The organism is Nocardia anaemiae NBRC 100462 (genome assembly GCF_001612725.1).
Taxonomy (GTDB): domain Bacteria; phylum Actinomycetota; class Actinomycetes; order Mycobacteriales; family Mycobacteriaceae; genus Nocardia; species Nocardia anaemiae.
Genome location: NZ_BDAZ01000010.1, coordinates 1 through 55,939, shown reverse-complemented (window position 1 = coordinate 55,939; position 55,939 = coordinate 1). Strand labels below are relative to the sequence as shown.

At 64.7% G+C, this 55,939-nt stretch carries 61 protein-coding genes and 1 pseudogene (1 of these 62 cut by a window edge); 26 read left to right on the top strand and 36 right to left on the bottom strand.

What is annotated here, in order from left to right; translation table 11 throughout:
- A protein-coding gene (locus NA5_RS07915) for an MFS transporter (RefSeq protein ID WP_062983489.1) crosses the window boundary here: on the bottom strand, positions 1–602 show its start. Its footprint begins 631 nt before the window's first position; only the first 602 of its 1,233 coding nucleotides appear in the window; its start codon is at positions 600–602; its stop codon lies beyond the left edge, outside the window.
- Between the two features lie 75 nt (positions 603–677).
- Between NA5_RS07915 and NA5_RS07910 the strand changes: the two genes are divergently transcribed.
- Positions 678–1,523, top strand: a complete 846-nt coding sequence (locus NA5_RS07910) for a TetR/AcrR family transcriptional regulator (RefSeq protein WP_245672140.1) — start codon at positions 678–680, stop codon at positions 1,521–1,523.
- Between the two features lie 68 nt (positions 1,524–1,591).
- Here NA5_RS07910 and NA5_RS07905 read toward each other — a convergent pair whose 3' ends face one another.
- From NA5_RS07905 to urtA, 6 genes are all read right to left on the bottom strand, one after another.
- Entirely contained in the window at positions 1,592–2,296 is a 705-nt protein-coding gene (locus NA5_RS07905; protein ID WP_062983488.1) for a GntR family transcriptional regulator, read from the bottom strand.
- A gap of 10 nt (positions 2,297–2,306) precedes the next feature.
- Positions 2,307–2,999 carry an urea ABC transporter ATP-binding subunit UrtE gene (gene urtE / locus NA5_RS07900; RefSeq protein ID WP_062983487.1) on the bottom strand — a complete coding sequence of 231 codons (693 nt, stop codon included), beginning with the start codon at positions 2,997–2,999 and terminating at the stop codon, positions 2,307–2,309.
- Positions 2,992–3,834, bottom strand: a complete 843-nt coding sequence (gene urtD, locus NA5_RS07895) for an urea ABC transporter ATP-binding protein UrtD (RefSeq protein ID WP_062983485.1) — start codon at positions 3,832–3,834, stop codon at positions 2,992–2,994. The genes urtE and urtD overlap by 8 nt, the downstream gene beginning before the upstream one ends.
- Positions 3,831–4,979: an urea ABC transporter permease subunit UrtC gene (urtC, locus tag NA5_RS07890; RefSeq protein WP_062983482.1), complete on the bottom strand. Its 1,149-nt coding sequence runs from the start codon at positions 4,977–4,979 to the stop codon at positions 3,831–3,833. Before urtC ends, urtD begins: the two co-directional genes overlap by 4 nt.
- On the bottom strand, positions 4,976–5,860 hold the full coding sequence (gene urtB, locus NA5_RS07885) for an urea ABC transporter permease subunit UrtB (RefSeq protein ID WP_062983480.1): 885 nt from the start codon (positions 5,858–5,860) through the stop codon (positions 4,976–4,978). The genes urtC and urtB overlap by 4 nt, the downstream gene beginning before the upstream one ends.
- 69 nt (positions 5,861–5,929) lie before the next feature.
- Positions 5,930–7,210 (bottom strand): urea ABC transporter substrate-binding protein, encoded by a 1,281-nt coding sequence (urtA, locus tag NA5_RS07880; RefSeq protein ID WP_062983479.1) that lies wholly within the window; start codon positions 7,208–7,210, stop codon positions 5,930–5,932.
- Positions 7,211–7,600: 390 nt separating this feature from the next.
- Between urtA and NA5_RS07875 the strand changes: the two genes are divergently transcribed.
- Complete coding sequence (locus NA5_RS07875; protein WP_062983477.1) at positions 7,601–9,430, top strand: acyl-CoA dehydrogenase; 1,830 nt, start codon at positions 7,601–7,603, stop codon at positions 9,428–9,430.
- On the opposite strand, the gene NA5_RS07870 is transcribed toward NA5_RS07875, so the two are convergent.
- Positions 9,431–10,312: a nuclease-related domain-containing protein gene (locus NA5_RS07870; protein WP_062983476.1), complete on the bottom strand. Its 882-nt coding sequence runs from the start codon at positions 10,310–10,312 to the stop codon at positions 9,431–9,433. It abuts the gene before it with no gap.
- A 219-nt stretch (positions 10,313–10,531) separates the two neighbouring features.
- On the opposite strand from NA5_RS07870, the gene NA5_RS07865 reads away from it, so the two are divergent.
- Both NA5_RS07865 and NA5_RS42815 read left to right on the top strand, forming a co-directional pair.
- Entirely contained in the window at positions 10,532–11,065 is a 534-nt protein-coding gene (locus tag NA5_RS07865; RefSeq protein WP_084483969.1) for a carboxymuconolactone decarboxylase family protein, read from the top strand.
- A gap of 225 nt (positions 11,066–11,290) precedes the next feature.
- Complete coding sequence (locus tag NA5_RS42815; protein WP_281201698.1) at positions 11,291–11,422, top strand: hypothetical protein; 132 nt, start codon at positions 11,291–11,293, stop codon at positions 11,420–11,422.
- Between the two features lie 9 nt (positions 11,423–11,431).
- Here NA5_RS42815 and NA5_RS07860 read toward each other — a convergent pair whose 3' ends face one another.
- A complete protein-coding gene (locus NA5_RS07860; RefSeq protein ID WP_062983578.1) occupies positions 11,432–12,199 on the bottom strand; it encodes a TetR/AcrR family transcriptional regulator C-terminal domain-containing protein in 768 nt (255 codons plus the stop codon).
- A gap of 132 nt (positions 12,200–12,331) precedes the next feature.
- On the opposite strand from NA5_RS07860, the gene NA5_RS07855 reads away from it, so the two are divergent.
- Positions 12,332–12,709, top strand: coding sequence for a VOC family protein (locus tag NA5_RS07855; protein ID WP_062983472.1), 378 nt, complete (start codon positions 12,332–12,334; stop codon positions 12,707–12,709).
- Between the two features lie 275 nt (positions 12,710–12,984).
- On the opposite strand, the gene NA5_RS07850 is transcribed toward NA5_RS07855, so the two are convergent.
- Positions 12,985–13,836, bottom strand: coding sequence for an SDR family oxidoreductase (locus NA5_RS07850; protein WP_062983463.1), 852 nt, complete (start codon positions 13,834–13,836; stop codon positions 12,985–12,987).
- Positions 13,837–13,935: 99 nt separating this feature from the next.
- On the opposite strand from NA5_RS07850, the gene NA5_RS07845 reads away from it, so the two are divergent.
- A complete protein-coding gene (locus NA5_RS07845) occupies positions 13,936–14,334 on the top strand; it encodes a winged helix-turn-helix transcriptional regulator (RefSeq protein ID WP_062983462.1) in 399 nt (132 codons plus the stop codon).
- 1 nt (position 14,335) lies between these two features.
- A complete protein-coding gene (locus NA5_RS07840; RefSeq protein WP_062983460.1) occupies positions 14,336–14,752 on the top strand; it encodes a PPOX class F420-dependent oxidoreductase in 417 nt (138 codons plus the stop codon).
- Here the strand turns inward: NA5_RS07840 and NA5_RS07835 are convergent.
- The 3 genes from NA5_RS07835 to NA5_RS07825 all read right to left on the bottom strand — a co-directional run bounded on the left by NA5_RS07835 (position 14,749) and on the right by NA5_RS07825 (position 18,223).
- The gene (locus NA5_RS07835) at positions 14,749–15,450 is read right to left on the bottom strand and encodes a polysaccharide deacetylase family protein (protein ID WP_157110291.1); all 702 of its coding nucleotides are present in this window, start codon (positions 15,448–15,450) and stop codon (positions 14,749–14,751) included. The two genes, NA5_RS07840 and NA5_RS07835, sit on opposite strands and share 4 nt — an antisense overlap.
- A 68-nt stretch (positions 15,451–15,518) precedes the next feature.
- Positions 15,519–16,919: a dihydrolipoyl dehydrogenase gene (gene lpdA / locus NA5_RS07830; RefSeq protein WP_062983456.1), complete on the bottom strand. Its 1,401-nt coding sequence runs from the start codon at positions 16,917–16,919 to the stop codon at positions 15,519–15,521.
- A 329-nt stretch (positions 16,920–17,248) separates the two neighbouring features.
- Positions 17,249–18,223, bottom strand: coding sequence for a dipeptidase (locus NA5_RS07825; RefSeq protein WP_062983576.1), 975 nt, complete (start codon positions 18,221–18,223; stop codon positions 17,249–17,251).
- Between the two features lie 169 nt (positions 18,224–18,392).
- Here NA5_RS07825 and NA5_RS07820 point away from each other — a divergent pair, with 169 nt between their 5' ends.
- A complete protein-coding gene (locus tag NA5_RS07820) occupies positions 18,393–20,444 on the top strand; it encodes a prolyl oligopeptidase family serine peptidase (RefSeq protein WP_062983574.1) in 2,052 nt (683 codons plus the stop codon).
- 96 nt (positions 20,445–20,540) lie between these two features.
- Here NA5_RS07820 and NA5_RS07815 read toward each other — a convergent pair whose 3' ends face one another.
- Positions 20,541–21,632, bottom strand: a complete 1,092-nt coding sequence (locus NA5_RS07815) for a DUF1152 domain-containing protein (protein WP_062983453.1) — start codon at positions 21,630–21,632, stop codon at positions 20,541–20,543.
- A 71-nt stretch (positions 21,633–21,703) separates the two neighbouring features.
- Here NA5_RS07815 and NA5_RS07810 point away from each other — a divergent pair, with 71 nt between their 5' ends.
- The 5 genes from NA5_RS07810 to NA5_RS07785 all read left to right on the top strand — a co-directional run bounded on the left by NA5_RS07810 (position 21,704) and on the right by NA5_RS07785 (position 24,472).
- On the top strand, positions 21,704–22,450 hold the full coding sequence (locus NA5_RS07810) for a GntR family transcriptional regulator (RefSeq protein WP_062983573.1): 747 nt from the start codon (positions 21,704–21,706) through the stop codon (positions 22,448–22,450).
- Positions 22,451–22,741: 291 nt separating this feature from the next.
- Positions 22,742–23,050, top strand: coding sequence for a hypothetical protein (locus NA5_RS07805; RefSeq protein ID WP_062983452.1), 309 nt, complete (start codon positions 22,742–22,744; stop codon positions 23,048–23,050).
- A complete protein-coding gene (locus NA5_RS07800) occupies positions 23,047–23,532 on the top strand; it encodes a hypothetical protein (RefSeq protein WP_062983450.1) in 486 nt (161 codons plus the stop codon). Before NA5_RS07805 ends, NA5_RS07800 begins: the two co-directional genes overlap by 4 nt.
- Positions 23,525–23,755, top strand: a complete 231-nt coding sequence (locus tag NA5_RS07795; RefSeq protein ID WP_062983448.1) for a hypothetical protein — start codon at positions 23,525–23,527, stop codon at positions 23,753–23,755. Before NA5_RS07800 ends, NA5_RS07795 begins: the two co-directional genes overlap by 8 nt.
- A gap of 315 nt (positions 23,756–24,070) precedes the next feature.
- Positions 24,071–24,472 (top strand): hypothetical protein, encoded by a 402-nt coding sequence (locus NA5_RS07785; protein ID WP_062983440.1) that lies wholly within the window; start codon positions 24,071–24,073, stop codon positions 24,470–24,472.
- 148 nt (positions 24,473–24,620) lie between these two features.
- On the opposite strand, the gene NA5_RS07780 is transcribed toward NA5_RS07785, so the two are convergent.
- The 5 genes from NA5_RS07780 to NA5_RS43140 all read right to left on the bottom strand — a co-directional run bounded on the left by NA5_RS07780 (position 24,621) and on the right by NA5_RS43140 (position 28,052).
- Positions 24,621–25,052: a nitroreductase family deazaflavin-dependent oxidoreductase gene (locus NA5_RS07780; RefSeq protein ID WP_062983571.1), complete on the bottom strand. Its 432-nt coding sequence runs from the start codon at positions 25,050–25,052 to the stop codon at positions 24,621–24,623.
- 223 nt (positions 25,053–25,275) lie between these two features.
- Entirely contained in the window at positions 25,276–26,136 is an 861-nt protein-coding gene (locus NA5_RS07775) for an alpha/beta hydrolase family protein (RefSeq protein ID WP_062983438.1), read from the bottom strand.
- A gap of 29 nt (positions 26,137–26,165) precedes the next feature.
- Positions 26,166–26,798: a TetR/AcrR family transcriptional regulator gene (locus tag NA5_RS07770; RefSeq protein ID WP_063813242.1), complete on the bottom strand. Its 633-nt coding sequence runs from the start codon at positions 26,796–26,798 to the stop codon at positions 26,166–26,168.
- A 234-nt stretch (positions 26,799–27,032) separates the two neighbouring features.
- A complete protein-coding gene (locus NA5_RS07765) occupies positions 27,033–27,821 on the bottom strand; it encodes an HAD-IIA family hydrolase (RefSeq protein ID WP_062983435.1) in 789 nt (262 codons plus the stop codon).
- A gap of 57 nt (positions 27,822–27,878) precedes the next feature.
- Positions 27,879–28,052, bottom strand: a complete 174-nt coding sequence (locus tag NA5_RS43140) for a DUF2867 domain-containing protein (RefSeq protein WP_084483963.1) — start codon at positions 28,050–28,052, stop codon at positions 27,879–27,881.
- Between the two features lie 253 nt (positions 28,053–28,305).
- On the opposite strand from NA5_RS43140, the gene NA5_RS07760 reads away from it, so the two are divergent.
- Positions 28,306–28,887: a TetR/AcrR family transcriptional regulator gene (locus NA5_RS07760; protein WP_062983434.1), complete on the top strand. Its 582-nt coding sequence runs from the start codon at positions 28,306–28,308 to the stop codon at positions 28,885–28,887.
- A 1-nt stretch (position 28,888) separates the two neighbouring features.
- On the opposite strand, the gene NA5_RS07755 is transcribed toward NA5_RS07760, so the two are convergent.
- Positions 28,889–29,137, bottom strand: coding sequence for a hypothetical protein (locus NA5_RS07755; protein WP_062983432.1), 249 nt, complete (start codon positions 29,135–29,137; stop codon positions 28,889–28,891).
- Between the two features lie 152 nt (positions 29,138–29,289).
- The gene (locus tag NA5_RS07750) at positions 29,290–29,610 is read right to left on the bottom strand and encodes an ArsR/SmtB family transcription factor (RefSeq protein WP_062983430.1); all 321 of its coding nucleotides are present in this window, start codon (positions 29,608–29,610) and stop codon (positions 29,290–29,292) included.
- Positions 29,611–29,680: 70 nt separating this feature from the next.
- On the opposite strand from NA5_RS07750, the gene NA5_RS07745 reads away from it, so the two are divergent.
- A complete protein-coding gene (locus tag NA5_RS07745) occupies positions 29,681–30,838 on the top strand; it encodes an MFS transporter (protein WP_169811272.1) in 1,158 nt (385 codons plus the stop codon).
- Between the two features lie 45 nt (positions 30,839–30,883).
- On the opposite strand, the gene NA5_RS07740 is transcribed toward NA5_RS07745, so the two are convergent.
- Complete coding sequence (locus NA5_RS07740) at positions 30,884–31,342, bottom strand: MarR family winged helix-turn-helix transcriptional regulator (protein WP_245672139.1); 459 nt, start codon at positions 31,340–31,342, stop codon at positions 30,884–30,886.
- A gap of 123 nt (positions 31,343–31,465) precedes the next feature.
- Between NA5_RS07740 and NA5_RS07735 the strand changes: the two genes are divergently transcribed.
- Both NA5_RS07735 and NA5_RS07730 read left to right on the top strand, forming a co-directional pair.
- Positions 31,466–32,458 (top strand): SMP-30/gluconolactonase/LRE family protein, encoded by a 993-nt coding sequence (locus NA5_RS07735; protein ID WP_062983424.1) that lies wholly within the window; start codon positions 31,466–31,468, stop codon positions 32,456–32,458.
- 219 nt (positions 32,459–32,677) lie between these two features.
- Positions 32,678–33,724 carry a DUF6585 family protein gene (locus NA5_RS07730; RefSeq protein ID WP_174555209.1) on the top strand — a complete coding sequence of 349 codons (1,047 nt, stop codon included), beginning with the start codon at positions 32,678–32,680 and terminating at the stop codon, positions 33,722–33,724.
- A 191-nt stretch (positions 33,725–33,915) separates the two neighbouring features.
- Here NA5_RS07730 and groL read toward each other — a convergent pair whose 3' ends face one another.
- Together groL and NA5_RS07720 are read right to left on the bottom strand one after the other, a co-directional pair.
- A complete protein-coding gene (gene groL / locus NA5_RS07725) occupies positions 33,916–35,541 on the bottom strand; it encodes a chaperonin GroEL (RefSeq protein ID WP_062983560.1) in 1,626 nt (541 codons plus the stop codon).
- Positions 35,542–35,754: 213 nt separating this feature from the next.
- On the bottom strand, positions 35,755–36,054 hold the full coding sequence (locus tag NA5_RS07720) for a DUF222 domain-containing protein (protein ID WP_040696580.1): 300 nt from the start codon (positions 36,052–36,054) through the stop codon (positions 35,755–35,757).
- Between the two features lie 149 nt (positions 36,055–36,203).
- Between NA5_RS07720 and NA5_RS07715 the strand changes: the two genes are divergently transcribed.
- Together NA5_RS07715 and NA5_RS07710 are read left to right on the top strand one after the other, a co-directional pair.
- Positions 36,204–36,881 carry a suppressor of fused domain protein gene (locus NA5_RS07715; RefSeq protein WP_062983422.1) on the top strand — a complete coding sequence of 226 codons (678 nt, stop codon included), beginning with the start codon at positions 36,204–36,206 and terminating at the stop codon, positions 36,879–36,881.
- Positions 36,882–36,925: 44 nt separating this feature from the next.
- Complete coding sequence (locus NA5_RS07710) at positions 36,926–38,983, top strand: NAD(+) synthase (RefSeq protein ID WP_245672138.1); 2,058 nt, start codon at positions 36,926–36,928, stop codon at positions 38,981–38,983.
- A gap of 152 nt (positions 38,984–39,135) precedes the next feature.
- On the opposite strand, the gene NA5_RS07705 is transcribed toward NA5_RS07710, so the two are convergent.
- From NA5_RS07705 to NA5_RS07680, 6 genes are all read right to left on the bottom strand, one after another.
- On the bottom strand, positions 39,136–39,873 hold the full coding sequence (locus NA5_RS07705) for a Clp protease N-terminal domain-containing protein (RefSeq protein ID WP_062983421.1): 738 nt from the start codon (positions 39,871–39,873) through the stop codon (positions 39,136–39,138).
- Between the two features lie 52 nt (positions 39,874–39,925).
- Complete coding sequence (locus NA5_RS07700; RefSeq protein WP_062983419.1) at positions 39,926–41,008, bottom strand: NAD(P)/FAD-dependent oxidoreductase; 1,083 nt, start codon at positions 41,006–41,008, stop codon at positions 39,926–39,928.
- An 82-nt stretch (positions 41,009–41,090) separates the two neighbouring features.
- A complete protein-coding gene (locus NA5_RS07695; protein WP_084483961.1) occupies positions 41,091–42,131 on the bottom strand; it encodes an RNA polymerase sigma-70 factor in 1,041 nt (346 codons plus the stop codon).
- A gap of 62 nt (positions 42,132–42,193) precedes the next feature.
- The gene (locus NA5_RS07690; protein ID WP_062983417.1) at positions 42,194–43,096 is read right to left on the bottom strand and encodes a CDP-alcohol phosphatidyltransferase family protein; all 903 of its coding nucleotides are present in this window, start codon (positions 43,094–43,096) and stop codon (positions 42,194–42,196) included.
- Complete coding sequence (locus NA5_RS07685; RefSeq protein WP_062983415.1) at positions 43,093–43,815, bottom strand: phosphatidylserine decarboxylase; 723 nt, start codon at positions 43,813–43,815, stop codon at positions 43,093–43,095. Before NA5_RS07685 ends, NA5_RS07690 begins: the two co-directional genes overlap by 4 nt.
- 102 nt (positions 43,816–43,917) lie before the next feature.
- Positions 43,918–44,190 (bottom strand): GlsB/YeaQ/YmgE family stress response membrane protein, encoded by a 273-nt coding sequence (locus NA5_RS07680; RefSeq protein WP_062983414.1) that lies wholly within the window; start codon positions 44,188–44,190, stop codon positions 43,918–43,920.
- A gap of 223 nt (positions 44,191–44,413) precedes the next feature.
- Here NA5_RS07680 and NA5_RS07675 point away from each other — a divergent pair, with 223 nt between their 5' ends.
- The gene (locus NA5_RS07675; RefSeq protein ID WP_062983412.1) at positions 44,414–45,442 is read left to right on the top strand and encodes a beta-ketoacyl-ACP synthase III; all 1,029 of its coding nucleotides are present in this window, start codon (positions 44,414–44,416) and stop codon (positions 45,440–45,442) included.
- Positions 45,443–45,587: 145 nt separating this feature from the next.
- Here the strand turns inward: NA5_RS07675 and NA5_RS07670 are convergent, their stop codons facing one another.
- The 5 genes from NA5_RS07670 to NA5_RS07650 form a co-directional block, all read right to left on the bottom strand.
- Complete coding sequence (locus NA5_RS07670; RefSeq protein WP_157110285.1) at positions 45,588–46,724, bottom strand: RDD family protein; 1,137 nt, start codon at positions 46,722–46,724, stop codon at positions 45,588–45,590.
- 11 nt (positions 46,725–46,735) lie between these two features.
- A complete protein-coding gene (locus NA5_RS07665; protein ID WP_062983408.1) occupies positions 46,736–47,377 on the bottom strand; it encodes a hypothetical protein in 642 nt (213 codons plus the stop codon).
- Positions 47,370–48,638, bottom strand: coding sequence for a WXG100 family type VII secretion target (locus NA5_RS07660; protein WP_157110284.1), 1,269 nt, complete (start codon positions 48,636–48,638; stop codon positions 47,370–47,372). The genes NA5_RS07665 and NA5_RS07660 overlap by 8 nt, the downstream gene beginning before the upstream one ends.
- Entirely contained in the window at positions 48,635–48,976 is a 342-nt protein-coding gene (locus NA5_RS07655) for a hypothetical protein (RefSeq protein ID WP_062983404.1), read from the bottom strand. Before NA5_RS07655 ends, NA5_RS07660 begins: the two co-directional genes overlap by 4 nt.
- A 296-nt stretch (positions 48,977–49,272) precedes the next feature.
- Entirely contained in the window at positions 49,273–49,737 is a 465-nt protein-coding gene (locus NA5_RS07650) for an SRPBCC family protein (RefSeq protein ID WP_062983402.1), read from the bottom strand.
- Positions 49,738–49,945: 208 nt separating this feature from the next.
- Here NA5_RS07650 and NA5_RS07645 point away from each other — a divergent pair, with 208 nt between their 5' ends.
- The 5 genes from NA5_RS07645 to NA5_RS07625 all read left to right on the top strand — a co-directional run bounded on the left by NA5_RS07645 (position 49,946) and on the right by NA5_RS07625 (position 54,270).
- Positions 49,946–50,137 carry a hypothetical protein gene (locus NA5_RS07645; protein ID WP_062983400.1) on the top strand — a complete coding sequence of 64 codons (192 nt, stop codon included), beginning with the start codon at positions 49,946–49,948 and terminating at the stop codon, positions 50,135–50,137.
- A gap of 21 nt (positions 50,138–50,158) precedes the next feature.
- Positions 50,159–51,826 carry an NAD(P)/FAD-dependent oxidoreductase gene (locus NA5_RS07640; RefSeq protein ID WP_062983398.1) on the top strand — a complete coding sequence of 556 codons (1,668 nt, stop codon included), beginning with the start codon at positions 50,159–50,161 and terminating at the stop codon, positions 51,824–51,826.
- 14 nt (positions 51,827–51,840) lie between these two features.
- The gene (locus NA5_RS07635) at positions 51,841–53,343 is read left to right on the top strand and encodes an ATP-binding protein (protein WP_062983396.1); all 1,503 of its coding nucleotides are present in this window, start codon (positions 51,841–51,843) and stop codon (positions 53,341–53,343) included.
- Positions 53,343–53,696 (top strand): UBP-type zinc finger domain-containing protein, encoded by a 354-nt coding sequence (locus NA5_RS07630; RefSeq protein ID WP_062983394.1) that lies wholly within the window; start codon positions 53,343–53,345, stop codon positions 53,694–53,696. Before NA5_RS07635 ends, NA5_RS07630 begins: the two co-directional genes overlap by 1 nt.
- A gap of 133 nt (positions 53,697–53,829) precedes the next feature.
- Positions 53,830–54,270: a hypothetical protein gene (locus tag NA5_RS07625; RefSeq protein WP_245672137.1), complete on the top strand. Its 441-nt coding sequence runs from the start codon at positions 53,830–53,832 to the stop codon at positions 54,268–54,270.
- A gap of 100 nt (positions 54,271–54,370) precedes the next feature.
- On the opposite strand, the gene NA5_RS07620 is transcribed toward NA5_RS07625, so the two are convergent.
- Entirely contained in the window at positions 54,371–54,988 is a 618-nt protein-coding gene (locus NA5_RS07620) for a DUF8020 domain-containing protein (protein WP_062983392.1), read from the bottom strand.
- A 387-nt stretch (positions 54,989–55,375) separates the two neighbouring features.
- Between NA5_RS07620 and NA5_RS07610 the strand changes: the two are divergent.
- A pseudogene (locus NA5_RS07610) lies at positions 55,376–55,939 on the top strand (AAA family ATPase); the annotation flags it as partial.

Here is a 55,939-nt window from a genome sequence, read left to right as displayed (position 1 = left end):
CGCAACACGAATGCGAGCGCCACGAAGACGACGGCCGAGCCGATGAACATGGTGCGCCACGGGAACGCGGCGACGACAGCCTGCGAGGCGATCTGCGCCAGCACGGTCGCGGCCAGGAAGGATGTGGCCACCGACATGGTGACCACCGCCCGGTGCGCCGGTGCGATGCGGGTGGCGATATAGGCCATGATCGCGGGCGGTATCGAACCGACCACGAGCCCCTGCGCGACGCGCAGGCCGACCGCGAGCGGCGCACTGAACGATAGCCCGGTCAACAGTGTGACCACTGCCGCGACGATCATGCCGGTGACCAGCACCCGGCGGTGGCCGTAGCGATCCGACAGCGGGCCGAACAGCACGAAGCCGCCCGCATAGCCGAAGGCGAAGGCGCTGATGATCCAGGTCATCACGCCCGCGCCCACATGCCAATCGGCCTTCATGGCCGTGAACAGGGGAATCGGAATGTACATCTGGCCGGTGGCCAGCAGGGCGGACAGGACGAAAACAGGGAGGGTACGCCCGGTGTGCGCGCGTGGTGACGCGCTGCGAGTGCGTGCCGGAGCCGGAATACCGGCCGGAAGCTGAAGAGTCGGCGTTGCCATGTGGACGAAGTTAGGCCTACTGCACCGGCATTGTCAACCAAATAGTTGGTTTAATGAGATGGTAAAGTATCGGTCATGACGGTCACGATGAAACGCAGCGACGCGACCAAGCAGGCCTTGCTGCGCGCCGCGCGCGACGAGTTCGCCGAATACGGCCTGGCCGGGGCGCGCGTGGACCGGATCGCCGAGGCGGCCGGAGTGAACAAGGAGCGCATCTACGGCCTGTTCGGCAGCAAGGACAAGCTCTTCGACGTCATCCTGATCGACACCATGCGCGAATTCATGGATGTGGTCCAACCTCTGGCCGAGACCGATCCCGGCGAGTACGTGGGCAAGCTGTTCGACTACCACCGCGCAAACCCGCAGCTGCTGAGGCTTCTGCTCTGGGAGGGACTGCACCGCGGCACCGACGCGCACGATATCGACGGCTGGCGCGCCCAGCACTACCTGCGCAAATTCGACAGCGCCAAGGAGCAGTTCGATGTCGACGCCAGCCACGCGGGCCGACTGTTGCTCGCCCTGTGCGGCCTGTCCAACTGGAGCCTCGCGGTCCCGCAGACCACCCGCCTACTGCTCGGCGCGGATGCGGAGAACCAGGGTGCGACTCGGGAATTCATGATGGAGTTCGCCAGGGCCGCGCTGCGAACGGACAAATCCATACCGCACCGCGAGCCGGTCAACGAGTTGACCGCCGAACCGGCCAGCACGGTTGACGGCACAGCCACCGACGCCCCGACCGATCCCGTAGACCGCGCCGCCCAACGCCTGCGCGAAGCCCAAGCCGCCGCCGACGCGGCCCGCGACGAGCTCGCCGCCGCCCTGCGCGACGCGCACGCCGAAGGCACCAGCGCCAACCAACTCGCCCGCCAGGTTTCGGGCACCCTGTCCCGGCCGGTCGTTCTGAAGCTCCTCGCTGATTGACTGCCTTTTCGCCGCCCATGGCATCGACGTTGCTCGGGTTCCGCGTAACGCGACCGCTGGCCGAAGCGTCAATCCCGCACGGCGCGTGAGAGTTTGGTGAACTCGATCGCCTGCTGGGCACGCGCGAGCACGTGCTTTCGCGAGCTACCTATGTGTGCGGTGAGGGTGCGCAGCGCGGCATCCGGAGCACCGGCGAGCAGGTGTTCGGCGATCGCGATGTGCTCGGCGGTCATGGTGGCGATCCGCTCCGGCGTCGGCAGGTCGAGGGTGCGGACCGGGCGGACCCGGACGTACACGCCGGTGAGTGCGTCCGCCAGCGCCGTATTGCCCGCCGCCGCGAGCAGAGTCGTGTGGAACTGCTCGTCCGCGGCGACCAGTGCGGGTCCCGGTTCGGGCGGATCGTCGCGGAATGCGCGCCAGATATCGAGTTCCGCGCGCACCAGCGCCGAATCGTGTGCCGGTGCGGGTTCGTCACCGATACCGATGACGCGCTGAATTCCCCTGGTCTCCAACACAATCCGCAACTCGAACAGATTGTCCAGCTCCGCCAATCGCGGTCGATACGGATACAGCCCATCGGCGTGCCGCTGCACAAGTCCGTCGGCCTGCAGCCGGGCGAGCGCTTCCCGCACGGGGGTGCGCGAAACCCCGTAGATCTCGGCAAGGCGTTCCTCGCCGAGCCGTTCGGTGGGCACGATCGCCCCCGTGGCCAGGTCCCGCCGCAGCGATTCGTAGACCCGCTCGCTGAGCGGAACCCGACCCCTGCGCGTCATGGCGGCCAGCTCAGATCGCCATCGCCGAGCGGACCGAGGTCTCCGCGCCCGCTCCGCCGTCGCCGGTGGACGTGACGCGGCCGGACTGCAGGACGTAATAGCGTTGCGCCGCTTGCAGTGCGAACCCGATGTGCTGTTCCACCAGCAGCACGCTGAGTCCGCCACGCTCGGTCAAATCGATTATGGTGCGCTCGATTTCGGCGACCACCGACGGCTGGATGCCCTCGGTCGGCTCATCGAGGATCAGCAGCTTCGGCTCGGTGATCAGCGCCCTCGCGATGGCCAATTGCTGGCGCTGGCCGCCGGAGAGCAGGCCCGCCTTGCGATTCAACAGTTCGCGCAGTGCGGGAAACAGATCCAGCGATTCGTCGATCAATGCCTTACCGCGTTTGCGGCCGTCGGCGACGACCTGCAGATTCTCGGCGGTGGTCAGTTGCGGAAAACTCTGCTGTCCCTGCGGCACATACGCGATACCGCGTTTGACGCGACGCGACGGCGACATCTTGGTGATCGACTCACCGTTGAAGTTGATCTGTCCGGATTTGGTGCCGATCAGGCCGACTGCCGTACGCAGCAGCGTGGTCTTACCCGCGCCGTTGTGCCCCATGATCGCCACCACACTATCGTCCGGAACGGTGATCGAGACGCCGTGGATCACCTCGGTCCGGCCGTAACCCGAATGGATGTCGATGAGCTCAAACATCGGCGGACTCCTTCGCGGTCAGCTCCTGCGCGGTCTGCGCGTCTTCGAGTTCTGTGCCGATGGCCGCCGCGGTTCCGAGGTAGACCTCCTGCACCTTCGGATCGGCCTGCACCTGTTCGACGGTGCCCTCACTGAGTATCTTGCCCGCGGCCAGCACGGTGACCGAGGTCGCGAATGACCGCATGAAATCCATATCATGCTCGACCACAATGACAATGCGTTCACCGCCGATGCGCCGCAACAGATTTCCGGTCTCCTCACGCTCCTCGGCGCTCATCCCAGCGACGGGTTCGTCGAGCAGCAGCACCGAGGCGTTCTGCACCAGCAGCATGCCGATCTCCAGCCACTGCTTCTGTCCGTGCGCCAGCACACCGGCGGGCTTATCGCGCAGCTCGCCGAGCCCGGTGATATCCAGTGCCTCTTCGATACTCGGCAATACCGATTTGCGGCGGCGCAACAGCGTCAGCGCCGAACGCCCCGCGCCCGCGGCGATATCGAGATTCTGCAGCACACTGAGTTGCTCGAAAACGCTTGCCGTCTGGAAGGTTCGACCGATGCCGAGCCTGGCGATCTGGTGCACCTTCTTGCCGAGGAATTCGACGCCGGACTTCTGCGCGGATCCGGTGGCGGGCACCAGACCGGTGATCGCATCGATGAGTGTGGTCTTACCCGCGCCATTGGGGCCGATCAGGAACCGCAGATCACCTTGCAGCACAGTGAGATCCACATCGGAGACCGCTTTGAATCCGTCGAAACTCACCGAGAGACCGCGGATTTCGAGATATTCGCTCGACATGCCCGCATTGCCGCCCGGCTTCGGGTCGTGCGCATTCATCGGGATTCCACCTTCTCCTCGGTCACGACTTCGGGTAGCGGTTCATCGACCAGCACCGGAGCAGGCGCGGATGCGTTGCGAAACCTACTGTCCCGCAACCCCTTCAACATCGGCCACACCCCGGCGAGACCCGCCGGAATGAATCCGACGACCACGATGAACAGCACACCCTGCAGATAGGTCCAGCTGGACGGGAACTCCTCCGAGAGCGCCGTCTGCGCCCAGGCCACGCCGATCGCGCCGAGTACCGGCCCGAGCAGCGTGGTCCGTCCGCCTATCGCGACACCGATTATGAATGCGATGGATGGCACGACGCCGATATCGGCGGGCGAGATGATGCCGACAATCGGGGTGAACAGCGCACCCGCGATACCCGCGAAGAATGCCGCCGCGACATAGGCCACGATCTTGATATCGGCCGGGTCGTAGCCGAGGAAGCGCACCCGTTCCTCCTGATCACGCACGGCTATGAGCAATTCGCCGTAGCGACTGTGCATGAGTTGGCGCACCGCGGCGACCACCAACAACAAGGTGCCCGCCGTGATGAAGAACAGCATCTGCCGGTTGACCGGATCCGAGAGCTTGAAGCCGAAGAACGCACGGAAGTCCGACAATCCGGTGAACCCGCCGATCTTCTGCTGTCCGGTCAGCAGAATCGCGAGTGCCGCGGCCAATGCCTGACTCAGGATCGCGAAATACGTGCCCTTGACCCGACGCTTGAATACGCCGTAGCCGAGTGCCGCCGCGATCAGCGCGGGCAGCACCAGAATGCCGATCAGTGCGACCGGAGCCGACGCGAAAGGCCGCCAGAACGAGGGTAATTCGCGAATACCGGCGATCTCCATGAACTCCGGAACCTCATTGTGCAGCCGGGCCGCATCGGCCATCTGCAGATGCATCGCCATGATGTACGCGCCGATGCCGAAGAAAACGCCCTGCCCGAGCGTGAGCATTCCACCACGGCCCCAAGCCAATCCGATGCCCGCCGCCACGATCGCGAAGCACAGGAATTTGGCGAGCAGGTTGAGCCGGAAATCGCTGAGCACGGCGGGCGCTACCGCGAACAGCAGGATCGCGGCCACGACGAAGCCGCCCCACGCGGTCACGGAAGGATGTGCGCGCCAACGTTGTCCGAGTGTGGTCATGCCAGACTCCTCGTCCGAACGGTGAATAGTCCCTGCGGACGAACCTGCAGGAAAATGACGATGATGACGAAGACGATCACCTTCGCGATCGAGGCCGTCGTGGAGTACTCGATATACGAATTCAGCAGGCCGAGCGCGAAGGCCGCGATCACGGTGCCCTTGATCTGCCCGAGCCCGCCGATCACGACGACCAGGAATGCATCGATCAGATAGCTCTGCCCGATGGTCGGGCTGGTCGAACCGATCAAGGTCAGCGCGACGCCCGCGACCCCGGCCAGGCCGGAGCCGATGAAGAAGGTGCTGATATCGGTGACACGGCTGGAGACACCGCTGGTCTCCGCCAGACCGCGGTTCTGCACGACCGCGCGGATGCGCCGACCGAGCGGAGTCGTTCTGAGCACGGTGGCCAGCGCGGTCACGGCGACGACCGCGAGCACGAGGATGAAGATGCGGGTCTTCGGTACCACCGCGCCGAGAATGGTGATACCGCCGCTGAGCCAATCGGGTGCGAGCACGTTCTTCGCGGGTGCGCCGAAGATGTCACGCGCGGCCTGTTGCAGCACGAGTCCCACACCGAAGGTGACGAGCAGGGTGTCCAGCGGCCGGTCGTACATCCATCGGATCAGACCCATTTCCAGGGCCGCGCCGAGCAAGCCGCCGACCAGGAAGCCGATCAGCAAGGAAACGACCAGCGATACCCCGGCCGACGAGATGACCTTCTGCACAACATAAGTCGTGTAACACCCGGCCATGATGAATTCGCCGTGCGCCATGTTGATCACGCCCATCTGACCGAAGGTCAGCGAAAGGCCCAGCGCCGCAAGCAGAAGAATGGATCCCAGACTCAGCCCGGTGAAGAGCTGGCCGATCAACACATCCATATTCGGATTCCTAACGGGTCGGCCGGATGCGGGCTGCCCCTCACAGAGCCCGCATCCGGCGCCGGTCGACTACTTGAGGCCCTTGGCCCAGTCGTAGGACGTCAGGTACGGGTCCGGCGTCACGGGCTTGCCCGAGTCCCACACCGTGTAGATCAGTCCGTCCGGGCGGATTTCGCCGATGCGGGCGGTCTTGGTGATGTGATGGTTGGCGCCATTGATCGTGACCAGGCCCTCCGGCGCCTCGAAGGTCACGCCGTCGGCCGCGGCCTGAATATCGGCCACCTTGAACGACTTCGCCTTTTCCACGGTGTTCTTCCACAGGAAGACCGAGGCGTAGGCGGCCTCCATCGGGTCCGAGGTCGGCTTGTCGGCACCGAATGCGGCCTTGTAGTCCGCGACGAACTTCTTGTTCACCGGGGTGTCGACCGTCTGGTAGTAATTCCACGCGGTCAGCTGTCCGGCGATATTCTGCGCGCCGATACCGGCGACCTCCTCCTCGGCGATGGACACCGAAACGACCGGCATATCAGCGGCTTTCAGGCCGGCGTTGGTGTATTCGCGGAAGAAGGCCACATTCGAATCGCCATTGAGGGTGTTGAATACCGCGCCTGCCTTGGCATTGCGGACCTTGTTCACGATGGTGGAGAAATCGGTGGAGCCCAGCGGGGTGTAGTCCTCACCCTTGATTTCGATTCCGTTCGCCGCCGCGTACGCCTTGATCTCCCGGTTGGCGGTCTGCGGGAAGACATAGTCCGAGCCGACCAGGTACAGGGACTTGATGCCCTTCTGCTTCAGATAATCCAGCGCGGGCAGGATCTGCTGGTTGGTGGTCGCGCCGGTGTAGAAGATGTTCTTGCTGTCCTCCAGCCCCTCGTACTGGACCGGGTAGTAGAGCAGCGAATTCAGGCTCTCGAACTTCGGCTTCATGGCCTTGCGGCTAGACGAGGTCCAACCGCCGAATACCGCGGCGACACAGTCGGAGCTGATCAGCTTCTCGGCCTTCTCCGCGAACGTCTTCGGATCCGAGGCGCCGTCCTCCAACACCAGGTCGAGCTTTTTGCCGAGTACGCCGCCCGCGGCATTGATCTGGTCAACGGCCAGCTTGGTCGAGTTGGCAACGGTGACTTCGGAGATCGCCATGGTGCCCGACAGCGAGTGCAGCGAGCCGATCTTGATCGAGTCCTTCGAGGTGTCGACGCAGGACGAGGCGTTGGAGCCGCTGGTCGAGGCGTCATCCTTGGCGCCACAGCCGGTCAGCAACAGACCGGCTAGTGCGACGGCCGTCGGCGCGACCAGCGCCTTGCCGACGCGGCGCGAACGCGATCGACGGGTATCACGGGATTCTGGCATGGGGCGCCACCCTTCTCACTCATCAGGTGTTCGGCGGCGCTGCGTGCGCCGCGTCGAATACACCCGCCTTTGCCCCGGTCACGCCGCCGTAACGACTGCTTGCGGGTCGCTCGAACGGGCCCTGTGGACCGGGTTGTATACAACGGCTGTATTCGTGCTGCGAACGTTAGACAGAAGTTGTTGCGGCGGAATATCTCTCGGTGACGAGTCCGTTGCGCACGTTTCCGTCGTGTGAACGTTTGTAGAAATCGTTCGGCAAACCGCTGTGAGTACCGCGTCCTGCCTACGGTTGCGTAGCAAGACAGCGGTACGGCAGGCTCTTTTTGTACAACGTCAAAACGCCGATTCCGCGGCTGCCCGGTCGTGGAGGCGTGAGTCCGAGGAGGACCGGTGGGTCACTACAAGGCGAACGTTCGGGATATCGAGTTCAATCTGTTCGAGGTATTAGAACTGGACAAACTCCTTGATACGGGTGCCTACGGCGATCTCGATTCGGAAACCGTGCGGGAGATCCTGGCCGAGGTGAAGCGGCTGGCCGAGGGACCGGTGGCGGAATCGTTCGCCGCGGCCGACCGTGATCCGGTCGTCTACGATCCGGCCACCTTCTCGATTTCAGTGCCCGAACCGCTACGCAAGACCGTCCAGGCGGTGCACGAGGCCGACTGGAGTCGGCTCGGCATGCCGGAGGGGATGGGCGGCACGTCCGCGCCCGCCGCGGTGGTCTGGTCGATCAACGAGATGCTCACCTGCGCGAACCCGGCGGCGAGCTTCTTCAATATGGGGCCGGTGATGTCCTCGGTGCTGTTCAATGTCGGCACCGAACAGCAGAAGCAGTGGGCCACAAAGGGTTATGACCGCGGCTGGGCTGGCACCATGGTGCTGACCGAGCCGGATGCCGGTTCGGATGTGGGGGCGGGACGGACCAAGGCGATCAAACAGGAGGACGGCTCCTGGCACATCGAGGGCGTCAAGCGCTTCATCTCCGGCGGTGATGTCGGTGAGACCGCCGAGAATGTCTTCCACCTGGTACTGGCTCGCCCGGAGGGCGCCGGTCCAGGTACCAAGGGCCTGTCGCTGTTCTATGTGCCGAAATTCCTGTTCGATCACGAGACGCTGGAGCTGGGCGACCGCAATGGCGTTTATGTGACCGGCGTCGAACACAAGATGGGTCTGAAGTCCTCGCCCACCTGTGAGCTGACCTTCGGCGCGACCGATGTGCCCGCAAAGGGCTGGCTGGTCGGCGAGGTGCACAACGGCATCGCGCAGATGTTCCAGGTGATCGAGAACGCCCGCATGGTGGTCGGCATCAAGTCCACCGGCACCCTGTCGACCGGTTACCTCAATGCGCTCGAATACGCCAAACAGCGCGTGCAGGGTGCGGACCTGACGCAGATGACGGATAAGGCCGCTCCGCGCGTCACCACTACCCACCACCCGGATGTGCGGCGTTCGCTGGCTATGCAGAAGGCCTACGCCGAAGGTCTGCGCGCGGTATACCTTTACACCGCGGCCCACCAGAATGCCGATGTGGCGCAACTTGTTTCGGGTGCCGATGCCGAATTGGCGCACCGGGTCGACGATCTGCTGCTGCCGATCGTCAAGGGCGTCGGTTCCGAGCGGGCCTACCAATATCTGACCGAATCGCTGCAGACACTCGGCGGTTCGGGCTATCTGCAGGATTACCCGACCGAGCAGTACATCCGCGATGCGAAGATCGACTCGCTCTACGAGGGCACCACCGCGATCCAAGCGCAGGATTTCTTCTTCCGCAAGATCATTCGGGATAAGGGCGTGGCATTCGCGCACGTCAACGGGCAGATCGCGGCCTTCCTGGAGGCGAAGACCAGTCGCTTCGAGACCGAGCGGGCGCTGCTGGCCACCGCGGCCGAGGATGTGCAGGCGATGGCTGCCACGCTGACCGGCTATCTGATGGCGTCCCAACAGGATCCGAAGCAGCTGTACAAGGTCGGACTCGGTTCGGTGCGCTTCCTGCTCGCGGTCGGCGATCTGCTCATCGCCTGGCGACTGCTGGTGCAGGCCGAGATCGCGGCCGCCGCACTGGCTGCCGAAGCACCGGAGAAGGATCGGGCGTTCTATTCCGGAAAGGTCGCCGTCGCAAGCTATTTCGCGAAGAACGTGCTGCCGGAATTGACAGCGGTGAAGAACATTATCGCCGCGATCGATAACGACATCATGGAGCTGGACGAAGCCGCGTTCTGATCAGCAGTTGGTCTGCAGGGGCCAGCACGGGGTCGGATGGTACGGCGGCGGCGAGGGCGTCACGCTCGGTGTCGAGGTATTCGGTTCGCGGGCCGGATCGGCCGAATCGTGCGCGAGCGAACTCGCGATCACGATGAGCACCACCACCATTCCGACCAGCGCGGCCGCGAAGACCACCCACCCCGCCGCCGTCTGCCGCTTACTCGGCGGCAGCGGCGCGGGGATGACATGCTGGCGCATCTCCCGCGCCGAGAGCGACGGCGCTTTCGGCTGCACCTCGTCGAAGCCGTCGGCGAGCAACTCGGCGCGCGAAGGCTTTTCGGCGCCGAGCGCATCGCAGGCGGCGACGACCCGATCCGCGGTCCAGCTGCGCGGTCCAGCGGAGAAACCCTCGAGGTAGATGCGCAGTTCGGTCGCGTCACGGGCATTCGAGACGAGGACATCCAGGCCGGGGCGCAGGTTGGTCCGGGCAGGCCGCACCGCGACCCCGCGGAACGGCACGAGCACGACGGCGCCGCAGATGTGGCCGGGATCGATCAGCGCCCGCTCCAGCCGGGTCTTCACCGCATGCACACTGTGTTCCAGCTGATCGACCGGATTGCCGGAGATCTCCTCGTCCAGGTCGGCGGGCTCGGCGCTGATCGTCCACCGACCGTCGCCCGGAATGTTCAGAATCCCGCTCTGGCGGCGCCGAAAGCCCTTGATATCGGCCACGGTAATGCCGCGCGGGGTCAGGATGACCGCGTCGACCCGACGAGATCCATGATCGCCGACCTCGAGACCGATCAATGCGACAGCGGTCGTCGGATACAACCGCAGGCATTCCACGAACTCCTGTTCGGCCCCGGAGAGAATCGTTCCGGTCTTGATCTTCACCAGCATCGCGTATTTCCTACCCTCATCCGGTTCACCCCGGCGCCCCACATCCACCGCGCCGGTACTGATGATGACCCGCCGTCGCCGCGAAGACCACCGGAAAGCGCAACTCGGTACCGCCGACCCGCCGATCGCGGACCTACCCGCTAGTACGCTCGGATTCGGTCCGGCAGGACGGACCCCGCTACCGGCGGCGGACAAGGAGGCACAGGCATGGTTTCGGCGTTGCAACCACGCATTTCACCCGGTCGGCTCCGGGAGCTCGGTCCGGTCAATTGGGTTGTCTGGCAGATACTTTCGCGTGCGGCGGGCACCGACGACGCACATCTGTTCAGCACACTCGGCCGCACCGGGGGATTGTTCCGCGGCTGGCTGCACTTCTCCGGACGGTTGATGCCGGGCGGCCGACTGCCCCGACATGAATCCGAGCTGGTCATCCTGCGCGTCGCCGAGCTGCGCGACTGCGCCTACGAGATGGACCATCACATTCGCCTCGGCAGGCGGGCCGGTGTCACGCCGGAAATCCTGGACCGAGTTCGCACCGGACCCGCCGCCGACGGATGGTCGGACAAGCATCGCGCGCTGCTCACCGCGGTCGACAAGTTGGTCGAGACCCGCGATATCGACGACGCCACCTGGTCCGCCCTTGCCGAGCATTACGACGAGCGCAGCCTGATCGAAATCGTTCTGCTCATCAATCAGTACGAGGGATTGGCCGCGACCATCACCGCGCTGCGGATCCAGCGCGACGGCGTCTGACCGATTTAGCAATTCCAGAGCGATCACATCCGAAAGCCCCTAAACTGAAAAGCAACACGCACTCAGTGACGATTCTCGTTCCCGTCGTCATGCAGCAACCACAGCTTTCGAGACATATAACCGACATGTGTCGCACGCCATAGTGTGCTGGCACCAGGATCGGAAACCCCTCCATCAAGCTAGCTGACCATTAGCTGTCGGCTCGATAGGAGAAAGGGGGCCGTCATGACCGTCAGCCTCGTGTTGATCGTGGCGGGTTTCATCCTTCTGTCCATCGTGATCACCAGCTTCATGCTTCCCATCGGTGCGGACGCCGCACGGCATCCGAAACCGCACAATGAGACCAGCGATCAATAGCCCTGCGGCTCAGCGCTTTTCGATGAGCTCGGCCAAGCCGTCCAGCACTCGCGCCAGGCCGAATTCATAGGCATGGTCGGCGCTGTAGGCGGAGTCGTGCGTCTGACCCGCGACCGCGCCGATGCGGGCGGCGAGTGGATAGCGCTCGGCGTCGAAGAATTGGGCCAGTAGCGGGGCGGCGCGCTCCCACCATTGCCGATCCGATATGGCACTCTCGGCGGCGGCACGCTCGGTGTCGATGGCAATGCGAGCCACCGATGTGACGAAGCCGAGGACATAGGTAACGGCCGCGTCCATTTCGAGATCGTCGAGGCCGAGGCCGTCGAAGGCGCGCAGTTCGTGTTCATATTTGGCGGCGATGCCGGGGCCGAGTGGCGGCCGCGTGGTCGGCAGGTAGGCGACCCACGGGTGGCGCACCAGCATGGCGCGATTCTCGGCGGCGATCGTCGCGACGCGATCGCGCCAGGGCATATCCGCCAGATCGGCCCGCGACATCTCCCGATAGACCGCATCGAGCATGAGGTCGATGAGTTCCGCCTTGCCCGGCACGTAGGTGTAGGTGGCCATCGGCGTCAGCCCGAGCTTGGTGGCGACGGCCCGCATGGTGAGCGCGCCGATCCCATCCGCATCCGCGATTTCTATGGCCGCCGCGACCACCGCGTCCACACTGCTGCGCTGCTTCGGTCCACGCACCGACGCGGCGGGCACGCGCCACAGCAGTTCCAAGGTGCGCACGGGATCGCCCGCGCTGCTGCGGTCCCGTGACTGCTCGGCCATGCCGCCTCCTCGTTTCGCGAGATCCCCTGCGCGAAAGCCGATCGTATCGGCGTGATCCACGTCGTGCGAAAATTTCTGTACAAGGTACAGCGTACTATGTATAGTATTTCTGGTCGACCCCGAGGAGGACCTTTGAAAATCACCGCTTCCGCCATCTCGCTCAATGTCGCCGATCCGCAGGCCTCGGCGAAGTTCGCCATCGACCATCTCGGCTTCACCGAGCAGATGTCGGCCGACGGTTTCGTCTCGGTCGCCCGCCCCGATGCCGGTTTCACCCTGTGCTACCTGCGCACCGGTCTCGACAGCTTCAAGCCGAAGGAGCGGGCGGGGAGTGCTGGCGAGGGTCTACTGGTCGCGTTCGTCGTGGACGATATCGATGCCGAATACGAACGGCTCCAGCGCGAGGGCGTCCCGATCGTGACGCCGATCGAGACCGAGCCCTGGGGCGAGCGCTACTTCCAGACGACCGACCCGAACGGCATCATCCTGCAATTGGTGCAGTGGGTCTGATGCGGTTCCCGCACTTGGCGCACTGGGTCTCATGCGTGTCGAGGTGGCACGCTGTGCGGTGAGCAAGGCGTGCCACCTCGGCGTCCTGACCAATTCCCTTGATGCGCAACAGGCTTGCAAGCGGCATCAATGCCTTGCGGCTGTGGCGTGCAAGCCGGTCACGTGTGGCGGTGTGCAACGGTGCCACCACGCCACCGGTGGTCGATGCATCACTGCGCGACTCGGCGGCTCAGCTACCGATTCATTCCGCGGATAGTGCGGCCACGCGGGATGCGTCAGGCGAGGGCGGTGCGGAAGACCTCGACGGCGGGAGTCGAGGGACGGCCGAGCAGTTTCTGGAGGTCGCCGGAGTCCACATCGAGGATGCCGTCGCCGACACCGGCGTCCGCATCGGCGAGCACCGCGGCATAGTCGCCGGGCAGACCGGCCCGCTCGAGCGCCGCGGTGTAGTCCTCCTTGGACAGGTTCTCGTAGCGCACCGGCTTGCCGGATGCCTGCGAAATCACCTCGGCAAGTTCGGCATAGGTGAGGCGCTCATCGCCGCCGAGTTCGTAGATCTGTCCCGCGTGGCCATCGGTGGTCAGCACCTTGGCGGCTGCCTCCGCGTAATCGGCGCGCGCGGCACCGGCGACTCGCCCGGTACCCGCGGCACCGTGCAGCACGCCGGACTCGACGGTGTGCCCGAGCGCGCCGAAGTAGTTCTCCCAGTACCAGCCGTTGCGCAGGAGTGTGTGCGGGACGGTCGATTCCGCCAGCACCTGCTCGGTGCCCCGGTGCTCCTGGGCCAGGATGAGCGGATTCTCGGTGGCGCGCGGGATGCTGGTGTAGGCGAGCAGTTGCACGCCCGTGCGCTCGGCGGCCCGAATTACGTTGGTGTGCTGGGCGACTCGCGCACCGAATTCGTTACCCGAGACCAGCAGCACCCGGTCGACACCGGCCAGGGCGCGGTCGAGCGCTTCCGCGTCGTCGTAGGAGGCCTGCCGAACCTCGACGCCCCGCTCGGCCAGATCGGCGACCTTCTGCGGATCACGCACGATCGCGACCACCGGCGTGGCCCCCTCGCGCAACAGCGCCTCGACGACGAGACGGCCCAGCTGTCCACCTGCTCCGGTAACGGCGACGGTCATGACTTACCTCCATGGTCTGTACGTTTCATCTAGTACTAACTATTAGTAAGCACTATGCATTCCGTAGCCACTTTGGTCAAGTTGGGTACTATCGATTCCATGACCACTCAGCGCAACCCGTTGGTGGATACCGACGATCCGACGCTGGAAGCCGACGTATTCGCCCGAAACTGCACCTCCCGGCCGGTGCTGCAGAATGTGATCAGCCGCTGGGGCACCCTGGCCCTGGTCGCGCTGCGCGAAGGGCCGTACCGGTTCAGCGCGCTGCGCCGCCGCGTCGACGGCGTCAGCGAGCGCATGCTCTCGCAGACCCTGCAGGCCCTAGAGCGCGACGGCATGGTCCACCGCGAGGTGCAGGAAACCATCCCCCCGCGAGTCGAATACACCCTCACCGACCTCGGCGCCCAAGTCGCCGAACGCCTCGAAGACCTGATCCAGATCATCGAAACCAACATGCCCCGAGTCCACGAGGCTCAAGCCGCCTACCACCGGGACTGACATGGAAATTTCGTCGGCTGTCGATTTTGCGCGGACTACCAAGCGGTCCGTGCTTACTACGATTCGGCGCAATGGGCGGCCACAGCTGTCCAATGTGTTGCATGTGGTCGGTGACGACGGGATCATTCGGATCTCGATCACCGCCGATCGGGCCAAATACCACAATCTGGTGCGTGATCCGTGGGCCGCGATCCACGTCACCCGCGACGACTTCTTCGCCTATGCCGTCATCGAGGGCACCGTCGACCTCACGCCGGTGGCCGCCGACCCGCACGATCAGACCGTCGACGAACTGGTCGCCTACTACCGCGCGGGCTCAGGCGAGCACCCCGACTGGGACGAGTACCGCAAGGCCATGGTCACCGACCGTCGTGCCCTCGTGCGCCTGACACCCACCCACGCCTACGGCATGCTCTAGTGCTTCAACAGCTCCGATACCGTGACGAATTGGTAACCGGCGGAACGGAGTTCGTTGACGATGCGTGGAATGGCAGCGAGGGATTCGTTCCACTGACCCATGACGTGCAGTAGGACGATGGAGCCCGGCCGCACCTCGGCCACGGTTTCGGCGACGATGGCGTCGGTGCTCGCCTGCTTGCCCGAATCGGGTTCCACATCCCAGGTGACCGTCGTGCGGTCGTGGTCGGAGAGATACTTCGGCAGCGCCCAGAGCTTCTTGCCGTAGGGCGGCCGGAAGGTGACCGGACCCTGGTAACCGGTTTTCGCGATTTCCGCGTCGGTTCGTTCGATCTCGTCGCGCACGGTATCGCCGGAGACCAGCACCATGCGGCGATGGTTGTAGGTGTGATTGCCGATTTCGTGACCGGCTTGCGCGATCGCCCTGCCGTATTCGGGATGCGCGGCCAGATCCCGACCCATGAGATAGAAGGTGGCCGGAATCCTGGCTTCGGCAAGGACTTTCAGCACCTCGGGTGCTTTGTCGGTCGGCCCGTCGTCCAGCGTCAATGCGACCACCTTGTCGGTCGTATCGACCCGGTTCACCAACCGCCCCGCCAGTTGGAAGGTGCGCGAGTTCATCAGGTAGTAGCCGCCGACCGCCAGCGCCAACACCACCACGAGTACCAGCGCGGCACCGATCAACCATTTGCGTCGCATCATTCGGCTCCCAAGAAAACGGTGGCGCCCGGACCTTTCGGCCCGAACACCACCGTCTTCGACACGAATCAGAAGTTGATCATGTGCCCGGCGAGGCCGTGGAACGCTTCCTGCAGTGCTTCGCTCAACGTCGGGTGGGTGTGGACGTTGCGGGTCAGCTCATTGACGGTCAGGTCCCACTTCTGGGCCAGGGTCAGCTCCGGCAGCAACTCGGAGACGTCCGGACCGATGAGGTGGCCGCCGAGCAGTTCGCCGTACTTGGCGTCGGCGACCAGCTTCACGAAACCGGTCGGATCGCCGAGCCCGTGCGCCTTGCCGTTGGCGGTGAACGGGAAGGTGGCGACCTTCACGTCGTAGCCCTCGTCGCGGGCCTGCTGCTCGGTGAGACCGAAGCTGGCGACCTGCGGCTGGCAGAAGGTGGCGCGCGGCATCATCCGGTAATCGCCGAGGGTGACCGTCGGCGCACCGGCGATGGTCTCCGAAGCGACGACGCCCTGGGCCTCCGCAACATGCGCGAGCTGCAGTTTCCCGGTCACGTCACCGATGGCGTAGATGTGCGGCACATTGGTGCGCATGTTGTCGTCGATGGCGATGGCGCCGCGCTCGAGCGCGACACCGGTGTTCTCCAGGCCGTAGCCCTCGACCCGTGGCGCGAACCCGACGGCCTGCAGCACCTTGTCGACGGTGACCGTCTCCAGGTTGCCGGTCTTGTTGTCCTTGATCGACACGGTGACCTTGGACCCGTCGTCGTCGATCGACTGCACGGCCGCACCGGTGGTGATGGTGATGCCGAGCTTCTTGTACTGCTTGGTGATCTCCTTGGAGACGTCGGCGTCCTCGTTCGGCAGCGCACGGTCCAGGAACTCCACGATGCGCACGTCGACGCCGTAGTTCTTCAGGACGTAGCCGAACTCCATGCCGATCGCACCGGCGCCGACGATGAGGATCGAGCCGGGCAGCTCGCGGGTGAGGATCTGCTCCTCGTAGGTCACCACATTCGCGCTGAGCGAGGTACCCGGAAGCAGCTTGGTGACGGTGCCCGCGGCGATGATGACATTGCTGAAGGTGATCGTCTCGGTGCCGCCGCTGGACAGGGCGACCGAGAGGGTGTTCGCGTCGGTGAAGGTGCCCTTACCGTCGAACTCGTCGATCTTGTTCTTCTTCATCAGGAAGTGGACGCCCTTGACCCGGCCGTCGGCGACCTTGCGGCTGCGGTCGAACGCGACGCCGAAGTCGAAGCTCACATCGCCGGAGATGCCGAAGGTCTTGGCTTCCTTGGTGAAGATATGCGCGAGTTCCGCGTTGCGCAGCAGCGCCTTGGATGGGATGCAGCCCACGTTGAGGCAGACACCACCCCAATACTTCTGCTCGACGATCGCGGTACGGAGGCCAAGTTGTGCCGCGCGGATGGCGGCGACATAACCGCCAGGACCGGCACCGAGAACGACAACGTCGTAATGGGAAGTCACGCCGTCGAGCCTAACTCTGTCGGGCAAACTTCACCCACCGTCCCCCTGCAACTATGAGACGCGCACCACACGGCACGGCGACTTTCTTGCGACCGAGTCGCTGCGCACGGCCACGACACCTTGGCTGGTGGCCGCAACAGACCGCAGCGGTGAACTAAATCCCTCGCACCATCAGCAGCACTGATAGCGGTCAGCTCTCGAGCAGGAGGCGGCCGATCGGCGCGCACACCAGGCGCGATCGTCGATCCGGTGAACATTATTTACACGATGGCGACCGCAGTCGGGTTGGCCGCATCGTGTACCTGACGCTGTCCAGCTGAGGCACCGCGTCAGTCGCGCCAGACCTGCTGTGCGACCCGGGCGAAGTTGCCACCGAATACCGCCGCCCGGTCCGCGGCACTGAAACCACGATCGGCGAGCTCGGCAGCCAACCCGGGCAGCTCGTCAAGTCCGAGCAGATCCTCCGGCGGCACCCATTGCAGCGGCCCCCACTTCGTATACGCGTCGGAAAACGCCCCGGGGTCCTGGGCGAGCATGTCATTGAAATCCTCGGCATCGAAGGAGTAGTCGGATCCGATGCCGATATGTTCGATGCCGACGAGTTCCGCGCCGTATTCGATATGCGCGGCCATTGCCGCGACCCGCTCGGCCCGGCCATCGATCGCGTTCTGCCCCAGGAAGATTCCCACGCCATTGATGCCGATTACGCCGCCGGTGCGGGCGCAGGTCCGCGCCTGTTCATCGGTGATATTGCGCGGATGCGCCCACAGTGCCGCGAAATTGGAATGGCTGTAGATCATCGGGACCTCGGTGCATTCGGCGAGGTCCAGTCCGGTCCGGCGGGAGCAGTGCGAACCGTCTACGAATATGCCGACCTCGTTCTGTTTGCGCACCAGATCTCGGCCGTAGGCGGTGAGTCCGGTGTCGTCGGTATCCAGACAACCGCAACCGGCCGCATTGGCATGGTTGTAGGTCGGCAGCATCGAGCGAACGCCCAGTTCGTAGAACAGCTCGAGGTTATCCGGATCGCCGCCGAGCGGCCCGGAATCCTCCAGGTCGAAGGCCAGCGAAATGGTATCGGCGGCACCGATATCGGCGAACCGCTCGACCAGCCGGAACCGACCGTCCCCCAGCGCATCCCGGCGGAACTTGTGCAGCAGCGCCAGCGAATCCTCGGTCGACTGGCGCGAATACCCGACGTTCACCGATAAATACGAGCCGAGCGGATAGCGGGCCAGATCCGCGATCCGCGCGGAATGCAGTAATGGCAGGCAGCAGTGCTGCTCCCAGAGAAACTGTGGCAAACCGGCCACCTTCCGCCTCGGTTCGGTATCGGAGCAGCGATCCTACTGATCCGACCGGTACGTATGTCACCCCTTGATTCGATGTCGAGCAACCGGTAACAAGACGCCCGAATTGCCCGATTCACCGAGTGATATCTCACCTTTAATGCCTCTCGGCAACAATGTGGACATGACGGGCGTTGAGCAAACTGTGACCGATCCCTACCTGTGGCTCGAAGAAGTAACCGATGAGCGGGCCCTCGACTTCGCCCGCGCGCACAACGACGTGGTCGTCGAGCGTTTCGCCAGCTCCGATCGGTTCACCGAACTCGAGCGCCGCATCCTCGACATGCTCGACACCGATACCAAGATCGCTTACCCGGCGCGGCGCGGCAGCTGGCTCTACAACTTCTGGCGCGATGCCGAACATCCGCGCGGGCTGTGGCGGCGCACCACCTTCGCCGAATACGCCAAGGAGTCCCCGGACTGGGATGTGCTGATCGACCTGGACGCACTCGGCACCGCCGAGGGCGAGAACTGGGTGTGGGGCGGTGCCGCCGTGCTGCGCCCGGAACAGTCGCGCGCGCTCATCAGCCTGTCCCGCGGCGGTGCGGATGCCAAGGTCGTGCGCGAATTCGACATCGAGACAAGGGAATTCATCGATCCCGCGGACGGCGGTTACTTCCTGCCCGAGGCGAAATCCGAGATCCGCTGGATCGATATCGACTCGGTGTATGTCGGCACCGATTTCGGTCCCGGTTCGCTCACCGATTCCGGCTATCCGCGAATCGCCAAGCGCTGGCGGCGCGGCACCCCGCTCACCGAGGCGGAAACGGTATTCGAGGGCGATGCAGGCGATGTCGCGGTCTCGGCCGGGTACGACCGGACGCCCGGCTACGAACGGCATTTCGTCGGTCGCGCCACCGACTTCTTCAACGAAGAGGTGTACCTGCTCGAAGACGACGGCAGCCTGCGGCATCTCGATGTACCGACCGACGCCAGCGAATCCTGGTACAAGGATTGGTTCCTGGTGCGACTGAAGTCGCCGTGGGAGATCGGCGACAAGACCTACCCCGCCGGTGCGCTGCTGGCCCTCGACTTCGAGAAATTCCTCTCCGGCGCACGGGAATTCGAGGTGATCTTCACCCCGGACGAGCACACCTCGCTGCACGGCTACGGCTGGACCGAGAACCATCTGCTGCTGATCACCCTGGAGGATGTGCAGACCAAGCTCTACGTCCTCACGCCAGGTCCGGACGGCTGGCACAAGGAGCCGCTCGCCGACACCCCGCCGATGGCGACCACCAGCGTGATGAATCTGGACCCGCTCGAGGGCGGCGACGAATTCATGCTGACCACAAGCGGATTCACCACTCCCGCCACGCTGCTCGCCAGCGCGGTCGGCGGCCGGACCGAACAGCTCAAACAGGAACCCGGCTTCTTCGACGCCGACGGCATCGAGACCGAGCAGTTCTTCGCGCGCTCCGATGACGGAACCATGGTGCCGTACTTCGTGATCCGCCACCGCGACCACAAGGGCACTCCCGGTCCGACGGTTATGTCCGGCTACGGCGGGTTCGAGGTGTCCCGCACCCCGGCCTACAGCGGCGCCTCCGGCATGGGCTGGCTGGAACGCGGCGGCACCTGGGTGATGACCAATATCCGCGGCGGCGGCGAATACGGCCCGCAGTGGCACACCTCGGTGCAGAAGGCCAACCGGCACAAGGTCTATGAGGACTTCTCCTCGATCGCCAAGGATCTGGTGACCCGCGGCATCACCACACACGAGCAACTGGGTGCGGTCGGCGGCAGCAACGGCGGCCTGCTCATGGGCGTCATGCTGACCCGCTATCCGGAACTGTTCGGCGCCATCGTCTGCCAGGTCCCACTGCTGGATATGCAGCGGTATCACCTGCTGCTGGCCGGTGCGTCGTGGATTGCCGAGTACGGCGACCCCGACAAGCCCGAGGAATGGGAGTACATCAGCAAGTACTCGCCCTACCAGAACGTCCGCGCCGACGCCCCCTACCCCCCGATCCTGCTGACCACCTCCACCCGCGACGACCGAGTCCATCCGGGCCACGCGCGCAAAATGGCGGCACTGCTGGAGGAACAGGGCCACACCGTCTGGTACCACGAGAACATCGAGGGCGGCCACGGCGGCGCGGCCGACAACAAACAGTCAGCCTTCCAAGCCGCACTCATCTATGAGTTCTTCACTCAGATGTTGATGGAATCGTAAGCACGCCAACCGGCCCGGTGCCCTGCCGAGGTAGCACCGGGCCGCCCTCTTGCCGCCCGGCGAATCTCTGGACGTCGAGGCCGAATTTAAGTCTGGTCAGGTAGAAATCGGCCGCACCATGTACAACGGCGGCTTGAAGTTGTCTGATCGACAGTGGGCCAGCTGAGCGCGCAATGCTTGTGTTGCCGCAGGGTCGGTCGCGTGAGTCATTTCGATAACGCGTCGCACCGTTAGAGCGTCAACGCCGCGGGCATCGGCGTCGGCGATGTAACCGTCGATGATGTCGAGCGTGTCCGGCGTAGGCATTTGAGGTCGGCGGCGGTGCACCAGCCGCTCGCGCTCGATGTCGATGTCACTGTATCCACGGCGTTCACGCAGCAAGTGCTCGATCTCTTCGAGCGAGAAGGTTCGCGTTAGGAGCACTGCCAGCGACGACTCCGCAAGGGGGGTGGCTGCAATCCGGTAGACGCGCGTAGCCGCATCGGTGACGTCTATGACAACACCGCGTTGGGTCTCGACAGAGCCGCGCCAGCCCGACGCAGCCACGGCCAGCAGAGCGTTGGCCTCTGATGGGTGCCATGACCAGATGCTCGCGAATCCTTCCGCGTCCCCAGCTATCAGATCGCCGACATTCTCCGCATCCAGAGCGTTCAACCGGCCGTCAAGCTCAGCACGGGACAATTCGCCGTCGAGACCGACACCGGCGACGAGTACCTGGGTCGGCAGCCTGGATGTAATCGCGGCGGCCAAGGCAGCAGAGTCGGCGAGCGGACTCTGTAACCCTGGCTCATTTCCAGCAGCCAGGATGTCGCCGCCCGTGTCGATCACCACGATTTCGTCAGCGTCGAAGGCGGCTGCCGCGCAGCGGATCTGATGCGCGAGGCCGTTCACCCCAGACTCGATATCCATCAGCAGCAGCGGTTGCGCGACATGCTCCGCGAGGCGCGGGAGTGTCGATTCGCCATCAGCGCGCAGGGTCGCCGCAGGTGGCACCTCGGACACTCCGCAATGGTCGATCAACCCATAGAAGTCGGTCCGCGTCCTCGGGCCGGGTGCGGGGTCGATCATCAGCCGGTCCCAGGAGTAACTCATGATGGCTGCCACGCCCAGAGCTGGCATCCTGTCGGCGAGCATGGCCGCCGTGACCGCGTCGCCGCCCCCGCCCGCAGCGATCGCTACCGTCGTCATCGTCGTTCGCCAACCAATCGCGAGTCATAAACTGGCCAGTGGCATATGGTACTCAGACCAAGGATGAAGCGTTGCCCGAGATCGAAGAGGTACTTCCGAAATACCTGCAAATCGCAGGATACCTGCGGGATCAGATCGTTCGTGGCGACCTGACACCAGGCGCGGAAGTCCCATCTGAACGGGAACTGGCCGCCGCGTGGAACGTATCCCGGCCGACTGCAACCAAGGCTTTGCAGGCTTTGCGGCAGCAGGGCTTGGTCGAATCACGTCGTGGGTCGGGCACGTTTGTCCGTGAACCGAATGCCGCGCCGCGAGCGCGTGAACGTTTCGAGCGTGCCGCGACGATGGGCACGATGTACTCCGACACCGAGCGTGTCGAGTTTCCGCTTGTCGGCAGAGTGGACGCGCCCGACTATGTCGCGACTGCGCTCGGACTCGACCAGGGCAGCCTTGTCGTGCAGCGGCGGCGCGTCATTTACAACGAGGTGAGTGGCCCGACGGAGCTGTCGACGTCGTGGTTTCCTGCGGCCTTGGCCGATTCCGCGCCGCGTCTGTTGGTCGCCGAGCGTATTCGTGGCGGAACGCTCCCGTATCTCGCCGACGCGCTCGGTACGCGCGCCGCCTATGCCCGTGACCAGGTGTGCGCTCGGCCCGCCAACGATGACGAGCGAGCAGCACTCGAGCTGCCGAACGCATCACCCGCGTTGGTTTACTGGCTCGTGGCCTACGACGCCGACGACAGTCCGATTCAGTTCGATGAGGCGGTGTATCCGCCGCAACGCTGGGCGTTCCGACAGGAGTACCCGATAACTTTCTGACTGACTGACCGTCTCGCCGGAACATTTTCCAACTTGCATAAGTGGCATATGCCGCTAGCCAGAAAGCGGCATAATCCAGTTGTGACACAACGGAACCAAGCTGGGAGCCTGCAATGCCAAACCACGCGATACCGGATCGGGCCGCGTTCGTTGGGCCGCAACGTCCGGTGTACTGCGTCGTGTCAGCCGCCGTGCTGACGCGCTTCATCGGTGCCCTCACCGAGTGGGAGGCTTCGATCGAGGAGGCCGTTGATACCCCCGAGTCCCGAATCGAGGCCGAATGCGATCGGCGTGGTCCGCTGGAACAACGCAGCGCAGGGCGCGTCGTCCGCCACCGATTTGAAACATCTGGCGGCAGAGCACAATTACTTCCTCGTCGAGGTCCTCGGATTCGATGTGGGCTCCCGCGCCGCAATGTTGCTGCTGTCGCAACATATCCGCGATGTCGAGGCTGACGCCGTGCTCACCCCCAGCCTCGAGCACGTCGGAGAGTTGAAGTGGGCGATCACTCTCGTGTGCGACCTGGTCACCCTCGATCAGGTGTATCCGTGCGGTTATCAATGGCCCGCGCCCCTTTCAATCGTCAGCGGTGACCGATGAAGCGCGAGTTGACGTCGGAGTTGCTGGCCGATACGCCCAGCAGTCGATGCCTGTTCTATCGGCAGATCTGCGGGCTGGCGGCCGCAGTCGACCCCGTCATCGGGCGGATTTCGGTGCGGGCGGGCGGCGTATCGGCGGTAACCATGCCCGCCGACCTCGGCCAGATGGTCAAGGCACACATGCATTCTCGGCAATGCGCGCTCGGCCCGATCATCTCCCACCCCCGCTCGCGACGATGGACCTTCATCGTCAGACCCGACTTGCCCGACGATGTGCCTCTGTTCTCGGAGTTATTCCGGCTCAACGTCACTCTCGCTCGATTCGGCGCGCAGATCGTATTACCGTCGCCCGCCGACAGGCACGCCGGACTGCGGGTCTGGATCGAACCGCCGCGTGACACGTTCCGGCCTTCGGGCGCCACGGTGGTCGATGCGATCCGCGCGTGCGTTGGCATCCGACCACCCGGACTTTGCCATGAGTGAGCAGATTTCGCCGCTGCCGAGTGACCCAGATGTGCATTTGTCGGTGTTCCTGCATGGCGTGCGGTTCGACTTCGCTGTGTGCCTTACCGCCGCGCTGATCTTTGTAGAGGACTGGCGCGATCACCACTACCCCGACGCAGTGACCGTGATTCCTGGACCTACCCATGGCCTGCCGCGCCTGCCCAACGAACGCTTGTACCTTCCGTGTCCGTACGACAACTAGATTTCATGGGGGAATCGATGCGAACTTCCATCACACGCCTTCTCGTCGTTACCGTCGCCTCCATCGCGGCCGCCATGGCCGCCATTGGCTCAGCGGCAGCCGTCACCGTCCAGCAATGCGAGGAGGCGGGCGGCGTGGTCATCCGGTGCGCTGAGCAACCTGTGACCAAGAACGACAAAACCGCTTGCCCAGCGCCAGGCAGGACAATCCGACTGTGGTGCGTCGGAGCGCGGTTCTACACCATGCCGGACGGCTCTCCGATGGAGGTCTTCGATACCGGCGGCAACAGCAAATACGGGCGATAGTCTCGATGCCATGACCTCACGATTTGGTTCCGTCACCACAATCACGGGGGCGAGCCCGGCAGTGATTTCGCTGCTTCGTCGCGCTGCGCAGGTGGCCGAACAACACGGTCGCAACGAACTGGCACCCGAGGATCTGCAAGTGGCCCTGCTGCAAGGCATCCCATGGTCAACACTCGAGGTGTGGTGGCCTCGCGTCGGTGGAAAACCATTGCAGCGTGGTGTCATCAACGACTTCGATCCGTCTGCGCCGCAGAAGGCGTTGACGTACATGGAATTAGTGGAGCTGGTGACTTCGATGGTGCCCGGTCCGGCCGGGCGCGACGAGTTGAACCCGGTAGAGCCGGTCTCTGTCACCTACGAACTTTCAGGGCCGGATGCTGACGAATTTCGAGCTCAGATCGACGGTTCTTGAGGTCCCGACGAGGGGTCCTCAGCCAGCAGGGTGAGGGCTCTGCCAGCATGTCGCGCCGGCACCAGGATGCTTGTCGGACTGCACGTATTCGCTGCGCTCGGCGCCCCGATAAGCCACTGTAAGCGCTGGTCCCGGATTACAGTTGCGCTCAGGAATTGCCGTTCGCAGGGGCCAGGATGACCACCGGGATCTGCCAGGACACCTTGTCCTGGAAGTCGGCGAGGAAGGGCGCGTCGACCAGTTTGCTTTCCCAAAGTTGTTGCCGCTCTTCACCTTCCGCAACGGATGCGATCACCCGCCACGATTCGGTACCGACCTCGACGACGGCCTCGGGATGCGCCGTCAGATTGTGGTACCACCCCGGACGATTTGGCCGCCCACCGTTGGCGGCGTAGACCACTACTCGGTCACCGTCGCGCTGGTATGCCAGCGGCCAGGTACGGGGTTCGCCGGTGCGGGCTCCGGTGGTGGTCAGCAGTAGCAGCGGGATGTTCGCGAACTGTCCGCCGACCTTTCCCGCGTTGGCGCGGAATTCCGCGATGACGTCCAGATGTAGTTGCCGCCGTTGCTCATTCGACACGGACACCAGCGTAGCGCCGCGTCCAGATCGCTTGCTGCGCTATGTGTCTCCGGCCGCTCGCCGAGCGTAGTGATTGGGCGGTCGAATTCGCTGTGTGCGACCACCATTCGGCTACGTTCGATGGAACGTCGGGTTCAGCGCAGCACAGAACTGCGGTCGCGACCTATCCACGGTGGCCGTGCGCCGGGTCGATGAGCGCCGAGCTGGTAGCCACCATCAGGGATCAGCGGTCCCGCAACCACTTCTCCAGTTGATCGACCGTGCTGCGGTATTGACGAATCCAACCGTTGTGCCCCAACGGTTCCGGTTGCACCCAGGTGGTCACCCCGGCGTTGGGCATCTTGGCCAGCAGGTGGGCGGCCGAACTGCTCGGTGCGACATCGTCGCCGGTGATGGTGATGGATAGCACCGGCAGCTTCAGTCTGGCGATCCGCTCCTCGTAGTCGATATCCGCGTCCACCGGCACGAAGCGGCCGGTGCGGGCCAGCCGGGCCCAGTCCGACAGCAGCACCTTCGACTGGCGTCCGAAGCCGCCTAGCGAGATCCGGTCGCCGGGCCAGAAGCCGGTCAGATTGGCCGTCAGTGACATGGCCGCGGTGCCGACCAGCATGCCTGGGCCCGAAATGCCCCGAAACCCACGGTGATACGGGGTGCCGGAGGCGATCAGGATCAGCCCGCCCAAGCGGCCGCGGATCCGCGCGGCGTACAGCACCGCGAGCTGGCCGCCCATGCTGTGGCCGAGCAGATATGGGGTGCTGTCCGGGAAGCGGTCGCGCACCACCGAGAAGATCGCCGGGAAGTCGACCGAGACCAGTTCGTGGTAACCGAAGGTGCTCGCGGCGCTCGGACGCGGACGACTGTCACCCACGCCGCGCAGCTCACCGATCGCGACATCGAAACCACGCGCGGCCAGCTCCTGGGCGAACAGTTCGTAGTACCCGGCCGGGACACCGAGGCCGGGCACCATCACCACCACCGGACGCGGCGCATCCGGGCGCACCGGATGCCGATGCGCACCGGTCGCCGGGAACAGCCGCACCGGCACGGTGGTGCCGTCCGGCATCTGGATGGGAACCGTCTCCATACAGCGCACGCTAGCCGACGGTGCCGGAACTACGCGCGGACCGCACCCATGATCACTCGGCTGAGCACCCGGATCACATCGTCTAGTGGCGGGCGCGGATCCGAACCGCTCCAGGAATCCACCACGTAGTTGACCGCGCCGATGATGGCCAGCACCCGCATCTCGTAATCGCCCGTTGGGATTTCGCCGTGTAGGGCGGCATCCTCCGCGGCGCCGGCGAGTAGCGAACCCCAGACGCGGCGCAGCTCCAGCCGGAACTTCTCCACCTTCGGCCCGGCGCCGACGACCTCTACCAGCGCCACCCGCGCCTTGCGCGGATCGGAGCCGATGGATTCGACGTAGGCGCGCACCGCGGCATCGATGATCTCCAGCGCGGTCGCATCGGATTTCTTCTCCAGGGCGGCGGTCACCGCTTCGCGCGATTCCTTATCGATCTGCTCGTAGAGCTCGAGTAGGAGGGATTCGCGGCCGGTGAACTCCTCATAGAACTGCCTCGAGGAGAGTCCGGCGTCCTTACAGATAGCGCCGACCGAACTATTGGCGTAGCCGTCGCGTGCAAAGACCGTAAGGCCCGATTCCAGAAAACGCGCACGCCGCTGACGTTGCCGGTCCTCTACGGGTTGCCCGGCATACATTCGTCCCGTATTCGCATCCTGTGACATTGGGGCAGACAATACCGAAGGGCCCGATCCCCTCGTCATGGATCGGGCCGTTCGTCTCAACCTTCGGCCGAATATGCGTTAGCCGAAAGTTGGCCGCTCGGTTGCTATTGCGCTTACCGGCTGCTGCTCTCCGATCTAGTTGCCACCACGGGGGTCGTCACTGGTTGTTTGCCGCAACGGAGGATACCGAGAGGTTCGGCACGCCGAAAGTGTTTTGAAGGACTTTTTTTAGAATTATTCTTTCGGCCGGACTTTCAACAGCGCGGGCAGTTCCGCCACCGAATCGATGACGTGATCCGGTGCGGTCGATGCCGCCGCCAGTACGGCGGCCCGGAATTTGCCGGTGCGCACCAGAACTCCGGTCATACCGACCTGTTGCGCGGCGAGCACATCGGAGTGCAGATCGTCACCGATCATCAACACCTCGGCCGGATCGACGCCCATAAGGTCCGCGCAGGTGCGGAATCCGGCCGCCGCGGGCTTGCCGACCACCGCGATCTCGGCATTGCCCGCCGCCTCCAGACCCGGCAGGTATGCGCCCGCGTCGATGCGCAGCCCGGTGTCGGTGGCCCAGGTCAGGCCGCTGTGCATCGCGACGACCGGAATACCGTCCAGCATCAGCTCGGCCACCCGGCTCAGCGCGTCATGGGTGAATTCCGCACCGGCGCCGCCGATTACGATGACGTCCGGGTGTTGGTCGTCGAGTGTGAGCTCGGCGAGGTCGACCTCGATATCGCCGTGATTGAGCACCCACACTGCCGCATCCGGGTAGTGGCGGCCCACGTATTCGCCGGTGAGCCGGGCGGCGGTGACGATCTCGGCGGCATCGACATCGAATCCGGCGTCGCGCAGCCGCTCGGCGATCTCGGCGCAGGTGCGGGAGGTGGTATTGGTGAGAAACCTTCGGCGCAAACCACTTTCACGCACGCGGCGCACGGCGTCGACCGCACCGTCGATCTCGTGCCACGAAGTCACCAGCACGCCGTCGATGTCGTAGAGCACACCGCGTATGTCGCCAGACATGAGTTCAGCCTACGACGGTCGAACGGAGCCGTCGCCACATCCGTTCGATGTGGCGCGTCAGCGGGCGAAACCACGGGCGGCGCGTGCGAGCATCCATGGCACGAGCCGACGGTGGAATGGGCGCACGACGGCGAAATATCTTCGGCCCCAGCGATTTCGATACTTGACCAGAGACGTGATGGTAACCGCGCCATCGCCGACCAGAACCGAAACGACAGACCGCCATCTCATCGGCGGTCACATGCTCGTGCTCGTCGCTTTCGCGATCGGGAAAAGGCTTGCCGAAGAATATCTTTCGAGTCCATTCCCGAGGATCGATAGGAGCGCCGGGCGGCAACGCTATTCGTAGGAATCGACGTAATCCCAATCGATCCCGGACGAGCGCGCCAGGGTGGCTCGTTCGGGAATCTCATAAGTCGGCATCGCATACCTCCGGCCATTCCATACGTGAGCGTATGGAGTGACCATACGGTAGCGTACGGGAATGGCACAAGGGGATGCGAAGGCACGGCTCAACGCCGACGATTGGGCACAGGCCGCCCTGGACGCGCTGGCGGAGGGCGGCCTGGCAGCAGTGGCCGTCGAACCCATCGCCAAGCGGCTCGGCACCACCAAAGGCAGCTTCTACTGGCATTTCAAGGACCGCGCGGCCCTCATCGATGCGGCACTCGCGCGTTGGGAGCAGCGCAGCACCGAGGATGTGATCGCCGAGATCGCCGTCGAGGCCGACCCCGGCGAACGATTGCATCGACTCTTCGCCCAGGTCATCGATTACGCGGCCACTGGCCGCATCGAATTGGCGCTACTGGCCTCGGCGGATCAGCCGCCGGTCGCCGCGACCTTGCGCCGAGTCGCGGACCGGCGCATCGAATACGTCGCGGAATTGCTACGCGAATTGGGGCTGCCCGCCGGGAAGGCGCGGACCAGAGCGGTTGTCGCCGTGAGCATTTACCACGGTTTCAACCAACTGGCCCGCGTCTCCCCCGACACACTCCCGACCACCGAAGCGCAGCGAAGGGCATTGGTGGACAGCGCATTCGAGAGTCTGCTGCCGACACGGAACTGACTCAGCTGCCGCCGCCGCAACCACCGCCGCCCCCGCCACAGCCGCCGCCACCGCAGCCTGAGCCGCCGCCGCAGCTCGAACCACCACCGCAACCGCCGCCGCCGCTGTCGCCACCGCTGCCCGCGGCCCATCGACTTCGCCTGCGGCGATTGCGGCGCCCCCGACTGTCGCGGTTCGCGTAATTGATGATCGTGAGCGTGCCGAACAGCACTAGGAAACCGATCACGATCGCGACAAAGATTCCGTTCATTGTCCCCACCCCCGAGTGACGTTCGAGGCTTGCCCTCGCAACAAGTGCACCTGCCACCGGGACCGCCCGTAAAGCCAATACTTTTGGGGCGTTTGAACCGCTCAACGGACGCGGGCACCCCGGCACGCCGATGCCGGGCGTGCGTGAACGGGTCAGGATTGCGAGCCGTTGATGATCGCATCGAGCAGGCCGGGAAAACGTTCGTCCAGATCGTCGCGCCGCAGTTCGACCAGCCGATTGCGGCCGGAGACGTAGGTGGTCGTGACACCCGCGTCGCGTAGCACCTTCCAGTGGTGCGATGCGGTCGCGGCGGTGATTTCGACGTCGAATTTGTCGATGGCGCAACTGAGCGGCTCGCGGACCCCGGCGAGCGCGCGGATCAGCTCCAGCCGGATCGGATCGGCGATGGCGCTGAGCACCCGGATCAGGTCCAGGTCGCCGGTGCTCGGCTGCGGTAGCTGGCGCACGTTCATCCTCCGATCGTTTGACAACTATCGAATTATATCTCAGCATCATAAGATGCTTCGACAACCATCGAACAATATGTATCGGTCCCTGATCCCACTCGCCGTCGGCACCTTCGTGCTGGGTACCGACGGCTTCGTACTCAATGGCATGCTCCCGCTCATCGCCCGCGACCTGGACGTTTCGGTGGCCGCCGCGGGTCAGCTCACCACCATGTTCGCCTGGACATACGCCATCGCCTCACCAGTTATCGCGGCCGCCAACGGATCCTGGGACCGGCGTTGGGTATTAGGCGGCGGTGCGGCCCTTTTCGTCCTCGGCATGATCGGACAGGCTGCGGCGCAGGACTTTTCGGTGATGGCGGGGGCGCGCATCGTTGCCGCGATCGGTGCGGCGGCGTTCCAGGCCAATGCCTTCGCCGTGGCCGGGGTGGTCGCCGACGACGCGCACCGCGGCCGGGCACTCTCGGTCGTCACCGCCGGAATCACGCTATCGGCGGTCGCGGGCGTGCCGATCGGCATATTCGTGGAGCGTTGGATCGGCTGGCGCGGGGTGCTCTGGGCGATCGCCGTCGGCGGCGCCATCGCGGCCGCCCTCGTCGTGCTGCTGCCGCGTGTCACCTTGCCGAGTACCGGATTGCGCGATCGCGTCGGCGTGCTCGCCCGGCCCGCCGTACTGCGGGTTCTGCTGGTGACGACGCTGCAGATGACCGCGGGCTACACGACCATCGTCTACCTGCCGGTCGTGGTCGCACCATCGGTGCCGCAGGGGCAACTCGCGTGGCTGCTGCTGGTCATGGGCATCGGCCAGGTCATCGGCAACTCGCAGGCGGGCCGGGCGGTGGACCGCCTCGGCCCGGCACGGACGCTGACCGTCGGACTCGTCGGCAGCCTCATCGGTCTGCTCCTGCTCGGCCCGGCCACCCACGCCAATTGGGCGGTCTTCGCGGTACTCGGCCTGACCGGCCTGTTCGGATCCGCGATCCTCATCCCGCAGCAGTTCCGGCTCTTCGCCATTGCGCACGACGCGCCGACCGTCGCGCTCGGACTCAACGGCTCGGCCATCTACCTAGGCAGCGGCATCGGCTCCCTGCTCGGCGGCACGGTGCTGGATTCGTCGGGCGCGAGTTGGCTCCCGTGGACCTCGGCCGCGGTCGGCTTCATTGCCCTCACGCTCGGCGGCGCAACACTGCGCCGACCGGCCCGCAACGCAACGACGGTAGTCGCGGCGGCGTGAAATAGCCTGCACCCCAATGGCTCCCGGGTCGATGCGGCCCGGGAGCTATTTTTTCGGCGCGGATTCGGGCCGAATGGAGTCGAGCAGGTCGGCGCAGCGGGTGAGCAGCTCGCGCAGCGCGGCGTGTTCGGCCTCGGTGAATTCGTCGGCCAATGCGCGCTCCACCCGCACGGCATTCGCGTCCGCCTCTTTGGCGAGCGCCGCGCCCGCTTCGGTGAGTCGGGTCTCCAGGACGTTCTTGTGCCAGGCATGTGGGGTGCGCTCGATGAGGCCGCGGTCCTGGAGGTTGGTCAGGATCGTATTCATGGTCGGCGGGGTCACTCCGCACAGTCGGGCCAATGCCGCAGCGTTGATGCCCGGGTTTTCGATGAGGAACAGCAGGGCCCCGTACTGGGGAACGGTGAGGCCCGCCGGTTTGAGCGCCGCGCTCTTCGCCGAGTTGAGGGCCTGTTCGGCGCGCTTGAGATACGAGCCGAGGCGCTCGGAGGAGTGCATGGACGTCATATCCGCATGGTAACTGCGCGTCTTCTGGTTAGGATCTTGACGTAGATTAGAGCTCTAATATATGTTCGTGCACATTCCAAGATGTGAACACAACAAGATGTTCGACTATCAGGAGTCACGAGCATGTTCCGCACCATCTCGACCATCGCCACCGCCATTGCCTGCACCGCCCTCACGGCCTGCGGCACGGCGACGCAGGCCGTCAGCCAACCGACGACCCGCATCAGCACCGCATACGAACTGCCCGGTGATCGCGTCTATCCGGAGGGCATCGCCGTCGATCCACGCACCGGCGACACCTACGTCGGCTCATACGCCAACGGCGCCATCTACCGCGCAACGCCAGGCGCCGCGCGGGCCGAAATCTTCCTGCCCGAGGGGGCCGACGGCCGCAAGACCGCCAATGGCCTGAAAGTCGATGCGGCAGGGCGACTGTGGGTTACCGATTCGACGACCGGAGTCGCGGTGTACGACACCGGCAGCCGTGCGCTGATCGCCCGCTTCGATGTCACCGGCACCGGACCGAGGCTGGTCAACGATGTGGCCATCACCCCTGACGGCAGCGCATATCTGACCGACAGCCTGCGACCGGTCGTCTACCGGGTCACCCCGGAGCAGATCACCGCGGCGCACGGCGGAAAGGCGGAGCTGACAGCACAATTCGATCTGAGCACCATAATCAGCCCGCATGCGCCGGACGCATTTACCTTGAACGGCATCGTGTCCGACGATTCCGGTCGCTATCTGCTGATCGTCGATATGAACGCAGGTGAGCTGTACCGCGTTGCGACCGAGCCGAATTCGCCGGATCCGATTCGCAAGGTGACCATGCGCGGCGCCGATCTGAAACACGGTGACGGTCTGGAACTGCACGGCAGCACGCTGTGGGCGGCTCAGAATGTCAGCAACACCATTACCCGCTGGAAGATCGGCGATGATGGCGCGACCGTCGAGCTGGAACGCACGGTCACCGATGAATCCCTGCGCATTCCCACCACATTGGTGCGCAGCAATGATCGGACGCTGGTTGTCTCTTCCCAATTCGATAAGGGTGGGCCGATGGGGCCCGGAACCCCGACCATGCCGTTCACCGTCCTGACGGTCGACGGAATCTGATCCCGCCGCACGGCCGGTCCGTTCAGCGGACCGGCCTTTGCCCTATTCGGCCACATGACAACTTGATCTAAATCACGACGAAACGCCCGCACCGATCGCAAGTATGCCGTCGCGATGACGTAAGCTCGGCCGACTGACCGGGCACGAGGCTGGGGTGGCGACCTTCGGTCGAGTGTCATACGCTTCGCCGCGGAGGAAAACCGCCTCATGGAGGGACAATTGACCACTCCGAGCCATGGCGATGTCGGAACCGGCGGGCCACAAAAGGTTCCACTGTCGCAGCTGATCCACCTGATGGCCGAATATCAGAAGCTCGGCACGCACCGACAGACCTTTCTACCGGCGCCTGCGAGCGATAGCCTCGTGCGCGGCTACGGGATTGTCGCGGGCGGGTTCACGGCAGTCGGGGTTATCTGCGTGACGGTGGGGGCATATCCCGGTGCGCTCGCGATCGGTCTGATCGCCCTGGTCCCCGCGTCGATGGCCTTCTTCCGTGGGCGGCGCAATCGTCGGCACCGCACCGCTCGGCTGGATCTATTCGAATTCGGCATGACCGTGTACCGCTCCGGTGAGCAGGTGGCCGGATTCCGCTGGAACAGTGCCGAAGTGCGCCAGCAGGTCATCCCCTTCCAGAATTCCGCCCACACCGAGTACTCACTCCAGATGTCGGGTCCCGACGGCGCCGAGGCCGCATTCGACGACACCCTGTTCGGCGAGGCGCGCGAATGGGGCAGGGCCATCCAGTCGGCCGTCACCCTGGCCCAACTCCCCCGCGCCGTGGCCGCCATCGATGACGGCGCGACCGTCCATTTCGGCGAAATCGCCCTCGATCTGACCGCACTCTATTTCCGCAGCCGGGCCTACGCCTGGGAACAGATCCAATTGATCGACGCCCGAAGCGGTTTGGTCCGCATGAAGGTAGACGGCAGCTGGGTCTCGCTCACCCCTGTCGGCCAGATTCCCAACTTCTACATCTTCAACGAACTCGCCGAACGCCTACGCCTGGCCGCCGCCGCGGAGTACGCCGCCGCAACCGAACCAGCGGATCCCGAACTACCCACCATCACACCGGCCGCCGAGCCCGATCCGCTCACCCCGGTAATCGACTCGGATCCAATGGTCGACAGCACACCCGAGGCGATCGCCGATCAACAAATCGAACCCCCGGCCCCAACGACCAACGGCACCGCCAAAACAGCCGATGCGCCCATCGAAATAACCCCCGCCCCAACATCTTCCACCGAATCAGTAGCCACAAAGCTTTGATCCGTTCGTCATTCCTCTCGAATAGCAAAGCCCGCGATATCGAAAACCCCTCCGATAACCGCTCGCACACCACCCATCCGGCAAACGCATTGCGCCCTTGGAAAACTCCCACGAGACCAAATAGCCCGAAGGCCGGTCCACCAAATGGTGGACCGGCCTTCGGGTCTAGAAGTGGTGCCGGGAGACTGGACTCAGAAGTCCATGCCACCCATGCCACCGGTCGGGTCGCCCGCGGGAGCGGCGGCCTTCTCCGGCTTGTCGGCGACGACGGCCTCGGTGGTGAGGAACAGCGCCGCGATGGAGGCCGCGTTCTGCAGGGCAGAACGGGTGACCTTGACCGGGTCGGCGACACCGGCGGCCAGCAGGTCCTGGTACTCGCCCGAGTCGGCGTTCAGGCCGTGGCCCGCAGGCAGGTTCGAAACCTTCTCGGCGACAACGCCGGGCTCGAGGCCCGCGTTGAACGCGATCTGCTTCAGCGGAGCCGACAGCGCGACACGCACGATGTTCGCACCGGTCGCCTCGTCACCGGTGAGCTTCAGGTCATCCAGCGCCGGAGCCGACTGCAGCAGGGCCACGCCACCACCGGCGACGATGCCCTCCTCGACGGCGGCCTTGGCGTTGCGCACAGCATCCTCGATGCGGTGCTTGCGCTCCTTGAGCTCGACCTCGGTCGCGGCACCCGCCTTGATGACGGCGACGCCACCGGCCAGCTTGGCCAGACGCTCCTGCAGCTTCTCCCGGTCGTAGTCCGAGTCCGAGTTCTCGATCTCGGTGCGGATCTGCGCGACGCGGCCCTTGATGGCCTCCGCGTCACCCGCGCCCTCGACGATGGTGGTCTCGTCCTTGGTGATGACGACCTTGCGGGCCTGGCCGAGCAGCTCGATGCCAGCGGTCTCCAGGGAGAGGCCGACCTCTTCGCTGATGACCTCGCCGCCGGTGAGGATGGCGATATCGGCGAGCTGCGCCTTGCGACGGTCACCGAAGCCGGGCGCCTTGACGGCGACGGACTTGAAGGTGCCGCGGATCTTGTTCACGACCAGGGTCGACAGGGCCTCGCCCTCGACGTCCTCGGCGATGATCAGCAGCGGCTTACCGGCCTGGATGACCTTCTCCAGCAGCGGCAGCAGGTCCTTGACGGTGGAAACCTTGGAACCGACGAGCAGGATGTACGGATCCTCGAGGACGGCTTCCTGACGCTCCGGGTCGGTCACGAAGTAACCCGAGATGTAGCCCTTGTCGAAGCGCATACCCTCGGTGAGCTCCAGCTGGAGCCCGAAGGTGTTGCTCTCCTCGACGGTGATGACACCTTCCTTGCCGACCTTGTCCATGGCCTCGGCGATGAGCTCACCGATGGACGAGTCGCCCGCGGAGATACCGGCGGTAGCAGCGATCTGCTCCTTGGTATCGATCTCCTTGGCGGTCGCGAGGAGCTTGGTGGTGACGGCCTCGACGGCCTTCTCGATGCCGCGCTTGAGGCCGAGGGGGTTGGCACCGGCCGCGACGTTGCGCAGACCCTCACGTACGAGCGCCTGGGCCAGCACGGTGGCGGTGGTGGTGCCGTCGCCAGCGACGTCGTCGGTCTTCTTGGCGACTTCCTTGACCAGCTCGGCGCCGATCTTCTCGTACGGGTCCTCCAGCTCGATCTCCTTGGCGATGGAAACACCATCGTTGGTGATCGTGGGGGCGCCCCACTTCTTCTCCAGGACAACGTTGCGACCCTTGGGTCCCAGCGTCACCTTGACCGCGTCGGCGAGGGCGTTCAGGCCCCGCTCGAGGCCGCGACGGGCCTCTTCGTCGTACGCAATTGTCTTGGCCATTGCGTTGAGATCCTCCACATGTATATGGCTGACACACAGGACGATCGCAGGTTGGATCGCCCCATTTACGCTGGCCAGGTTCGGTGCCCGCGACGGACGACCGAGGGTGTCGATGGAACCCGGTCTCACCGTCCCGACCTGGCACTCACACGTCGAGAGTGCCAAGCCCTTTTTAGCACTCAGGGGTATCGAGTGCAAGGTCCGCCGCGCAGCTCAGGCCGAGCTGCGGTCGTCCACCCGGAGTATCAATGCGACGAACGCGTCGGCCCGGCGCTCCTCGGGCGTGCGTGGCTCACCCTCATCGACCGTTACGAGTTCCGCGTCGTTCAGCAGCAACTCCGCCTCCACCCGCATGATCGCCCGGATGAATGGTGGCGCGACATCGGGCGGCAGGTCGCCATTGATGATGTAGCTGCCGTCGGGCTGCGATTCGGTGGAGACATAGGTCAGCGCACGCTCGAGATCAGCGCGTCGTTCCCCCGCAACTAGGTCGGAATCCATGTCATCCGCCATTGCTATAGCTTACCGGTGCGCCGGATCAGCCCTTTCCCGACAGGCCGACCAGTCCGGGATCCGGTCGCGCGACCGCAAATCGCTGTCCGCCGATGGCTTGCGATCCGTGTGGCGCGGCGCATGGTCCGCGCCGACCTTATGGTGTCCAGGTGAGTGAAAGTCCCGGCTGGAACGCTATCGACGCCGCGTTGGAACAGCTGTACCACGACACCGCACCCAGCCATTGGGGAACGGGGGTCCCCTGGTCGCTCGGCGGGCCCGATCCGCTGGACGGCATCAGCGCCTATCCGCGCACCGAACCGGTCCCACACTGGCACTACATCAGCTACGGCATGACCGAGCTGTACGAGAAGGAATGGGATAACCCGGCCGAATCCGGCTGGGGATTCGAATTCACCTTCCGGCTGCTGCGCAGACCGGCCGATGAGAAACCGCCGGTCTGGCCCGCGAACTTCCTACAGAACCTGGCCAGGTACGTGTTCCAGTCCGGGAATTGGTTCGCACCCGGCCACACCATCAAGTCGAACGGCCCGATCGCCGCGGACCACCATCCGGATTCGGACATCCACGCCGTCGCCTTCACCATGGACCCGGAACTCGGCGCCATCGATACACCGCACGGGCGGGTGCAATTCCTGCAGATCGTCGGCCTGACCATGCCGGAGTACCGAGCCGCGCAGGGCGGGCACACCCAGGCCGTTCTCGACGAACTCGCACCGCGGCTGCCGCTGTTGGTCACCGATATCGAGCGCGGATCGCTCATGGAGGAACCGAAGGCCAAGGCGAAATGGCCGCGCTGGGGCGGGGGTCTGCGCGGACGGGCGTAATTTCGACAAGGAGGAAAGATCAACGATCCCGAAAGGGGACGCCCGTGCCCGCACTGCCGTTCGACTCCCTCTATCGGCACGGGTTCGCGCGAGTGGCGGTCGCGGTGCCGCGGATCCGGGTCGCCGATCCCGCGTTCAATGTCGAGCAGACGCTCGAGCTCGCTCGACAGGCGGCCGCCGACGGTGTGGTGCTGACCGTCTTTCCCGAACTCGGACTCGCCAGCTACACCGCCGACGATCTGTTCCACCAGGATGCGCTCGACGATGCGGTCGGCGCGGCGATCGAGCAGGTAGTCGCGGCGAGCACGGAAATCGATACGGTGCTGTTGATCGGTGCGCCGGTGCGTACCCAGGGGCGGTTGTTCAACTGCGGGATCGCGGTATGCCGGGGCACCGTGCTCGGCGCCGTGCCGAAGAGCTATCTGCCGAACTATCGCGAGTTCTACGAGAAGCGCCAGTTCGCGGCGGCGCGCGAGACCCTGCACGACCACATCACGATCGCGGGTCAGCGGGTGCCGTTCGGTTCCGACCTGTTGTTCACCGCGACCAATCTCGACGGCTTCGTATTCCACCTGGAGATCTGCGAGGACGGCTGGGTTCCGTTGCCGCCCAGTGGATATGCCGCGCTGGCCGGTGCCACGGTGCTGGTCAATCTGTCGGCGAGCAATATCGTCATCGGCAAGGCCGACTACCGGCGCGCGCTGTGCACCTCACATTCCGCGCGTTACCTGGCCGCCTATCTGTATTCCGCTGCGGGACATGGTGAATCGACCACCGATATGGCCTGGGACGGACAGGCGCTGGTCTGCGAGAACGGCGACCTACTCGCCGAGGGCGAGCGGTTTTCCGACCATCCCCAGTTGATCACCGCCGATCTCGATCTGCAGCGGCTGGCCGCGGATCGTATCCGCACCACCAGTTTCGCCGACAACGTACACGATCACCGGGAACGGCTGCAGCGACTGCGGCGCGTCGAGGTGCAGTTGCCGGTTCCGACGGGCGCCGTCGCCCTGCGACGCGAAATCCAGCGCTTCCCTTATGTTCCCAGCGATCCGGCCGCCCGCAACGAACGCTGTGCCGAGGTGCATCACATCCAGGTCGAGGGCCTGAGCACCCGCTTACGTGCTACCGGCAGCCAGCGGTTGGTCATCGGCGTCTCCGGCGGATTGGACTCCACGCAGGCGCTGATCGTCGCGGCCAAAACCATGGACCGGCTCGGCCTGCCGCGCACCAATGTACTGGCCTACACCATGCCCGGTTTCGCGACCAGCTCCCGAACCCGCACCGACGCGCACGCGCTGATGGACGCACTCGGCGTGAGCGCGCAGGAGATCGATATCCGCCCTTCCGCCACCCAGATGCTGCGCGACCTGAATCATCCTGCCGCTGAAGGTATCCCGCAGTACGACGTCACCTACGAGAATGTCCAGGCAGGCGAGCGCACCTCGCACCTGTTCCGACTCGCCAACCAGCACAACGCACTCGTGGTCGGCACCGGCGATCTCAGTGAACTCGCCTTGGGCTGGTGCACTTTCGGCGTCGGCGACCATATGGCGCACTACAGCGTGAACGCCTCGGTCCCCAAAACATTGATCAAGTATCTGATCGCCTGGGCGGTCGACACCCATCAGTTCGGCCCCGAGGCTAGCCGGGTGCTGTCATCGATCCTGCAGACCGAGATCTCGCCGGAGCTGGTGCCCAGCCACGATTCCACCACACCGGGCCAGAGTTCCGAGGCCACCGTCGGCCCCTATGAACTGCAGGACTTCCACCTCTACTACCTGCTGCGCTTCGGCTACCGCCCGAGCCGGGTCGCCTACCTGGCCCGGCACGCCTGGTCCGAGCGCGACCGCGGCAGCTGGCCGGACCTGATCCCGGCCGACCAGCGCAATACCTACGACCTGCCGACCATCAAACACTGGCTCGCCGAATTCCTGCGCCGCTTCATCCAGACCAGCCAGTTCAAACGCTCAACCCTGCCCAATGCACCGAAAGTCGGTTCCGGCGGCTCACTTTCACCCCGCGGCGACTGGCGTGCGCCGAGCGACGCCTCCGCCGCCGCCTGGTTGGACGAACTCGCCCGCAACGTGCCGGAGAACTGAGCCGCCGTCCCGCCGCACAGGACTCGTCCCGCCGCGCCGGACACGGGATCGGATGGCCCGCCGCTGCCGTGCCCTGGCCGCGTGCGCGCATCGAATGCCGATGACTATCCAGGAAATTCGACATTGTCCGGCGGCGAACGCGGCCCGGACGTTCATGATTTCTCGGCGGCGATCACCGAAAGCAGTTCGGCCAGATCGGCTTCGGCCTTCGCCTTGTCGACCCCGAGATCGGACAGGATCCCGGAACCGTTCTCCTGTTCGAGCAGTGCGAGCAGGACATGTTCGGTGCCGATGTAGTTGTGTCCCAGGCGAAGTGCCTCACGGAAGGTCAGCTCCAGCACCTTCTTGGCATCGGGTCCGAACGGAATGAGCGCGGGCACCTTCGCCGGATCGGCTGGCTGTTGGGCGATGGCCGCCGTCGCCGCATCCCGGACGACGTCGAGTTTCACCCCTTGCGCCACGATCTCCCTGGCCCCGAGGCCCTCCGGTTGGGACAGCAGGGCCAGCACCAGATGCCCGACGGTGATCTCCCGATGATCGGAGTCGCGCGCCAGCTCCTGGGAGGCCACCACGATCTGCCGTGCGCGCGGGGTGAACTTCGCGAAACCCGCACTGGGATCCATGGTCGCGGCCTCCGCCGGATCACCCGGCCCCTTCGGCACGAACCGCTTCTGCGCCGCCTGTTTGGTAACGCCCATGCTCGCGCCGATATCGGTCCAGGAGGCGCCGGAGCGGCGGGCCTGATCCACGAAGTGGCCGATCAGATGATCGGCCACTTCGCCGAGATGCCCGGCCGCGACCACCGCATCGGAGAGTTGGTCGAGCACATTGTCCGGACGTGCCTTTTTGATGCCCTCGATCAGATCGTCGAGTCGTACGTTGATTGTCATGCGTCAACCATAAGTTGACGATCCGACTTCGTCAACCATTAGTTGACGCGAATTAGGGACGCGCCGCTCCGGCCGCACCACGCACGATCTGCTCCTTGAACCAGGCCGCCGTCCGCCCGGTGAGCACGGTCCTTCCCGGCGAGTCGTCCGCGTGCAGAAACTGGATGACACCATCGCGGCGACCGAGACTGATGCACTGGAAGAAGTACCGGAACCGCAGCTCACGCGGCGCACGACCGGCCAGCCGGGCGACAACGGCATCGGCGGCGTACTTACCGGTGGGCAATGCCGTCGCACAAGCCATCCGCAGCTCCCGACCACCCGGACCCGCGATCACAGCGGCGTCACCGGCCGCATACACATCCGGATGCGATATCGAGCGCAATGTCTCGTCGGTCAGCACCCGACCGTGCCCGTCCACCGCGAGCCCGGACCGTCGCGCCAGCTCCGGCACCCCGAATCCGGCGGTCCACACCGTCGCGGCGGCCCCGACCACGGCACCGTCAGCCAACCGGACGCCCTCCGGCGTCACCTCGATAACCTTTGCGTCCGAACGGATCTCGACGCCGAGCCGCTCCAGCACCCGTCGCACGTGATCTCGCGCCCGCGCGGACAGCCAAGAGGCTGGCTCATCCGAGCCGAGCAGCAACACCCGCGAATCCGACCGGGACTCGGCAAGTTCCGCGGCCAACTCTATTCCGGTGGCGCCGCCACCGACCACCACGATCCGCCCCGCCGCACCGGTCCGCAAATGTTCCGAACCATCAGGTGTGGCAACAGAATACGCGTACTCGGCCACTCCCTCCACGCCCGGATCGTTGGTACTGCCCAACGCGTAGATGAGTGCGTCGTATTCGAGATCCGGTGCGCCGTCCAGGATCACCCGCTTGTGCTCGATCCGGTGCGCCCAGGCCTGCACGAATCGGATTCGCTTGGGCTCGAGCAACTCTCGCAGATCCCATTCCGGAATCGACTGCCCCGCAGCGTATTGGTGCAACCGCACCCGTTCGACAAAGCTCGCGCGGGCGTCGACAACGGTGATGTGGGCGTCGCGGGCGGCGCGCGCCAACCGGCGGGCCGCCGCCAGCCCCGCGTACCCGGCGCCGAGGACGACGATTCGATGCTGTCCGGTCATGATGTGGCTCCCTTTCGATCGGCCGACACCCCTCAGACCGGACAGCCTGGCGATCGCTGACAGCCTCGGATAATGACCCGCGTCACTTCCGACCGATATGGGTCAGTTTCTCCGGATTGACGATCAAGCGCAGCGCGGTCACCGCATCGTCGAGGGTGTCCACGCCGACAACGAGTGCGGGCTCGCCCGCCAGTCGCACGACGACCGCGAGCGCGCCGTTGATCTCCTCCAGCGCCATTGCCATCCCCGGCACTTCCCAGCGGAACAGTCCGGCCACATACCGCGCGACCGCGGCAGCCCCGACAATCGGCCGCCGAGCAGCGGTGACCTGACCGCCGCCGTCCGCGGTCGAGACCACATCGGCGGCGAGCATCCGTTCCAAAGCCTCGAGATCGCCGATCCGCGCGGCCTTCAGGAAGCGTTCGATCAGTTCGCGGGCCTGGTCGGCCGGAACATCGAAGCGCGGCCGCCCCTCACGCACCCGGATACCGGCCCGACGGAAGATCTGCTGCGAATTGGCCTCGGATACCGCGAGCATGTCCGCGATCTCCCGGTGCGCGTATCCGAATGCCTCGCGCAGCACGAAAACCGCCCGCTCGATCGGGCTCAACCGTTCCAATGCCGTCAGCAGCGCCAGCGATACCAGCTCGCGCTCCTCCACCGTCTCCAGCGGCCCGAGTTCACCGCGCCCGGTCGGCACCGGCTCGGGCAACCAGGGGCCGACGTAGGTCTCGCGGCGAGCCCGCGCCGAAACCAGCCAGGTGCGGCAGAGATTCACGATCGTGGTGGTCAGCCAGGCCTCCGCCGAGCGAATCGTGCTGCGGTCGGTGCCATCCCAGCGCAGGTAGGTCTCCTGTACCGCATCCTCGGCCTCGGTCGCGGAGCCGAGCATCCGATAGGCGAGCGCGAACAGACGCGGGCGATGCGCCTGGAATTCGCGCAATCCGTCCGGTTCCACCGCCACCTTCTTCCGTGCTCGGCCGCCGAAGATGACGGTACCGGTCGCGATCCGCCCGGCCTTCGAGAGTTCGCCTGCCGATCCGATGGTCCGGCCGCCACCGAAAACCCGACCCAGATCGAATCCCCAGAACCCCAAACCACCAAGTGCCGCAACACCGCTCATAGCTGCAGCATTCCCGCGCGACCTAGATGATTCCTTAAGGAATACCTGCGACCAGCGACGGCTCAGTGATGCAGTTCGTCTACCGGACGTTCCTTACCCGGACGGCGCAGCCGCAAGCGGCTCGCCCCGCGGATCGCCGGACGCCGCAGAGCGGGCCGTCGGCGCTGCGCCCGCCGCTGGGCCCGGCGTTCGGATGGCTTGTGCTGCCAGGTCTCCGGACGCGCGGCCACCCAGCGCTGCGAATGCCATGCGAACGGGATGTGCCCGAGGTATAGCGCGACCAGCACCAGCAGCAGCACGATCGGATACGTGACCAACAGCGCCGCCGCGAGCGCGGTCAGCACCAGCAGCCCGGCCGCCGCCTGCGGCGCCACCGATACCGACTTCATGGCCAGCGTCGGAATCGTACTGACCGCCAACCCCGCCGCGAACAACGTCCAGGCCGCGACCTCGTAGTAGCCGACCCACCAGCCGTCACCGAACTGCACGTACAGCCCGATCGGCACCAGCGCGATCAACGCCGCCGCCGGTGCGGGGACGCCGACGAAATACTCGCGCGCCCACTGCGGTCGGGTGTCGTCGTCGAGCAGGGTGTTGAACCTGGCCAGGCGCAGCACAAGGCTCACCGCGAAAACCAGCGCGATGATCCAGCCCGCGCTGTTGCTGTCCAGCAGCGCGATATAGATCACCAGACCGGGCGCGACACCGAAGGAGATCGCGTCGGAGAGCGAATCGAGTTCGGCGCCCATCTTGGTGGTGGCACTCAACATTCGGGCCAGCCGACCGTCGAGGGTATCCAGTACGGCCGCCGCGCCGATCATCGCCAAGGAGATGTCGAGCCTGTCGTCCAGGGCGAACTTCACCGCGGACAGTCCGGCGCACAGCGCCATGATTGTCACAATGCTCGGCAACAGCCGGATGGACCGGCGCCTTCGCTGCGGTGTGGGCAGGGCCTGCTCCATCATGAGTCGGTGGCAAGTACGGCCAGCACGGTCTCGCCCCCGATCGTGCGCTGTCCGGGTTCGACGAGCAGTTCGGTGCCCGCCGGGAAGTATGTGTCGACCCGGGACCCGAAACGGATCAGGCCGTAGGTGTCGCCGATGGTCAGTTTGTCACCGACCTGCGCGTCGCAGACGATGCGCCGCGCCAGCAGGCCCGCGATCTGCACGACCACGAGCTGCGCGCCACCGGGGGTATCGATGACCATGCTGTTGCGCTCGTTCACCGCACTGGCCTCGGGCAGATCCGCCGAACGGAACTGACCGGACTGGTGCAGCACCGTGCGCACGGTGCCGGAGATCGGCGTGCGCTGTACATGCACATCGAGCACCGAAAGGAAAATGCTCACGCGCGGCAGCGGCGCATCGCCGAGGCCGAGTTCGGCGGGCGGAGTCGCGGTATCGACCAGGGCGATCTCACCGTCGGCCGGGGCGACGACCACGCCAGCCCGGTTTGGCGGCACCCGATTCGGATGCCGGAAGAAGGTCGCGCAGGCCGCGGCGGCCAACAACCCCGTTCGGCGCACCCACTTGCGTTTACCCCCGATTACCGCCACCGCGAGCGGTGCCGCGACGAAGGGCAGCCCGGCGGGATGCAGCGGGGGAATCGCGGCCCGGACCAGATCGACGACATGGCCGACTCCGGTCGTCTCGGGCGTGCCGGGCGGGGTGGGACGGCGTGCCACAGGCTCCTCTTTCGTGCTCGATGCAGACGGTTTGCGCCCCTCAACGATAGGTCGGCGCAAGCGTTCACACCTTACGGGAATCGAGCCTGTGGCACCCCACGGTCAGCGCATGGCTTTACGGCCGGTGAACAGCCGCACCAGGAACAGCAGAATCACCGCGCCACCGAGGCAGGTGAAGAAGCTGAACCAGAGACCGCCGCCCTCGACGTCGACGCCTAGCAACTTGAGTAGGAATCCGCCTAGTAGGCCGCCGACCACACCGACCACGATATTGAGGAGGATGCCTTGTTGGGCATCCGTCTTCATTATCTTGCTGGCGATCCAGCCGGCCAGACCGCCGATGATGATCCACCCGATAATCCCGAGTCCGAGCATGGTGACCTCGAATCACTAGTTGGGGCAGCGCCGCAGCACAGGGCGTGCTTCGAGGGGTATACCCGTCAAATGTGAGAATACGCACTCCCAACAAGCACGACTCGGGCTAATATGAGGGGGCCTCATGTCTACGGTGACGTAGGCGGCCGGCCGATGAGGGACTCATTTTTTGCTTTCGGGGTAGCACCCGGCGGCGCCGCCGCAGGTACATAGGAGACGCATCATGGCTGCTCGAATCGCCCAGACAACAGGGGCTGAGCACACGGCGATCCTCGGGCTCGGCGTTTACCGCCCCGCTCGGATCGTCACCAACGACGAGGTGGCCGGACCCATCGACTCGAGTGACGAGTGGATCCGCACCCGTTCCGGAATCAAAACGCGGCGCTTCGCCTCGAAGGAGGAGACGATTCAGAGCATGAGCGTCGCGGCCTCTCGCGGCGCGCTCGAATCCGCCGGAGTCGAAGTCGAACAGGTCGACTGTGTCATCGTCGCCACCTCCACCCACCTCTTGCTGACTCCGGCGGCCGCGCCGCAGATCGCCACCGAGCTGGGCATGAACGGCACGGCGGCGTTCGATATCTCGGCCGGATGCGCGGGCTTCTGTCACGCGCTCGCGCTGGCCTCGGATCTGGTGCGCGCCGGAACCGCCGGACATGTGCTGGTGATCGGCGTGGAGAAACTGACCAACACCATCAATCCGAAGGACCGCGCGACCGCCTTCCTGTTCGCCGACGGCGCGGGCGCGGTGGTGGTCGGTCCCTCGGAGGAGCAGGGCATCGGCCCGACGGTCTGGGGTTCGGACGGCACCCAGCACCATGCGATCCGCCAGGACAAGGACTGGATGGAGTTCTTCGCCGAAATCGAGGAGAAGGGCCTGGACGCGGTGCGGCCCTACCTCGCCATGGAGGGTACGGCGGTATTCCGCTGGGCGGCACATTCGTTGGAGAAGGTCTGCCGCGATGCCATCGATCGCGCGGGCCTATCCACCGACGACCTGGACGCGATGATCCCGCACCAGGCCAACGGCCGGATCATCGAGATCATGGCCCGCGTGCTCAAGCTGCCCGAGCACTGCGCACTCGCCAACGATATCGAGGAGACCGGAAATACCTCGGCCGCCTCGATTCCGCTGGCCATTGAGGCGCTGCTGCGCAAGGGCGAGTCGAAGCCGGGCGATACCGCGCTGCTGATCGCCTTCGGTGCGGGTCTTTCCTACGCCGCGCAGGTTGTCACGCTGCCCAACTGGCAGTAGCTCAGCCCGGACCCCAGGTGACCTTCACCGTGAAGGTCACCTGCTGGGTGCCCGGTTCCAGCTGGCCGGTGCAGCGACCTTCGGGTCTTGTTGTCGTCGCGGCTGCTGGCCTCGCTGATGGTGATGACAGGCCGCACGAGTTCCATCAGACTTCGTTGCGCTGCCGCAGGTCTCGTCTTCGTACGGCTGGCAGGAAGTAGTCCCCAACCCTATCCGGCCCCGGTAGATCGCCGTTGCCGACGAGCGCGATCGGAAACCCCACCACTAAATACAGATCTACCAACCACACGGCCAACAATCGTCCGAGCGAAGGGAAGGTTCCGTCGTCGGGGCGGATGACGCGCAATCCGAATACGGCCTTGCCAACGGTCGTGTGGAAGATCGCCTGCACACCGACGCGGTCGGCTACCGACGCCAGCATCCAGAACCCCAGCACGACAATCGGACTCACACCCAGATGCTTCCAATCGAACCGGGTAGCGGCCTCGACCGAAAACTCGGGACTGACGGCGATCGCCGAGCCGATCCCGACGCCGAGATGTAATGCCCAATCAAGTGCGAAGGCCAAGACTCGACGGAGCACGCGGGGTGACGGATAACGAGTGTCTTGTGAGCCACCATGCCGCGCCGCTGATTCACCGACCGGCTTCATCATCACGCGACCGCGGTCTGGATTCAACTGAAATTCGCGAACGGACTGCGGCGGCGATCCCTGTGGATCGAGTCGATCGCCAGAACGATTCTCGGTGAACGCGAACGCGGGCGGTTGTCTCGCCGGAGAATAGTATGCGTACCGAAAGTCGCCGCCACCTGGCGCCGATATGACGCCACGTTTGCGTGGATCGCCTGCGAACCATGCTGTCGAAGAGTTGCCGTCTACCACTGAACCTATTTGATGAACCCAACTGCTGACGATCAGTTGTGAGATGCGGGTGTTGTTTGCGTCTTTCAGCTCAACCCACTCGTACCGGCCGTTGGTGACATGGCCGACTCGATACTCCAACCAGGGGTGCCGCAGCAATATCTGCCTTGTCCGTCTCCTGATCCACAGCATGCATCCGCCGATAATCCCCGCGCAGAACAGGATTACCGACAATATGCACCCGGGAGCGGACATGCGGTGGGCCAAATGGCTGTGGCCGGAATCGCCCATACTGATAAAGATTACCGATGCTGGAATGCTGGCGATCCCGGCGGCCAGCGCCATCCACGGCAACAGCGCGCCCTTTCGCAACGCGGCGCGTGTCGCTGGCCAGGATGCGGCAGTTGATGATGTTTCCACGATGAAAGCCCTCACAAGTCCAGCGACGAGAGACGGGGCGTCGACCGACTATGTGCCCGGAACTCGACCGACTGCGCCATATCGACCATCATCTTTCGGAATTCCGGACCATAGTCGACTGCCGCGGTCGATAGCTCGACAGCAGCAAGGGCTGACCCGTCATTTGACGGCACTACCGCTTCGAGTTGGTACGTGGCCGTTGCGTTATTCACGTACGGCCTCCCGGGAAGTTCCGGCGTGGGGAGCTCTGTCACTCGTTCAGCGAACATCATTGGCCGACTGCCCACATCTACCATCTCGATATCATATTTTTCGCCGGATTCGGCCCTGGACTCGATCAGATTCGTCAAAGCCAATCGGGGGTTGATCTTCTCTCCGTCGGTTTCATAAACGCAAACCGTGATGCATGATGTGATCAGTTTTCCGTCCGATGTCAGATGCCGACCTATGCCACAGTATCTCGTATCCCTGTGGGCCAGCTCGGTGAAAAGTGCTGCGGCAGCGGGTAAGATGGCCTGAGCCATGGATTTCATGGTCGACGGCCGCATTTCCCCAACTATCTCCTGGGCAACGCCGATCCGGCTCGCGATATCGGTCAGAGGCATTTCCATGAAGCCGTGCGGAATCCAGATATCTACCGTTGTCTCAGCCATTGCCGACGTTCCCAATATTGAAGAGGCCGAGACCTGCCTTACCCGCGCGTGAGAATAATTCGATGCCAGCCGCCGAGGTTCCCGCCTCGGACTTGCCTGCCTGGCTGAAGTCCTCGAAGAAGCTAGTGAAATCGCTCATGGATCGGGTCACCGCCGACGGCATCAGCGGAACCTTGTTGACAACATTCGGAACACCATCAATAATTTTGGTAGCTATTCCCGGCGCTTGCGCTCCCTCAGTGAATGCCCTTACTGCGGGCGCCAGTTCTCCAAGTTCGGTAAATGCTTTCACACCCTTTACCGCGCCTCCAACGCCAGGTATGACACCTAGGCTGTCAAGACCCACTGTCATCCCTATCTTCTTCAGTGCATCACCATTGAAATCCCCAGAAAAGACATCCTTGAATGCGTCACGGACTTCGGGGTCGAGCGCATCCATTGCCAGGACACCCACACCGGCGACGAGCGCGATACCTGCGAAGATCGCGTCGGCGGGCGGTGGTGTAACCAGTGCGAGCAGACCCGTAACCGCAGTTATTCCTGCCAACACATCGTGGATCTGCTCTCGGTGATCGCTGATCCACTGGCCGACACCTTTTATCGCATCAGTGATGCGATCCCAGATGCTCTTGTCCGGCGGGCCGGGCGCGAAATCCTTTGCGGCCGCATCCAATTCGCTGGCGAACCGCCGAGCCACGGTGTCATGTGTGCTTTCGAGATCTCGCGCGCGACGGATGATCGAATCGACGTTTCCTTCCCAGGTGTTGACTGCAGCGACGGCAGCGTTGACCTGCGCGGTGGCCGCGTTGAGGCGGGTCTGCGCGGCCTGCAACTCAACCGGATCGGTGAAGGTCATACTGCCCAGACCCAGGTCTGTGTTCGACCGAGCTTGCTGCAATGTTTGTAGCGCGCTGTTGTACTGCCCTTTGGCCTCGGCGGCTTCGGCTTCCAAAGCCTTGGCGGTGTCCTGGAAGCCCACCAGGTCCGTGTGCCATTCGGCGAGGAGCCCGACGGCCTTTTCGAGGGAATTCTGTGCGTAGCCGAGATCCTGGGCGAGGGTGGCATCGAAGTGGGCGCGGAAGGCATCGCCGCCCTCGCCCTGCCAGACGTTGTCGTTGCTGTTGCGCAGACTGTTCAACAGCTGATTGGTTTCCTTGACCGCCTCGGCGGCGGTGCTGATCTGCCCGCGCAGCCCCGCCACGTCGTCAGGTGCGCCCGGGACAGGGTTGAAACCGAGGTAGGGGTACGGGTTCTGGCTCACGCTGTGACCGACTGTCCGTCAACAGCATTCTTGGCCTGCTCGACGACCTTGGCGAATGCTTCGTCAGTCTGCTGATAGGCATCGAGGCACTGCGCGACACCGTCCGCGGTCGCCTTGGCCGACTCGCCGATCCGTTCGATGCCGAATTTCCATCGCCGTTGGAAGCTGTCGGCGGCATCGTTGAGAGTCTTGGTCCCGATGTCGCCGTGGCCGCCTTCCTTCATCGCGTTCATCGCATCGTTGAGAACCTGCTCGGCGCCGCGCAGAGACTGAACCGTCTTACTCAACACATCGATGTCTACCCCTAGAAACCCGGCCAACTCGACACTCTCCTTCACACGCGATCACGTACATGCCAGCCGCCGAGAACCCTGCCCGGCCCGTAGGACGGTTCACGGGGTGGAGTGGAGTTCCGGTCGGATCCAGGCACTTGTATCAGTAATGGACGCACCGGCTTCCGGAACGGTTCCATCGAGTGACCATTCTTGTGTCCCAGGTATCCGCCACCCCACCGCACGAGTCCGCCGTCGAGGACGCGACCTCCCCCACCGACCGCCGGTTTCCCATGCGCATCGAACATGAGTCAGGCCCGGCCCGATGATGCGGACCGGGCCTGACTCGTGTTCAGGGGACGCTACCCGCGGTCGACAGCCGCCTCCACTGCGGACTTGATGTTGGCGAGCGTTTCGTTCATCCCGCGTTCGAGCAGCTCCTCGAACGGCTGCTCGCCGCCCATCGCGGCGTCGATGGACTTGCGGGAGAACCAGCTCGTGCCATTGGGCACGTCGCGGCGTTCGATCAGCCGGGTGCCGGTCGCGGTGGGCTCCAGCGTGTAGCTCCAGATGCTGCGGTTCTCGTTGATCCGAAATGCGAAGGCCTGGTTGGGCTCATAGCGCACAATGCGCGCGGTGGTCGGCCAGTACTTCTTGCCGTCGGTATTGAGGTTGATCGTCCAGGTACCGGCCTTCGGTGTGCCGAGCGCGAGCATCCGCACGCACTGCGGGCTGAACTCGGGCATCCGCTTGAGATCGGCGACGACGGCCCAGACCTGTTCCGGCGGTGCCGCGATCTCGATCGTGGCTTCGATATTCTTCGGCAACGTTGCCTCCGGAGAACTGTGCGACGGACGTCCGTCTAGCACTACTTGACGTTTCGGCAAACAGCCTAGTCGGCGGCTGTTGGAAGACAAATGGGTCACTTTTTCGCGATTTGATTGCCCGGCCTTGTAATGGCGGGCGCACAATGACGGATAGACGAAGCATCAGACACTGCCACAAGCTTTTCCGTCAAGCGTGAGGTGATCGGCCGTGAAACTGCGCTCGCTCTTACATCGTCGGCACGCGGATCAGGTTCCGCTGCTCCCCGCTATCGAACCTGAGATCCGCGCTACCCGAGACACCTCCGCGCCGCGCACCACCCACCCGCTGGTCACGGATGAACAGCTAGAGCGCCTGCTCACACCCACCGAGCTCGACTTCGTGCGCGAGCATCGCGTTTGACGAGCGTTCCATACTCGATAGGTGACTGCACCCGCTGCTACGAAACCGGCCATCCTCAGCGTCGACGACGATCCGGGAGTCTCCCGCGCGGTCGTACGCGACCTGCGCCGCCGCTATGGGGCCGATTACCGGATTCTGCGCGCGGAGTCCGGCGCGGACGCGCTCGACGCACTGCGCGAGATGAAACTGCGTGGCCAACCGGTCGCGGTACTGATCGCCGATTTCCGGATGCCGGGCATGGACGGCATCGAATTCCTCGAGCAGGCCATGGACCTGCATCCGTACGCGCGCCGGGTACTGCTGACCGCCTACGCCGATACCAGCGCCGCGATCGATGCGATCAATGTCGTCGACCTGGATCACTACCTGCTCAAGCCGTGGGATCCGCCGGAGGAGAAGCTGTATCCGGTGCTCGACGGGTTGCTCGAGGCCTGGCGCAGCAACGACCACAAACCCGTCACCGAGACCAAGGTCGTCGGCAACCGCTGGTCCCCACGGTCGTCGGAGGTGCGCGAATTCCTGGCCCGCAATCAGCTGCCCTACCGCTGGTACCTGGCCGAGGAACCGGAAGGCGCCCGGCTGCTCGAGGCCGCGGGCGCCGATCCCAATATCTGTCCGGTGGTGATCACCCCGGGTGGGCAGGCGCTGGTGCAGCCGAGCGACGGCGAGCTGGCCGAAAGCGTCGGGCTGAACACCAATCCGACCGGTGATTTCTACGACCTGATCGTGGTCGGCGGCGGACCAGCCGGGCTCGGCGCGGCGGTATACGGCGCCTCCGAGGGCCTGCGCACGGTGCTCATCGAGCGCACCGCGACCGGCGGCCAAGCGGGCCAGAGTTCGCGCATCGAGAACTATCTGGGCTTCCCGGACGGGCTGTCCGGCGCACAGCTGGCCGATCGGGCGCGGCGGCAAGCCGCGAAGTTCGGCGCCGAGGTGATCACCACGCGCGAGGTGGTCGGGCTGGAGGTGAACGGGTCCGCGCGGACCGTGCGGTTCGCCGACGGTGGACGGCTCTGCGCGCACACGGTGATCATCGCGACGGGTGTGGACTACCGGCGTCATCCCGCGCCGGGTGTGGACGATTTCACCGGGCGCGGTGTCTATTACGGCTCGGCCATGACCGAGGCCTCCGAATGCGCCGACCATGATGTCTACATCGTCGGCGGGGCGAATTCGGCGGGGCAGGCGGCGGTATTCCTGTCCCGCAACGCGCGCACGGTGCATCTGGTGGTTCGCGCGGATTCGCTGGACAAGTCCATGTCGCACTATCTGATCCAGCAGATCGGGCAGATACCGAATATCCGCGTGCACACCGATACCGAAGTGATCGCCGCCGACGGCGGCGATCACCTGCAACAGATCGTGCTGCGCAACAACCGGACCGGTGCGGAAGAAAAAGCCGAGGCCGAACGGTTGTTCCTGTTCATCGGTGCCGCACCACAGACCGACTGGCTCGATGGCGTGGTCAAGCGGGACGAGGCGGGCTATGTGCTCGCCGGTCCCGATCTGCTCGTCGACGGAACCAGACCCGCGGGCTGGGAGCTACCCAGACCGCCGCATCACCTGGAGACCAGCGTCCCCGGTGTCTTCGTCGCGGGTGACGTGCACGCCGACTCGGCGAAGCGGGTGGCCTCGGCGGTCGGCGAGGGCGCGATGGCGGTCATGCTCGTGCATCGGTACCTGGCGTGATAGGAGGCTGGACCATGAATTCGAAGGAAACAGCGGATCGCAGCAGTCATCTGGTCTGCGATCCGGCGGAGCTGCGCAGCCTCTTTCTGTTCGAGAAGCTCACCGACGAACAGCTGGAGCTGCTGTGCGCCGATGGCCGCATCGAGACCATCGAACCGGGACTGGTCTTCCGCGAGGGCGATCCGGCCACCTGCTTCTACGTGTTGATCGAGGGCGAGGTGCAGCTCACCAAGCTCTCCGGCGGCGCCGAGATCGAGACCACGCGCACCGACTATCGCGGCGCGTACGCGGGCGCGTGGACGGCATATCTGGGCGACAAGGTCGACCAGACGTATACCGGTTCGATGTATGTGACCCGTCGGTCGCGCTTCTTCGTCCTGGATGCGGGCGCCTTCGCGCGAATGATGCACGACTGGTTCCCGATGGCCGTGCACCTGCTCGAGGGCGCATTCTTCGGTAACCGCAACTCCGCGCAGCGAATCGCCCAGCGCGAGCGTCTGCTCGCACTCGGCTCGCTGTCGGCGGGTCTGACCCATGAGCTGAACAATCCGGCCGCCGCCGCGGTGCGCGCCACCTCCGGCCTGCGCGATCGGGTCGCGGGCATGCGGCACAAGTTGGCCATGATGGCCCAGGGCAAATTCGACACCGAATCCTTGGAAGCGCTGGTGCGGTTGCAGGAGGAGGCCGCCGCCCAGGTCGCCAAGGCACCGGAGTTGACCACCTTGGAGGCCTCCGAGCGCGAAGACATCCTCAGCGAATGGCTGGAGGAGCACGGCATCGAGGACAGCTGGAACCTGGCCCCGAATTTCGTGCAGGCCGGTTTCGATGTGGACTGGCTGGAACGCGTGTCGGCCACTCTGGAGGGCAGTCCCGACCAGGTGTTCCAAGGCGCGATTCGATGGCTGAACTACACCATCGAGACCGAATTGCTGATGAACGAAATCGCCGATTCGACCACACGCATCTCCACCCTGATCGGTGCCGCCAAACAGTATTCGCAGATGGACCGGGCGCCGTTCCAGGTGGTCGACATCCACGAACTGCTCGACAGCACACTGGTGATGCTGAGCCGCAAGATCGGCGACGGCGTCGAGGTGGTCAAGGAGTACGACCGGACGCTGCCCGAAGTGCCTTGCTACGCGGCGGAATTGAATCAGGTGTGGACCAATCTGATCGATAACGCGGTCTACGCCATGAACGGCGCGGGCACGCTCACCATTCGCACCAGGCACGAAAACGATTGCGTCGTTGTCGAGATCGGCGATACCGGTCCCGGCGTACCGGCCGAGGTGCGCAGCCGCATCTTCGAACCGTTCTTCACCACCAAGCCGGTCGGCGAGGGAACCGGTCTCGGCCTGGATATTTCGTTCCGGATCGTGGTGAACAAGCACCACGGCGATATCCAGCTCGATTCCGAGCCGGGCAATACCAGATTCACGGTCTGGCTCCCGCTGCATCGTCCCGAAGAAATGCCGGAATCCGGCGAGGCAGCCGAAGCCAATGTAGGAGGTCAGTGATGACGCAGGAGTTGGAGGGCATCGATCCCGCGGTCGCGCCCAGCGGTCCGGGCTGTATGGAATGTGAAGCGGCCCAGGGCTGGTGGGTGCACCTGCGGCGCTGTGCGCAGTGCGGCCATATCGGCTGCTGCGACACCTCACCGGAGCAGCACGCCTCCAAACACGCCAAGGACACCGGACATCCGTTCATCCAGAGCTATGAGCCGGGCGAGGATTGGTTCTTCGACTTCCGCTCCGAGGAGATGTACAGCGGCGGACCGGAACTCGCACCCCCGACGCATCATCCGGTGGACCAGCCGGTGCCGGGCCCGCGCGGCCGGGTGCCCGCCGATTGGCAGAGCCGCATCCACTGACCCTCGGGGATCGTTGGGAAAAACGTAAGGCCCGCACCGCACTGTGGGCTCTATGACACCAAAACGATCTCACCCGGTAGCCTGCACCGGACGCGCCGGAGACTCCGGCGCCGCGAGTTACCTGGGAACGCACGTGATCAAGCGAATTACCGCCATCGTCCTAGCCACCGGGGCGGTGGCCGTCGCGCTGGCCGGATGTGGCAGTTCGGACGATTCCAGCTCCGACGCGAACGGTCTGCGCAAGGGCGCGACGGGCACCAGTACGCCTGCGAGCACCACGTCCGCGACCGGCGCCGCGGCGACCACGGCCGCCGACGCACCGACCACCACCAAGACCACGGTGAGCTACCCCTCGCTCGGCCCGGCTTCGAGCACCACCTGCGGTGCATTCAAGAAGTTGGACAGCACCGAGGAGAAGGAGCTGATCGAGAAGGTGCTCGCGGAGAATCCGGGCAGCGAGTTCGAGGGCAGCCCAAATGTCGCACTCGGGACCGCCAAACTCGTCTGCCTGGCACCCAGCTACGCCGATACCCCGGTCGCGGTGGCCGCCGGGATCGTCCAGAAGGACAAGTAGGGCCCGCGCTGCTCGGTCGCGGCACCAGCGGCCCACACACAGAACGCGCGTACACGGCGGACAGTCGCCGTGTACGCGCGTTCTACTTATGGCGCGAGGATCAGGGCTGACCGGTGGCGAACGCGATCACGGCGTCCAGGAACTCCTGGCCGCCCATGACGTATCCGCCGATCAGCGCACCAGCCGGGATGCTGATAATCCACAGGAAGGGGATGAAGGCCCCGATGACGGCACCGATGACGATGCCGGGCAGGTTCTTGTTGACCTGCTCCATGAGCCGGTCGTACGAGCTGATGTCCTTCAGGCCCGCGATGTCGTTCAGCTTCGCGGTGTCGGCGGGGGTCATCGTCGAAGTCAGCGCGAGGGTGTGGCCATCCGCGCTGATCTGCTGGCTCACCGCGATCGGAAGTCCGGCGACCTCGGAGTGCAGCGGCACCTGGTCCACCGTCGCGCCGTCGTCGGACTTCAGCAGCACTGCGGCACCGTCCGAGGCGAGCTCGAACCGGCCGCTGTCAACCGCCCAGGTGATGGTCTTATCAGTTGGGGAAACCGTTGTGTGGTAGTTGATTCCGTGTGCAACACCAGAAGTCACGCCCCCCTGGGTCACTGCCGCCGGATGGTCAGTCGCCACGGCGGGCTGCCCATTGGCGGTAGCCGCGGTAATCCCCACCGCGGTGACGGCCATGAAGACAGCAGTAGTGATCTTTCCGAACTTCATTTCTTGAATTCCCTCCACTTTGTTGTCCCGCCCGACAAGGGGCGGGCCCAGAACGTTAGCGGGTGGAATTCGTTGTCGCACATCCGTGTTCGTCAATCGGGAAACTGGGCGGCGTGATCGGCCGAGGCCGATGCGATCGACTCGGACAGGCGTACCAGCCGCCGCGGCGAAATTACTGGTCAGAGCGCACCGCCGCGATTGCCCGTCCGATCGGTGAAATCGACGACGATCCGCGACCGTTTTCGGTTCCGTGAGCACATTCACAATTTCGGGTGGCCGGGGGAAATGGCGGATCGAGGTACTCCCCATCGATGTTTTTCCGCGCCTCTGGGGATCTATCCGGCAGACCACTGACCAACCAGGCCTCGACGCGGGCAGAATGGCACAGTGGCAGAACTCGCGCTCACCGCTCGACTGAATCCCTCCGCCGCAGATGCCAGGCGCGGGGTGGTCCGGTTGCATCCGGAGGCGCTGACCGCGCTCGGCCTGCGGGAATGGGACGGTATCGCGCTGATCGGGGCGCGCCGCACGGCCGCGGTGGTCGGGGTGGCTCCTGCGGGCACACCGGCCGGGGTTGCGCTGCTGGATGACGTGACATTGTCCAACGCGGGCCTGCGCGAGGACGCGAATGTGGTGGTCTCCCCCGCGACGGTCTACGGCGCAAAGCAGATCTCGGTGAGCGGTTCGGTGCATGCCACCAGGACCATTCCGGCGGCGACGCTGCGGCAGGCACTGCTCGGGAAGGTGGTCACGGTCGGTGACGCGGTATCGCTGCTGCCCCGCGATCTCGGTCCGGATATCAGTTCTTCGGCTGCCACCCAGGCCCTTTCGCGCACCTTCGGCATCGCGTGGACCACCGAGTTGCTGACGGTCACCGCGACCGATCCCGGCCGCGTTCCGGTGAGTGTGCAGCCCAATACCGCGGTGGTCTGGGGCGCGAGCGCGGTGGCG

What these genes read in the sequence shown, in the direction of transcription:
- NA5_RS07910 (WP_245672140.1), top strand. Translation starts at nt 678, where the DNA reads ATGACGGTCACGATGAAACGCAGCGACGCGACCAAGCAGGCCTTGCTG.
- NA5_RS07905 (WP_062983488.1), bottom strand. Translation starts at nt 2,296, where the DNA reads ATGACGCGCAGGGGTCGGGTTCCGCTCAGCGAGCGGGTCTACGAATCG.
- urtE (WP_062983487.1), bottom strand. Translation starts at nt 2,999, where the DNA reads ATGTTTGAGCTCATCGACATCCATTCGGGTTACGGCCGGACCGAGGTG.
- urtD (WP_062983485.1), bottom strand. Translation starts at nt 3,834, where the DNA reads ATGAATGCGCACGACCCGAAGCCGGGCGGCAATGCGGGCATGTCGAGC.
- urtC (WP_062983482.1), bottom strand. Translation starts at nt 4,979, where the DNA reads ATGACCACACTCGGACAACGTTGGCGCGCACATCCTTCCGTGACCGCG.
- urtB (WP_062983480.1), bottom strand. Translation starts at nt 5,860, where the DNA reads ATGGATGTGTTGATCGGCCAGCTCTTCACCGGGCTGAGTCTGGGATCC.
- urtA (WP_062983479.1), bottom strand. Translation starts at nt 7,210, where the DNA reads ATGCCAGAATCCCGTGATACCCGTCGATCGCGTTCGCGCCGCGTCGGC.
- NA5_RS07870 (WP_062983476.1), bottom strand. Translation starts at nt 10,312, where the DNA reads ATGCTGGTGAAGATCAAGACCGGAACGATTCTCTCCGGGGCCGAACAG.
- NA5_RS42815 (WP_281201698.1), top strand. Translation starts at nt 11,291, where the DNA reads ATGACCGTCAGCCTCGTGTTGATCGTGGCGGGTTTCATCCTTCTGTCC.
- NA5_RS07860 (WP_062983578.1), bottom strand. Translation starts at nt 12,199, where the DNA reads ATGGCCGAGCAGTCACGGGACCGCAGCAGCGCGGGCGATCCCGTGCGC.
- NA5_RS07850 (WP_062983463.1), bottom strand. Translation starts at nt 13,836, where the DNA reads ATGACCGTCGCCGTTACCGGAGCAGGTGGACAGCTGGGCCGTCTCGTC.
- NA5_RS07845 (WP_062983462.1), top strand. Translation starts at nt 13,936, where the DNA reads ATGACCACTCAGCGCAACCCGTTGGTGGATACCGACGATCCGACGCTG.
- NA5_RS07840 (WP_062983460.1), top strand. Translation starts at nt 14,336, where the DNA reads ATGGAAATTTCGTCGGCTGTCGATTTTGCGCGGACTACCAAGCGGTCC.
- NA5_RS07835 (WP_157110291.1), bottom strand. Translation starts at nt 15,450, where the DNA reads ATGCGACGCAAATGGTTGATCGGTGCCGCGCTGGTACTCGTGGTGGTG.
- NA5_RS07820 (WP_062983574.1), top strand. Translation starts at nt 18,393, where the DNA reads ATGACGGGCGTTGAGCAAACTGTGACCGATCCCTACCTGTGGCTCGAA.
- NA5_RS07815 (WP_062983453.1), bottom strand. Translation starts at nt 21,632, where the DNA reads ATGACGACGGTAGCGATCGCTGCGGGCGGGGGCGGCGACGCGGTCACG.
- NA5_RS07800 (WP_062983450.1), top strand. Translation starts at nt 23,047, where the DNA reads ATGAAGCGCGAGTTGACGTCGGAGTTGCTGGCCGATACGCCCAGCAGT.
- NA5_RS07795 (WP_062983448.1), top strand. Translation starts at nt 23,525, where the DNA reads ATGAGTGAGCAGATTTCGCCGCTGCCGAGTGACCCAGATGTGCATTTG.
- NA5_RS07785 (WP_062983440.1), top strand. Translation starts at nt 24,071, where the DNA reads ATGACCTCACGATTTGGTTCCGTCACCACAATCACGGGGGCGAGCCCG.
- NA5_RS07775 (WP_062983438.1), bottom strand. Translation starts at nt 26,136, where the DNA reads ATGGAGACGGTTCCCATCCAGATGCCGGACGGCACCACCGTGCCGGTG.
- NA5_RS07770 (WP_063813242.1), bottom strand. Translation starts at nt 26,798, where the DNA reads ATGTCACAGGATGCGAATACGGGACGAATGTATGCCGGGCAACCCGTA.
- NA5_RS07765 (WP_062983435.1), bottom strand. Translation starts at nt 27,821, where the DNA reads ATGTCTGGCGACATACGCGGTGTGCTCTACGACATCGACGGCGTGCTG.
- NA5_RS43140 (WP_084483963.1), bottom strand. Translation starts at nt 28,052, where the DNA reads ATGAGATGGCGGTCTGTCGTTTCGGTTCTGGTCGGCGATGGCGCGGTT.
- NA5_RS07760 (WP_062983434.1), top strand. Translation starts at nt 28,306, where the DNA reads ATGGCACAAGGGGATGCGAAGGCACGGCTCAACGCCGACGATTGGGCA.
- NA5_RS07755 (WP_062983432.1), bottom strand. Translation starts at nt 29,137, where the DNA reads ATGAACGGAATCTTTGTCGCGATCGTGATCGGTTTCCTAGTGCTGTTC.
- NA5_RS07750 (WP_062983430.1), bottom strand. Translation starts at nt 29,610, where the DNA reads ATGAACGTGCGCCAGCTACCGCAGCCGAGCACCGGCGACCTGGACCTG.
- NA5_RS07745 (WP_169811272.1), top strand. Translation starts at nt 29,681, where the DNA reads ATGTATCGGTCCCTGATCCCACTCGCCGTCGGCACCTTCGTGCTGGGT.
- NA5_RS07740 (WP_245672139.1), bottom strand. Translation starts at nt 31,342, where the DNA reads ATGACGTCCATGCACTCCTCCGAGCGCCTCGGCTCGTATCTCAAGCGC.
- NA5_RS07735 (WP_062983424.1), top strand. Translation starts at nt 31,466, where the DNA reads ATGTTCCGCACCATCTCGACCATCGCCACCGCCATTGCCTGCACCGCC.
- groL (WP_062983560.1), bottom strand. Translation starts at nt 35,541, where the DNA reads ATGGCCAAGACAATTGCGTACGACGAAGAGGCCCGTCGCGGCCTCGAG.
- NA5_RS07720 (WP_040696580.1), bottom strand. Translation starts at nt 36,054, where the DNA reads ATGGCGGATGACATGGATTCCGACCTAGTTGCGGGGGAACGACGCGCT.
- NA5_RS07705 (WP_062983421.1), bottom strand. Translation starts at nt 39,873, where the DNA reads ATGACAATCAACGTACGACTCGACGATCTGATCGAGGGCATCAAAAAG.
- NA5_RS07700 (WP_062983419.1), bottom strand. Translation starts at nt 41,008, where the DNA reads ATGACCGGACAGCATCGAATCGTCGTCCTCGGCGCCGGGTACGCGGGG.
- NA5_RS07695 (WP_084483961.1), bottom strand. Translation starts at nt 42,131, where the DNA reads ATGAGCGGTGTTGCGGCACTTGGTGGTTTGGGGTTCTGGGGATTCGAT.
- NA5_RS07690 (WP_062983417.1), bottom strand. Translation starts at nt 43,096, where the DNA reads ATGATGGAGCAGGCCCTGCCCACACCGCAGCGAAGGCGCCGGTCCATC.
- NA5_RS07680 (WP_062983414.1), bottom strand. Translation starts at nt 44,190, where the DNA reads ATGCTCGGACTCGGGATTATCGGGTGGATCATCATCGGCGGTCTGGCC.
- NA5_RS07675 (WP_062983412.1), top strand. Translation starts at nt 44,414, where the DNA reads ATGGCTGCTCGAATCGCCCAGACAACAGGGGCTGAGCACACGGCGATC.
- NA5_RS07665 (WP_062983408.1), bottom strand. Translation starts at nt 47,377, where the DNA reads ATGGCTGAGACAACGGTAGATATCTGGATTCCGCACGGCTTCATGGAA.
- NA5_RS07635 (WP_062983396.1), top strand. Translation starts at nt 51,841, where the DNA reads ATGAATTCGAAGGAAACAGCGGATCGCAGCAGTCATCTGGTCTGCGAT.
- NA5_RS07630 (WP_062983394.1), top strand. Translation starts at nt 53,343, where the DNA reads ATGACGCAGGAGTTGGAGGGCATCGATCCCGCGGTCGCGCCCAGCGGT.
- NA5_RS07620 (WP_062983392.1), bottom strand. Translation starts at nt 54,988, where the DNA reads ATGAAGTTCGGAAAGATCACTACTGCTGTCTTCATGGCCGTCACCGCG.